The sequence below is a fragment of the Protofrankia sp. Cr2 genome (genome assembly GCF_963555885.1).
Lineage (GTDB): Bacteria > Actinomycetota > Actinomycetes > Frankiales > Frankiaceae > Protofrankia.
The window spans coordinates 29002-73661 of the sequence record NZ_CAUVXG010000014.1 but is presented as its reverse complement, the minus strand read 5'-3'; the positions used below and the strand labels follow the sequence as shown (position 1 = coordinate 73661).

38 protein-coding genes are annotated in these 44660 nt (G+C 67.8%); 15 read left to right on the top strand and 23 right to left on the bottom strand.

The features are described 5' to 3' along the window. Positions 1-1020 (top strand): geranylgeranyl reductase (locus U9978_RS09445; RefSeq protein WP_322760694.1); only part of this gene is annotated, 1020 nt, incomplete at its 5' end. A gap of 182 nt (positions 1021-1202) precedes the next feature. On the opposite strand, the gene U9978_RS09440 is transcribed toward U9978_RS09445, so the two are convergent. The 3 genes from U9978_RS09440 to larB all read right to left on the bottom strand — a co-directional run bounded on the left by U9978_RS09440 (position 1203) and on the right by larB (position 6016). Beyond that, positions 1203-3239, bottom strand: a complete 2037-nt coding sequence (locus U9978_RS09440) for a MinD/ParA family ATP-binding protein (RefSeq protein ID WP_322760693.1) — start codon at positions 3237-3239, stop codon at positions 1203-1205. 203 nt (positions 3240-3442) lie between these two features. Then, the gene (gene larC / locus U9978_RS09435) at positions 3443-4915 is read right to left on the bottom strand and encodes a nickel pincer cofactor biosynthesis protein LarC (RefSeq protein WP_322760692.1); all 1473 of its coding nucleotides are present in this window, start codon (positions 4913-4915) and stop codon (positions 3443-3445) included. 222 nt (positions 4916-5137) lie between these two features. Then, entirely contained in the window at positions 5138-6016 is an 879-nt protein-coding gene (gene larB, locus U9978_RS09430) for a nickel pincer cofactor biosynthesis protein LarB (protein ID WP_322760691.1), read from the bottom strand. Between the two features lie 520 nt (positions 6017-6536). On the opposite strand from larB, the gene U9978_RS09425 reads away from it, so the two are divergent. The 4 genes from U9978_RS09425 (at position 6537) to U9978_RS09410 (ending at position 14103) form a co-directional block, all read left to right on the top strand. Beyond that, positions 6537-9986: a VWA domain-containing protein gene (locus U9978_RS09425; protein ID WP_322760690.1), complete on the top strand. Its 3450-nt coding sequence runs from the start codon at positions 6537-6539 to the stop codon at positions 9984-9986. Between the two features lie 46 nt (positions 9987-10032). Then, a complete protein-coding gene (locus U9978_RS09420; protein ID WP_322760689.1) occupies positions 10033-10566 on the top strand; it encodes a hypothetical protein in 534 nt (177 codons plus the stop codon). Between the two features lie 1112 nt (positions 10567-11678). Further along, the gene (locus tag U9978_RS09415) at positions 11679-12836 is read left to right on the top strand and encodes a hypothetical protein (RefSeq protein WP_322760688.1); all 1158 of its coding nucleotides are present in this window, start codon (positions 11679-11681) and stop codon (positions 12834-12836) included. 160 nt (positions 12837-12996) lie between these two features. Beyond that, positions 12997-14103: a phosphotransferase gene (locus U9978_RS09410; RefSeq protein WP_322760687.1), complete on the top strand. Its 1107-nt coding sequence runs from the start codon at positions 12997-12999 to the stop codon at positions 14101-14103. 237 nt (positions 14104-14340) lie between these two features. Here U9978_RS09410 and U9978_RS09405 read toward each other — a convergent pair whose 3' ends face one another. Next, positions 14341-14991, bottom strand: coding sequence for a phosphatase PAP2 family protein (locus U9978_RS09405; RefSeq protein ID WP_322760686.1), 651 nt, complete (start codon positions 14989-14991; stop codon positions 14341-14343). Between the two features lie 876 nt (positions 14992-15867). Between U9978_RS09405 and U9978_RS09400 the strand changes: the two genes are divergently transcribed. Then, on the top strand, positions 15868-16203 hold the full coding sequence (locus U9978_RS09400) for a hypothetical protein (protein WP_322760685.1): 336 nt from the start codon (positions 15868-15870) through the stop codon (positions 16201-16203). 397 nt (positions 16204-16600) lie between these two features. On the opposite strand, the gene U9978_RS09395 is transcribed toward U9978_RS09400, so the two are convergent. Then, positions 16601-16768 carry a hypothetical protein gene (locus U9978_RS09395; RefSeq protein WP_322760684.1) on the bottom strand — a complete coding sequence of 56 codons (168 nt, stop codon included), beginning with the start codon at positions 16766-16768 and terminating at the stop codon, positions 16601-16603. A 585-nt stretch (positions 16769-17353) separates the two neighbouring features. On the opposite strand from U9978_RS09395, the gene U9978_RS09390 reads away from it, so the two are divergent. The 6 genes from U9978_RS09390 to U9978_RS09365 all read left to right on the top strand — a co-directional run bounded on the left by U9978_RS09390 (position 17354) and on the right by U9978_RS09365 (position 23054). Continuing rightward, positions 17354-18355 (top strand): GNAT family N-acetyltransferase, encoded by a 1002-nt coding sequence (locus U9978_RS09390; protein WP_322760683.1) that lies wholly within the window; start codon positions 17354-17356, stop codon positions 18353-18355. Positions 18356-18368: 13 nt separating this feature from the next. Beyond that, positions 18369-19325, top strand: a complete 957-nt coding sequence (folP, locus tag U9978_RS09385) for a dihydropteroate synthase (protein WP_322760682.1) — start codon at positions 18369-18371, stop codon at positions 19323-19325. Further along, positions 19322-19744 (top strand): dihydroneopterin aldolase, encoded by a 423-nt coding sequence (gene folB / locus U9978_RS09380; RefSeq protein ID WP_322760681.1) that lies wholly within the window; start codon positions 19322-19324, stop codon positions 19742-19744. The genes folP and folB overlap by 4 nt, the downstream gene beginning before the upstream one ends. After that, complete coding sequence (folK, locus tag U9978_RS09375) at positions 19741-20241, top strand: 2-amino-4-hydroxy-6-hydroxymethyldihydropteridine diphosphokinase (RefSeq protein ID WP_322760680.1); 501 nt, start codon at positions 19741-19743, stop codon at positions 20239-20241. Before folB ends, folK begins: the two co-directional genes overlap by 4 nt. After that, positions 20238-20675, top strand: a complete 438-nt coding sequence (locus tag U9978_RS09370; protein WP_322760679.1) for a DUF3180 domain-containing protein — start codon at positions 20238-20240, stop codon at positions 20673-20675. Before folK ends, U9978_RS09370 begins: the two co-directional genes overlap by 4 nt. A gap of 1581 nt (positions 20676-22256) precedes the next feature. Continuing rightward, on the top strand, positions 22257-23054 hold the full coding sequence (locus tag U9978_RS09365) for a hypothetical protein (RefSeq protein ID WP_322760678.1): 798 nt from the start codon (positions 22257-22259) through the stop codon (positions 23052-23054). A gap of 48 nt (positions 23055-23102) precedes the next feature. On the opposite strand, the gene U9978_RS09360 is transcribed toward U9978_RS09365, so the two are convergent. From U9978_RS09360 to pdxH, 8 genes are all read right to left on the bottom strand, one after another. Next, a complete protein-coding gene (locus U9978_RS09360) occupies positions 23103-24158 on the bottom strand; it encodes an alpha/beta hydrolase family esterase (RefSeq protein ID WP_322760677.1) in 1056 nt (351 codons plus the stop codon). 146 nt (positions 24159-24304) lie between these two features. Further along, positions 24305-24970, bottom strand: coding sequence for a hypothetical protein (locus U9978_RS09355; protein WP_322760719.1), 666 nt, complete (start codon positions 24968-24970; stop codon positions 24305-24307). A gap of 370 nt (positions 24971-25340) precedes the next feature. Further along, the gene (locus U9978_RS09350) at positions 25341-26288 is read right to left on the bottom strand and encodes a mechanosensitive ion channel family protein (protein WP_416210906.1); all 948 of its coding nucleotides are present in this window, start codon (positions 26286-26288) and stop codon (positions 25341-25343) included. A gap of 282 nt (positions 26289-26570) precedes the next feature. Beyond that, complete coding sequence (locus U9978_RS09345; protein ID WP_322760675.1) at positions 26571-27326, bottom strand: hypothetical protein; 756 nt, start codon at positions 27324-27326, stop codon at positions 26571-26573. A gap of 200 nt (positions 27327-27526) precedes the next feature. Continuing rightward, positions 27527-28390: a L,D-transpeptidase gene (locus tag U9978_RS09340; RefSeq protein ID WP_416210905.1), complete on the bottom strand. Its 864-nt coding sequence runs from the start codon at positions 28388-28390 to the stop codon at positions 27527-27529. Continuing rightward, on the bottom strand, positions 28387-29184 hold the full coding sequence (locus U9978_RS09335) for a hypothetical protein (protein ID WP_322760674.1): 798 nt from the start codon (positions 29182-29184) through the stop codon (positions 28387-28389). Before U9978_RS09335 ends, U9978_RS09340 begins: the two co-directional genes overlap by 4 nt. A 398-nt stretch (positions 29185-29582) precedes the next feature. After that, the gene (locus U9978_RS09330) at positions 29583-31046 is read right to left on the bottom strand and encodes an MFS transporter (protein ID WP_322760673.1); all 1464 of its coding nucleotides are present in this window, start codon (positions 31044-31046) and stop codon (positions 29583-29585) included. Continuing rightward, complete coding sequence (pdxH, locus tag U9978_RS09325; protein ID WP_322760672.1) at positions 31043-31768, bottom strand: pyridoxamine 5'-phosphate oxidase; 726 nt, start codon at positions 31766-31768, stop codon at positions 31043-31045. Before pdxH ends, U9978_RS09330 begins: the two co-directional genes overlap by 4 nt. Before the next feature lie 407 nt (positions 31769-32175). Between pdxH and U9978_RS09320 the strand changes: the two genes are divergently transcribed. After that, the gene (locus U9978_RS09320; RefSeq protein ID WP_322760671.1) at positions 32176-33270 is read left to right on the top strand and encodes a citrate synthase 2; all 1095 of its coding nucleotides are present in this window, start codon (positions 32176-32178) and stop codon (positions 33268-33270) included. Next, the gene (gene serC / locus U9978_RS09315) at positions 33263-34381 is read left to right on the top strand and encodes a phosphoserine transaminase (RefSeq protein WP_322760670.1); all 1119 of its coding nucleotides are present in this window, start codon (positions 33263-33265) and stop codon (positions 34379-34381) included. The genes U9978_RS09320 and serC overlap by 8 nt, the downstream gene beginning before the upstream one ends. A 161-nt stretch (positions 34382-34542) precedes the next feature. On the opposite strand, the gene U9978_RS09310 is transcribed toward serC, so the two are convergent. Together U9978_RS09310 and thpR are read right to left on the bottom strand one after the other, a co-directional pair. Then, complete coding sequence (locus U9978_RS09310; RefSeq protein ID WP_322760669.1) at positions 34543-35910, bottom strand: citrate synthase; 1368 nt, start codon at positions 35908-35910, stop codon at positions 34543-34545. Between the two features lie 543 nt (positions 35911-36453). After that, positions 36454-37095 (bottom strand): RNA 2',3'-cyclic phosphodiesterase, encoded by a 642-nt coding sequence (thpR, locus tag U9978_RS09305; protein WP_322760668.1) that lies wholly within the window; start codon positions 37093-37095, stop codon positions 36454-36456. A 211-nt stretch (positions 37096-37306) separates the two neighbouring features. On the opposite strand from thpR, the gene U9978_RS09300 reads away from it, so the two are divergent. Further along, positions 37307-38320: a Gfo/Idh/MocA family oxidoreductase gene (locus U9978_RS09300; RefSeq protein ID WP_322760667.1), complete on the top strand. Its 1014-nt coding sequence runs from the start codon at positions 37307-37309 to the stop codon at positions 38318-38320. A 45-nt stretch (positions 38321-38365) separates the two neighbouring features. On the opposite strand, the gene U9978_RS09295 is transcribed toward U9978_RS09300, so the two are convergent. The 8 genes from U9978_RS09295 to U9978_RS09260 form a co-directional block, all read right to left on the bottom strand. Beyond that, positions 38366-38791: a MarR family transcriptional regulator gene (locus U9978_RS09295; protein WP_322760666.1), complete on the bottom strand. Its 426-nt coding sequence runs from the start codon at positions 38789-38791 to the stop codon at positions 38366-38368. Between the two features lie 183 nt (positions 38792-38974). After that, positions 38975-39484 (bottom strand): nuclear transport factor 2 family protein, encoded by a 510-nt coding sequence (locus U9978_RS09290; RefSeq protein ID WP_322760665.1) that lies wholly within the window; start codon positions 39482-39484, stop codon positions 38975-38977. A 43-nt stretch (positions 39485-39527) separates the two neighbouring features. Beyond that, positions 39528-40328, bottom strand: a complete 801-nt coding sequence (locus tag U9978_RS09285; protein WP_322760664.1) for an SDR family NAD(P)-dependent oxidoreductase — start codon at positions 40326-40328, stop codon at positions 39528-39530. Positions 40329-40381: 53 nt separating this feature from the next. Next, positions 40382-41146, bottom strand: coding sequence for a glucose 1-dehydrogenase (locus U9978_RS09280; RefSeq protein ID WP_322760717.1), 765 nt, complete (start codon positions 41144-41146; stop codon positions 40382-40384). 14 nt (positions 41147-41160) lie between these two features. Continuing rightward, positions 41161-42339, bottom strand: a complete 1179-nt coding sequence (locus U9978_RS09275) for an LLM class flavin-dependent oxidoreductase (protein ID WP_322760663.1) — start codon at positions 42337-42339, stop codon at positions 41161-41163. Between the two features lie 80 nt (positions 42340-42419). Next, entirely contained in the window at positions 42420-42950 is a 531-nt protein-coding gene (locus U9978_RS09270) for a cupin domain-containing protein (RefSeq protein WP_322760662.1), read from the bottom strand. After that, positions 42947-43747 carry an ABC transporter ATP-binding protein gene (locus U9978_RS09265; RefSeq protein ID WP_322760661.1) on the bottom strand — a complete coding sequence of 267 codons (801 nt, stop codon included), beginning with the start codon at positions 43745-43747 and terminating at the stop codon, positions 42947-42949. Before U9978_RS09265 ends, U9978_RS09270 begins: the two co-directional genes overlap by 4 nt. Further along, the gene (locus tag U9978_RS09260; RefSeq protein WP_322760660.1) at positions 43720-44634 is read right to left on the bottom strand and encodes an ABC transporter permease; all 915 of its coding nucleotides are present in this window, start codon (positions 44632-44634) and stop codon (positions 43720-43722) included. The genes U9978_RS09265 and U9978_RS09260 overlap by 28 nt, the downstream gene beginning before the upstream one ends. Positions 44635-44660: the final 26 nt, after the last annotated feature.

Here is a 44660-nt window from a genome sequence, read left to right as displayed (position 1 = left end):
CCAGGTCGACCGATGCTGTCAATGGTGATGCGCTCGGAGTTCGACCGGGCGCTGGTGCACTCGGCCTGCGCCGCCGGTGCGGGCCTGCGGACCGGAGTCCACGTCACCGGTCTGCGCGAAGTAACCGGACCAGTAACCGGACCAGATGGACCGGACAGCAACGAGGTGCAGGCGGCCACGGCGGTCAGTCAGGCGACGACGGCGGCCACGACCGTCAGGGAGGTCAGGGGGGGCACGGAGATCAGGCAGACGCGGGATGGTTGCGTCGTGGTGACGGTGCGGGGCGGGCGGGAGATACGCGCCCGGGTCGTCGTCGGCGCAGATGGCGCGTCCGGGCGGACGGGCGCCCACGTCGGCGTCCGGTGTGATCAGGTGGACGTCGGCCTGGAGGGTGAGTTCCCGGTGAGCGCACCGACCGCACGGCGCTGGGGCGGCCGGATGCTGCTCGACTGGGGTCCGGTCCCCGGTTCATACGCCTGGCTGTTCCCGAAGGGCGAGGTGCTCACCGTCGGTGTGATCGGTTCGCGGGCAGACGGCGATGCGCTGCGTTCCTACTACGGCGATCTGGTGCGCCGGCTCGGTCTGGATTCGGTGACGCCGCTGCACGACTCCGGGCATCTGACGCGGGTGCGGGCCGCGGGTTCGCCACTGCGCCGGGGCAGGGTGCTGGTCGCCGGCGACGCGGCGGGTCTGCTCGACCCGTGGACGCGCGAGGGGATCTCGTTCGCGTTGCGTTCGGGGCGTCTCGCGGGGGAGGCCGCGGCCCGAGCGGCTGTCGGTGATCTGTCCGCGCTCGCAGAGTACCCCAGGCGCGTTGAAGCGGTGCTCGGCCCCGAAATGGACGCCGGTCGCGAGGTACAGGCGGTCTATGTACGCCATCCCGGGCTGCTGCACGCGTTGCTGACCTGCATGCCCGGTACCTTCGGACTGTTCGGGCGGATCGTGGACGGCCGCACCACAGTGGCCAGGCAGCTGCGGCGCCCCGGTGTCCGGGCCGTGACCGAAGCCCTGGCCCGCTGACTGGTGCCCGGACAGGCCCTAAGAGCGACCGGCAATAGGGGGCGCGGCGTCGCGGGGCCGGGGCACGCACCTCGCTGTGTTGTCGTCGGTCGCCACCCGACACCAGGGTGTCTCCCTCCTCCGCCTCGCGATCTACGTGCCCCAGCCCCGCTCCTTGATCCACGCCCCTATTGCCGGGCGCTCTAAACCCCGTGCGGCAACCCGCCGAAACGCTCGGGATCCCCACCTGTCAGGGGAGAACCGAACCGTTCAGCGACGGCGCCGGCGATTTCGAGAAACGCCTGCCTCGTCGCCTTTCTCAGCTCTTCTAGCATAATACGTCCGCCGATGGCGAGATGCGGATCGTAGGGCACCTGGACGACTCGCCGGGTACGGGCGGCGAAATGCTGTTCGAGCGTGTTCATATCCACCGACTCGCTATTCGCCGGGAATGTCGAGATGACCGTCACGGCCTCTCGCACCTGGGTGGCGTACCCGTGCGCGTCCAGCCAGTCCAGCGTGGCACTGGCCGACGAACCGCCATCCGCGCTGGAACTGCTGACAATCACCAGCGTGTCGGCGAGTTTGAGGACCGCGGGCATGGCGCTGTGCAGAATCCCGGTGCCGCAGTCGGTCAGCAGGATCGAGTAGTGGCGCTGCAGAATGTCGTCGACAGCAAGGTAGTCGGTATCGGCGAACGCCTGCGAGATCTCGGGGTCGTTCGCGGACGCGAGCACATCCAGGCGGCTGTCGGCCTGTGACAGGTACCTGCGAACGTCCACATAACGGTGTAGCGAGGCCGCATTGTCGAGTAGATCGCGCACGGTGTTCGTGGTTGTCCGCGGTACCTTGGCACCGAGCGTCCCGCGGTCGGGGTTCGCGTCGATCGCCACCACGCGGTCCCCACGCAGACTCGCCAGGGTCGATCCGAGGGCCACGGTCGTGGTGGTCTTGCCGACACCGCCCTTGAGCGACATGACCGCGACCCGGTGGCAGTCGTACAAGGGGGTGCGGATGTGCGCGACCAGGCGCCGATGGCGGGCCTCGTCGGCGGACGGTCCAGGGTTGATCGCTCCTCCGGACGCCCTGAAGATCAGTTTTCGCCAGCCTCCGGACGCTGTGTCCGGCGCAGCGGGCAGCAGCGCGCTGGTCATGAGTCTGCCGGGCGCACGGATGACGTCGGCTGCCCCGTCGTGGCCGGACGGCCGGATCTCCGGTGCTGGCGCCGGGTACTCGGTGCTGGGGTAGGGATTGTCCGGGTAGGCGCCACCTGGGTACGGCACCGGCGGTTGCACAGCGCCAGGATGCGGGGCGCCGATCTTTCCCTCATCCGCGATACCGCCGTTCCGGTAGAGCGGCGGGTCTGGGGCGGGCGCCGTTGTGATCGGTGCCGTGGACGATCCCGGCGCCTGTTCGGCCGCCAGCGGCAGCGGGTGCGCAGACGGTGCGTGCTCGGGTACCGGGATCGGTGCAAGCGAAGGTGGTGGCAGTTGCGGCGGTGCCAGCTGCAGTGGTGACGGTGACGGTTGCGGTGGCGGTGGCGGGTAGTCCGCCGAGACCGGTGGGCGTGGCGGCACCTCGAACGCGGTGTCCGCGACACCGGCGGAGACTCCGAGCGGATCGGTGGAGTTGAAATCCGACGGGTAGGACTCGTCTGGGTAAAGCGGTGTCGGCCGGTGCGTGGCGCCTGCGGATCCCGACCATGGGAAGCCCGGTGCGGATCCCGCCGGATGTACGGATCCCGCTGGCGCTCCGGTGGTGCGTCCGTTGCTGTTCTGGCCGCTGCTCGGGCGTTCCTCGTGGCGCAGTGGACTGGCGGACAGCCGAGGTTCGGACGGCGGCGGGGGCGGAATCGGCGCGACGCGGCTCGGGTAGTCGCCGGGACCTGGGTAGTCGCCGGGAAATGGGTCGCGGCCGAACAGCGGGTCGTAGGTCGACCTTTCGGTCCACGGCCGGGCGATCGGTGGCACGGCCGGCCGTTCACCCGCAGCGCCCGGCCAGGAGCTCGTGAGCGGGTCGAATACGCGCTCGCCACCAGGCGGTGGCACCGGTGGTGGGAACTGAGCGGGCCAGGCCTGGAACGAGGAATACGGGTCGTCGTTGTTCGGCTCGGTCGAGCTCGGCGGACGATGGGAATGTACCGGCGACGGTATCGACTGGCGCGTGCTGCGATCTTCCGCCGGATTGCGATCGGCGTCAGGCATGTCTGTTCGGGCGTCGATGTCGATGTCTCCGTTCATGCTCCCGCTCAGTCACGACCTCGCTGGAGACCAGTCATTATCAGGCCTCATGTCGGGTTTATCCGGCTTTCAGCCTAGCTGCCGCGGTCCGTCCGGGCGCTCAGAGTGCGGTAATTTGATCACTGCTTCAGGGTCCGGCGCCACCTGTCCGTCCAGGGCGCCCCACCGCGGCGATTCAGGATTGCATGCCGGGCTCGACCTTGTCATCGTCTGCATCCTGGGTCATCGTTCCCGCCCTGGCCGGGATGGGCAAAGTGCGTTCTGTCCGTATCCGACGCCCATGATGTTTCCGCGGCGAGTGACGCGGCGGCAGCCAGTACCCAGCGGGTCGGCCGGTCCAGCCGGATGGCGGCGCGTCGCACGTCGTCCCACTCGGGTTGCACGGTTACCACCTGACCGTCCGGGAGCATGCCGATCTTCACGGCGATGGTTTCGCCGCTGACGTTCACCGCGTGGAAAGTGCGGTCAAGGGCACGCTTGTGTACGGGCGTCTCGCGCAGGCCAAGGGTTGGGGTGTGGAAAAAAATCATCTGTCGAACCGAGTCCGCGCGCGCCGGCGCCACCAGCACGGACAGCGTGTGCGCAGGTCGACCCTTCTTCATCAGTATGGGCGTCAGCCAGGCATCGGACGCCCCCGCTGCCAGCAGGGCCGCCAGAATCTCCGGCCAGGCCCGCGGGTCCAGGTCGTCGACGTTGGTCTCGACCAGCAGTTCATCGGTTGCCGGGGGGATGCGAGCGGCGGCGTGCGCCGGTGCTGATTCTTCTCGTTCTGATGCGCTATGGGATGATATGTCGGTGGATGCCGCGGCCCCGACGATCAGCCGGACGACATTGGGCCGGCCCGGGATGTCGCGCTGGCCGGCGCCGACACCGACTGACTCCACCCGCATCGCCGGTAGCTGCCCATAGGCGCCTACGTGGGTCGCCACCAGCGCCGCTCCGGTCGGTGTGCACAGCTCCAGGTCCACTGGACCACCGTGAGCCGGCATTCCGCTGGCCCGCAGGAGTTCCAGGACGGCAGGGCCGGGGATCGGCAGGACACCGTGTCCGGTACGGGCTGAGCCACCGCCGAGCGCCATCGGGGACGCGACCAGCTGGTCCAGGCCGAGCGCGTCCAGCCCCGCGCAGACACCGACCACGTCGGCGAGCGCGTCCAGCGCCCCGACCTCGTGGAAGTGCACGTCGTCGGCGCGGATTCCGTGGACGGTCGCCTCAGCCTCGGCGAGCGTCGCAAAGGTGGCTAATGCCCGCTCGCGGACCGTCGCGGCGAGCGGCGCGCCGGCAAGTAGCAGGCGGATGTCCGCCCAGGTACGCCGGAGGTGGTCACCGGCGGCTGCTCCGGTCCCCTGCGGCCTGACCGGATATGTCGTGTCTCCACGGCTGATCACTTCATCGGTGATCACGTGGACGCGGGTGGCGGCGAGGCCGGCTCGGCTGGTCACGCTGACATCCAGGCGGACTGGAAGTCCCAGCGCCTTGACCGCGTCGGCGATCACGTCGGCGTGCTTACCCGTGCCTGCGAGCACCGCGCTCAAGGCGCCGAGCAGCATGTCCCCGCTCGCCCCGCTGGACAGGTCGAGCCACCCGACCCGTGCCGGGCGGGGCGGTGAAGAACCGGTCGGGCCGGTCGGTACCGCTGCTGCGCTGTTGGCTTGGCGCGTTCCGGCATCAGTCACTCGTCCACTGTCGTCCACCCGTCCACTGTCGTCCGGTGGGCGGGGTCGCCGGAACGCGCCCCAGACCCGGCCCACCCCAGACCCGGCCCGCAGCGGATCGCGGGCCGGCGGCCGCGAAGCGGTAGGTCAAAACGGTCGCTATAGCGACGAAAACCACCTAGCGCCTGGGTGCCCGCAGGTAGTCCAGTAGGTGGAAATCGTCGCTATCGCAGCCGAAACGACCTACTCCATCGGCGGACGACCGGCGGGTGTCGCGGGTGGCGGTGATGCGGCCATGAGCGCTGTGCGGCGGGCGATGCGGGCAGCGAAGATTCCCGCTCCGAAGCCGTTGTCGATATTGCAGACGACGATGCCGGGTGCGCAGGATGTGAGCATTCCGAGCAGCGCAGCAAGCCCGCCAAAGGACGCGCCGTAACCGATGCTGGTGGGGACCGCTACCACCGGCGTACCAACGAGCCCGCCGATCACGCTGGGCAGGGCACCTTCCATGCCGGCGACGACGACCAGACAGTCAGCTGCGGCGAGGATGTCGCGGACCGCGAGAACCCGGTGCAGCCCGGCGACCCCCACGTCCGTGATCGTCTCAACGCCCGCTCCGGATGCGCGGGCGGTCAGCGCGGCTTCTGCGGCGACCGGCGCGTCCGACGTTCCCGCGGAAACGACGACGACCCGCCCCCGGGCCGGTGGCAGTGGGCCGACGACGACCGTGGACAGCGGGGTGGAAGGCCCGGACTCCGGACCCGGACCAGGGCTGGGACCAGGTGCACCGGACGTGGCCAGCTCCTCGGGCCACTGGACGAGCAGCGCCGCGACGGTGGCGGTGTCCGCCCGGGTGATCAGTGTCGGATGGCCGGGGCCGGATGCCCGCCGCAGCTCGGCGACGATGCCGACCGTCTGCGCCGGCGTCTTGCCGGCGGCGTAGACGACTTCCGGGTCGCCGGTGCGCAGGCCGCGGTGGGTGTCGACACGGGCGTACCCGAGGTCGGTCCAGCCGGTGCCGTCGCCGAGCGGGCCGGCGGTGAGGCGGCTCAGGGCTTCGTCCGGCCTGACCGCGCCGGCGGCCACGGCGTCCAGCAGGTGCCGCACATCGGCCGTGTCCATGCACCCGACCCTATGGCCGGTCGTCGTCTCCGTGGGGCCTGCAGGCAAGCCCCCTCGGGGCCTTCGGGCGCGCGCAAAGGATCGCCGAGGACCCGCCGAGGACAACGCCAAAGCTGCTATGTGACAACGAGAGATAAATTTTTGTGAATGGCGAGTGGCGTCGCTGGTATTTCGTTTCGTGTCACGCTTCGATCGCGTTAAGATAACGCCACCTACTGGCAGCCGTCACGGATGGGGGCCGTGCGCGCTTGTTGCTATGCGCCCTTCCAGTCCGTGCTGGAACAGCCTTCCGCTGCCATGCCGCGGGTCCTGGTCGCCGACCTTATCCTGCGTGTTCTGCTGGTGAGCCCACGCAGATTCTGAACACATTGTCGAGAACGGATTCCGATCGTCGGTGTTCCGGCTTCTTTAGTGCCCGCGAACGGATCCCAAGGCGCTTGGGGGAAAGTTGCGTTACTCGGTCAGATTATCCTGGCGGTTGGTCGGTCTGATTCTCGCGGCCGTTCTGGCCGGAATTTCGGTGTCCCAGGAGGCGCTCGCCGCACCACCGCCGACAGCCGTGGACTGGAAGGCCGTGGTCGACCGGGTCGCGACGGCCACCTACCAGAAGAGCGCCCAGCAGTACCAGCAGGAAGCCGATCGCCGGGTTCGTCCCTTTGCCGATCCCAAGGGAATCGGTCGGCTGGACGCCCTGGCCGCCCAGGTGGCAGCCGGTTATCTCGACGGGGCACGGTTCGCCACCGAGAAGAACGGCCTGAAGGTCTACGACCGGGATGTGAAGGCCGTGGCCTGGCTGAAGTCACGGTTGGACGGCTGGAATCCGCAGCGCGGAGAATCCGGTCAGGCGCACGCCGACGCGCTCACCGGACTGCTCCTCGCCTCCCGTGAATCCGCGGAGATCGCTACGCGCGACGCGGCTGTCGCGCTCGGTGAGGTGCCGGACGCGCCGCTACCGACCGGCCCGGACGCGGAACCTACACCGTCTGAAAACGTGGCCGAGAACGCCGATGTTTTTGCTGAAGCGGCTCCGGTCGCGACGGACAAGGGACGGGATGCCGCGCTGCGGCAGCTGACCAGCGCGCGTCGTCATCTGGCGCGGGCGCAGGTCGCCCTGCATCGTGGCCTTCCCGTGACCGCGGCCATCCACGACGGGTTGGCCTGGCGTTACGCCTACCACGCTCTGGTCGACCTCGGGATCGTCTACACCGCGGACACCGATCACGACGGTGTGACCGACCTTCTGGAACTCACCTTCGGGACCAGCCCGTTCAGCGTGGACACCGACCACGACGGGCTGCGGGACGCATTCGAGATCAATAAGACCCTGACCTGGACGCTTCCGTCAAAGGCGGATACGGACGGTGATGGCGTCTCCGACGCGGCCGAGGATATCGACGGCGACGGGCTGAGCAACCTTGCTGAGCAGGCGGCCGGTACAGACCCGACCGAACCCGACACGGACTCGGACTCTGTCAGCGACGGCGCCGAACTGGCGGCCGGCACCGACCCGCGAAAGGCCGACACCGACGGGGACACCCTGCTTGACGGGGTCGAGCCCCGCCAGGGCCTATCGCCGCTCAAGGCCGACACCGACGGTGACGGCATCCGGGATGACCACGAGACCGTGCGGGCCGTCGCGTCCGGGCCGGACGGGGTCCAGGCGGTGGTCATCGGAACCGGTGACCTGCTCACCGAGCTCCGGGTGACGAAGGTGACCGGCTCCAAGCAGGCCGGTATCGGCGTACCCGGCCAGGTCGGGGCGGCGTATGACTTCTCGTTGCCGCCGCCGGCCTATCAGGGCTTCACCCAGGCTGAGTTGACCATCCCGTACGATCCGTCGACCGCTGCCAAGCCGAGCGCGTTGCGCCTGTTCTACCTCGACGAGCAGCGTGGCATCTGGCGACCGGCGACAGTCACGCAGACGGTCGACACCGAGCGGCACGTGGTACGGGCGACCGTCGACCACTTCTCCACCTACGCCGTCTTCGACATCGTCAACTGGCAGCAAACCTGGACCGCATCGCAGGATCCGTGCCGTACCCGCGGCGGAGGCAGCGGTACCGACGTCGTGCTGCTCGACCTGTCGTTGATCCTCGACAGCTCCGGGTCAATGGCCTGGAACGACCCGCAGGGGCTTCGGAAGTCGGCGGCGAAGAACTTCGTCGACGCGCTGCTCCCGGACGATCGGGCCGCAGTGGTCGACTTCGACTACACAGCCACTGTGTTGCAGGGCCTGACCAGCGACAAAGCGGTGGTCAAAGCCGCGATTGACCGGATCGACGACAGCGGCGGCACCGACATCGGCGCCGGGGTCCGGGCCGGTACCGACTTGCTGATCGCGAGTAACGACCCGCAGCGCGCCCGGATCGCCATCCTGCTCACCGACGGTGTGGGCTCGTACGACCCTGCGCTCACCCGGCGTGCCCAAACGAACAAGATTGCTATTTACACCATCGGTCTGGGCAGCGAGGTTGACGAGAACCTGCTGCGCGGGATCGCGACCGGCACCGGCGGTCAGTACTACGGCGTCGACACGGCCGCCGACCTCCCGCAGGTCTTCCGGCGGATCAGTGAGGACACCGGCGGGGATCCGGACATCGGCAAGGACACCGATGGTGACGGCCTCGACGACTGCACCGAAATCAAGGGGATGCGCGACGGGTACGGAGTCCTGCACGTCTCCGACCCGGCCAAGCCTGACACCGACGGCGACGGCTTGACCGACGGTGAGGAGGCCGGTCAGCCGGTCGACTACAGAGCGCTGACTACGCAGTTCGGTGCCGACTTCCAACCTCTGGGGGAAGCGGGGACGAAGACCTGGACGATGCCGTCTGCCCCGGATATCGCCGACACCGATGGCGATGGGCTCGACGATGCAGACGAACTGGACGTCGAGTCCAACGCCTGGCTGTCCGACTCCGACGGGGACGGCTTGAGCGACGGCACGGAACTGGAAGTCGGGAGCTCGCCGACCAGCGCCAACACCGATGGTGACGCCTTCGATGACGCCTATGAAGTAGCCCACGCGGACGACGGGCTGGACCCGGGGCGGCCCGACGAGAAGGTCAGCACGTGGACGTATGCGAAGGATTTCGCGATCGGCGCGATCCTGGGCGACTTCATGCAGAAGGACTCGCTGGCGTGGCTGGCCGGATACCTTGCGGCCAGCGCCAGCAGCGCGATCCCCGTGATCGGATGGATCACCGGAACGCTGGCCGATCTGCGGGACACGATCGCGAATGCAATCCACGGCGACTGGGTCGGCGCCGGGCTTTCCGGAATCAGCCTGGTCCCGGATGTGGGGGATGCCGTCGCGGTGCCGGGAAAGGCGGCGAAGTTCGTCGCCAAGTACGCCCACCGTCTCGACGATGTGGTCCGGCTCATGGCCAAGGCCGACAAGCTACCGAACAAGATCAAGACGGTAGCGCTGCGGGCGTTGCTGCTCGGTCGGTATGACACCCTGCTGGCTGCCGGCTTCTCGGAGGAAGCCATCCGACTCGTGGCCAAGGGCGACCGGACATATCTCAAGGCGATTGCGGACGCGGTCGGGTCGGGCCTGCACAAGCGGGCAAGCGCCCTCCCCGAGTGGGCGGGGCGGCTGACCGTGGCGCCGCTGGGCAGCGGCGCGGAAGGCGAGGACCTCCTGGCTCAGGTCTACCGTGTACCGCGTAACAAGAAGGTGGAGAAGATGGAGCCACCGCTCATCGGCAACGGTCGCCGCACGTTCGACGTGGTGGAGCAGGGGCCCGAAGGGCGGATCGCGCACGAGGCAAAGGTGGGCAACGACCCGCGTAGCGATGGGCTGAGACAGTGCAGGAAGGACGGGGCGCTCGTGCGTCAGGGCAAGATCGCTGCCGCACACTGGCACTTCTTCACCTACAGCCGTTATTCCTCCATCGGCGCCGACCCGGAGGTACTCGCCTGCCTGGTGCAGGAGGGAATCAGGTTCACGTTCCACCCGCCCGCGTAGTACGCACATGGCGGAACAGACCGGTCGCTCTAAGGAGAGGACGAGCGTGGCCGCTCCTGCTGCCTGGCAGGACCGTTGGCTCGCGGCGTTGCCGGAGCGCATCGACTGGCTCCGGACCACCGCGGCGAGCCGCGGTGGTCCGAGCAGCGTCGAGCTGGATCTGTCCGGGGCGAGTCTGGGAGGGCTGTGGGCATGGGCGCGCCGGCTGTTCGGCCGGCGGGATGCCGATGTGCCGGTGGATCCGACCCGGCTGCCCGCCTGGTTCGGTGACCAGGCATGGGCGCCGCGATGGTGGGACGACGACACCATCTGGCTGATCGACGCGGTCGCCGGGTACTTTGCCGAGTCCCTGCGGGCCGCGGCGCCGGGCGGGCACTGGGCGAGGGGGCATGACGAGATCGACCCGACGCACTACCTGCACGAGGGGCAGCCGGTGCTGGTCGGCGTCGGCGGCGACGAGCTCAACCCGCTCGCGTTGGTGGAGAACGTCGTCGGCCGGGTCTGGACGGGTAAGGCCGACGACGACGACCTCTGCCGACTGTGGGACCTCTACACAACTCAGCATCGTCACGGAGGGTAGGGGTGAGCGATGTCCCGGGCGAGCTTTCAGCGGCCAGGGCACACATTTCACCTGTGCCGGCCGGTCGAGGACGTGAGCCGGACAGACGTTGTTAAGAGCGACCGGCAATAGGGACGCGGCATCCCAGACCGCGACCGGGGGGCTGTCGCGTGCATTGCGTGACGACACGGGGAGCTTATTTGTCTGGTTAGCCATCATTCAGGTGGTAGATGACTGGCTGGAATCGGGGTCCTTCAATGCGGTCCGTCACGACGCCGTAGGATCGTCAAGGTGAGACGTGTGGATCCGGTCCGGGTCACCCCCGCTGTGGTGATTGCGCCGGCTCAGGCGGTCGGGTCCGCTCCCGGTCGGAGGTCGTGGGTATGACCTCACCGATCCGGCTGGCCTATCTCGGGCCTCCTGGCGCGTTCGCCGAGGCTGCGCTGATCACTCTCCCGATCGTGCTTAAATACGATCTTGAACAGTTATCGAACGTTGCGGTCCAGCACGCCGGACGATGCTTTCCGCAGCGCAGCGGTCTGGTTTTCCGGCCTGCGTGGGAACCTCGCCCGCGCCTGAAAGATTCGGCCCAACGGTTGCGTTGCGAGCGCGATACCGCCGGGGGTAAACGCAGGCCGTCGTGAGTCAACACACAAACTCTCCGTACGTGTCGTGGTCTGAGCGTGCTCTCTCCCCTTGGCGCATCCCGCGACGCGCTTCGCGTGCGTTACCTTGAGTCACATTCTTGATGCTGAACGAGATCATAAACGAGATCATATCGGTACGGAAAGTGCCACATTGTGGCCTTGCCGACAGGACACAGGGAGTGCGTAGTCATGTCCCACGCTGACGAACTGTCCCCGTCAGCTTGCTCGGCCAGTCTCTGGCCGGCGGCTGCGGAGGTAAGGCAGCCAGTCCCGCCCGATGTGCCGGCCGCGTCGATTCCGGCTGCCCGTACCCCCCTAGACGATCATCCGGACTCCTATGTCCTGCCCGCCCCGACGTCGTCGCAGGGCGAAGCTCGCCCTTCCGTAGCCGTTCATCCGCTTCCCGAGCTATCGGTCCTCGAGCCGCCGGTTCCCGACCGCCCAGACCTTGATCCGCTAGCTGTCGGACCGACCGGCGCCGGTCGGGTGACGCCAGTCGGTCAGCCGCAGTACGACCGTCGTGACATCCCCCTGATGTCGATCGCCGGGACATCGCCACCGCCCGATCGGCGGCAGTTTCACCTCTATGCCGGGGCAACCGTCGTCGGTGTGCTCCTCACCGATGGGCAGTCTGCGGACGTGGTGGATGTGCGTGGTGCAACGGCGTCTCAGGTTGCGCTTGCACACGCCGAGGAACGGCTGGCCGCTTTGCTGCGCGCGCACGAGTACACGGCGCCTGCACATGTGGCGGTACAGGCAGTCCGCCTACGGTACGGTTTGGACCGTTTGGCCCGCGGTTCTCTACATGCTTTGGATGCCCGCCGGTTGCGGATCATCGCTGGTCGGCTTACCGTTTTGCACGCCGATGCGGCGTTCAAGCTGGGTGAGCCCGACGCGGCACGTGCCCTGGCCGCCCAGGGATACGCAGACGGGCAGTGGGCCGGTGACGGCCCGTTGCAGGGATCGGCCCGTGAGATCGCGGCGGTGGCCGAGTTCTACGGCGGGCGTCCGGCGGAGGCCCTGCAGCTCGCGCGGGACGGGCTGCGCCACGTCAGTGGCGGTCCGGTACGGGCGCGCCTGATCTGTCAGGAGGCCCGCGCACTCGCGGCCCTCGGCGACGTCCGTGGCGCCGCACGGGCACTGGATGTCGCCTACGATCTTGCTGATATGATTCCCGTGGAACAATGGGGATCTCCCGGTCCGGGCTTTGACACCTTCCATCCGGTGGAGGTCTCCTACAACGCGACCACGGCGTTGTGCCTGCTTGGTAGACCCCGGGCCGCAGAGGAACACGCACAGATCGCCATGCCCCGGCTTGACGCGATGAACACCCCCGGTTTCCGATCTGTGATCAGACTGGATCTTGCATTGGCTCTGGTCCGCCAAGGACGGCTCGAGCTTGACCGGGTCTGCGCGTTGGCCACCGAGGCGATCACTATCTCCTGGGGACGCACGGTGGCGTCGGCATCGAATCGGGCCGATGAGTTGCTGGCAATAACCCGAACGCACGGTGACGTCCGCGACGTACGCGAGCTTGCGGCGTTCATACGCGAGTGGCAGCGGGAGGGCGAAAGAGGCATCGCCAGGGATGTCAGGGATGTCAGGGATGTCAGGGATGTCAGGGATGTGGACGTCGGACCGTAGATCTCGGTAAGCAGGTGAGTCCGTCGCTGAACGTGCTTGACGAACCAACAGCAATGACCGTGTGTCATGAGGGCACGGAAGGGTGCGGAGCAAGGTGGGTACGTTCGGAGGAACTGGCCTGACGACGCTCCGTGTTGAATGAAGATCGGAGTGGAATCGGATGGCAGTCACGGGATGCGATGGTCGCTTCACCGTGGCGAACGCCTGGTCGATTCTCCGCGAGATATGCGTGGCGGTCGGGTTGGATGACCGGGATGCCGAGGTCATCAAGATTGCCGCCAATGCGGTGTTCCGCTTGCCGCGGGCCAGGCTGGTCATCCGGATCTCCGGGTCGCAGGCGATGGCGCACCGTGCGCACAAGGTTGTCCAGGTCGCTCGCTGGATGGCTCGACACGAGGTGCCGGCGGTGCGCCTTGCGCCGGGTCTGCCGGCACCGCTGCTCCTCGGCAGCGTCGTGGCCACATTGTGGATCGACGCCCAGGCCGAGCCGCGACCGGCGGAGCCGCCCGGTCGCCATGTCCAGGAGAACCAGCCCCTGCCGGGCGCCCGCGGGCCAACCGCACACGCCGCCACAACACGCGGCTCGGCTGCACGCGGTGCCACAGCACGTGGCTCGACTGCACTCGGCTCGACCGCGCACGTATCGACGTCACGCGCCTCCACCGCGGGTGAACGGGTGGTGCATAGCGGCCCGCCGACCGTGTCCGACCTCGCGGCGGCCCTGCAGCGGATCCATGCGCTACCGCTACCCGATGCTGCGTTACCCCATTGGGACCCGCTGGACGACGTTCGTAGGCGCCTTGCCGACGCGGAGGGTCTCGCCGATCCTGACTTCGCTTTTCTCCGGCGGATGGCCGACCGGCTCGAAGTCGCCCTTGAGAGGGTGACGTACGACCTCCCTGCGGGGATCCTCCATGGCGATGCCCATCTCGGCAACCTGATCAGATGCCACGACGGACGAGTGATCGTGTGCGACTTCGATTCCACCTGCTATGGACCCACCGAATGGGACCTGATCCCGGTAGCTGTCGGGCGGCTGAGGTTCGGCTACCCGCCGGAGCAGCACGCGGTGCTTGCGTCCGAGTACGGCTTCGATGTGACGCGTTGGTCGGGATTCGAGGTCCTGCGGGCACTGCGGGAACTGAAGTTGGTCACCAGCGTTGTGCCGATCCTCGCGAGCAATCCGCGGGTGGCGGCGCAGTTCGCCATCCGCCTGGCGAGCCTGCGCTATGCGGACGAAAGCGTCCGCTGGTTGCCGTATTCCTGACTCTTATCAGTTTTCTGATAGTTCTTCGAACCAGGATTTTCGCTGTTTCCCGAGATTGAACAGGGCTCGTCGTCCTGTTCGGGATGTGAATCTGTACAAATTTTAATCGGTGGATCCGGAGGCTGCTGTTGCCATCGTATCGGAACACCGTTGGTAATCGTGTCCGGGCGGTGTGGCGATTGTGTCTGATATCGGGCTCGTTGAGCTGATCGGCCCTGTCCGGGGGGATCGGCGCCCCTATTGCCGGTCGCTCTTAGGTCGGACCGAAGAAGATCCTTTGAAGATGCGTCGGGTGAATACGGCGATCATGGTCGCTGTCCAGGCGACCGCGAGTAGGCAGCCGCCGATGACATCCGACAGATAGTGCACACCGAGCGTGAGGCGTGCACCCCCGACCGCCGCAATGATCAGCGCAGTCGGTGCTGCCACGCCGACCGTCGGCCGACGCCCGTGGACGGCGGCCAGCGCGGTCAGCCCCACCAGCACCGCGACCGTCACCCCGACCACGTGCCCGGACGGGAAGCTCGTTCCATGGGCCGTGGCGACTGGCTCCGCGACGGACGGGCGTGGCCGAGCGACGAGGGCTTTGACCGCGGTGCTGACGATTCCACCGATCCCGACGGTGATCGCGATGAACAGGGTCAGCCAGCGAAGGCCGGCCGGATCGAGCCGGCCGAGACCACGGGCGTTCGCACCCCGCACGGGGCTCGCCCGCGCCCACAATGTCACCACAACTGCCAGGGTTGCCAATCTGAGGATGAACGGGGCGATCAGGATGCTCAGGACATCGGCGGCGTCGATCAGCCAACCCCGGGTGACCACGACGGCGTTGAGGTCCCCGGCCGTGGCGGTGTCCACGTGTGCAAGGGGCGCCCAGCGGATCTTCACCACGATCGTCAGTACGACGAACAGCCCAGCGCACGTCCCCGCGATCCACCAGGCGCGCGTCGCAGGGAGCGGTCGCGGACGGCCCGGCGGCCCCGATGCCGACAGCCTTGCCGACAGCCCTGCCGACAATCCTGCCGACAGCCGCGGTCGAGGCCGAGGCCGAGGCCGCGGACCGTTGCCTTTCCCCGTCGAGGACTGTCGGGCTCCCATCACGTTCCAGTCTCCCCCGCCGGGCGCGGGAAGCCGACCCAGACGGCCCGGCTGTCCTCCCGGGTGGGCCGGGCCGGAGCCGGTCGCTCTAGATTTTCCACGAGCCGGGAAATCATTTATCCCGAGCGCGCCGAGAGCATGAGCACCTTGATTCCCTCAGGTTTTCTCCTCGGCGGCGTGTTTCTTTTTCGTCGTCGGTTCGAAAGGCGACCGTCCGGGCGGGAGAAAGAGCGGCCGCGGCTCGCCTGAGAATTCGTCGACTACTGTTGTCGCGGTCGCCGTCGGGTCGAGATGCCGGTCTCCGGGTCGGTCAGAATAGTGCAGCCGTGACCGGGTGTACCGGCCATCACCAGATCCGGAATCCATCAGCGGCACCGTCTCGCGGGTGTCGAACGTGGCCATCCGACGTCACTCGGTGGCCCGGTGGAGGGTTACCGCCCGATATATCGGTGCCTTCCCGGCCGACGGTGGCGAGTTCTGTGGACCGCATGATACGTGCTCGTTCCCTCAGTATTGTTTCTCTTTTGCGGCATGACCTCATTTTGCAGTAAGGAGACTTTTCGAAATTACACGGACGAAGTCGGCCGGTGGGGTTGACCGGGTGAGCGCCCAGTGGAGTAGGGTCACTTCTTGTTCGGTCAGTCCCGGCGAGAGGAAGAAAACGTGATGGCACAGCAGCAGCAGCAGCAGCAAATCGAACAGCAGCTGCGGCAGAACTGGCAGCAGATCCGGTACCGCCTTCTCGATGAATTCGGACAGGTCGGCACCGCGGACCTCGACGCGGCTCGTGACGTCAACGATCTCGTTCAGCGGATCGCGGACAAGACCCACCACAGCGAGCGCTACGTCGAGACTCGGCTGCAGGAGCTCGTCGGCGCCGGCGCGGGTGTCGGTGGCCAGTTCGGCGGCCAGCAGCAGGGTGGCGGCCAGGGCTTCGGCCAGCAGGGCCAGCAGGGCCAGCAGGGGCAGCAGAGCCAGCAGGGACAGCCGTTCGGTCGCTAGTCCCGCCGTCGTGACGGTGGAACACCGCTACCTGTCCTGACGCCCGTGGCGGCGCGCGAAGCGATGATCGCACGACCGTCGGCCAGGTGGCATGACGGTGCGCGGTCTTCATTTGCGCAAAATCCGGACCAGTCAGGTGGTCTCACCACCAAGTATCAGGAGACCACCTGACTGGTTCAGGTACCGGCATGAGATCAAGGTAGGCCAAAGGCCGTGCGATGATGTCCTTTCGCACGGCCGGCGGCCTTTTGGATCGCCGATACCAGGCCAAAGGCCGTGCGATGATGTCCTTTCGCACGGCCGGCGGCCTTTTGGATCGCCGATACCAGGCCAAAGGCCGTGCGATGATGTCCTTTCGCACGGCCGGCGGCCTTTTGGATCGCCGCTGATCCAAAAATCATGCTGTCAGGCTCACCAGGAGCGTCCGGTATTCCAGCAGGGCGTCGATCAGACCCGTGACAATCGGGTTGCGGGGCATTTGACCCAACTCAGCAAGAATTGAATCCGTCTGTTCCAGCGTAGGCTGGGCGTCGACAGCGGCGACGAGTGTGACTAGTCTGCTCATGGGCGGCCTTTCGACGACTCACAGTCGTGAAGCGACGTCCATGTGACCAGCACATCGTGTGGCTGGGTCGCCTCACCGGATACACCTGCCAAAACGGCACCGCGTGGCGGGTTCACCATCACTTTTCGCTCCATGCCCTTCAGGGAGGAGCCCGGCTCCTTTGTCGGGCAGTGCTACAACTGACGTTACCGTAAAAAACGGTAGAGCTGCGGTGTTCCCGCCGGGTTGAATGGTCGTTACGGCGAGGTAACAAAGTTTGCGCCCTGTAGTCGGATCGCCCCCGGCCCGGTGGATGCCTGCGGGCTGATTGCGCTATTTGTGCATGATGCGCCGACCGGCGCAAACTCATTGCTTCCCGTGACCCTCTCCGAGGGCATCAATCCACCGCCGCTGCGTATCAGTGGTGGCGCATTCGGTCGGGGAACCGATGCATCGGGCCGGCGTCCTCGTACCGGCCGGAGAGCGTTGGAGTCCGCAAGTCGACTCAGCCTGCTGCGGTGCCACCGCATCGCGTGTGGCCGCGGTGGGTGCGGCTGCGAGGGGCACGCGAGAAGGCTTCGTTCCCAGGCCGGTAGCCTCAGATGCGTGGTCAGTGCAGGTCCGTCTCCGGGCGGCAGTCGGCGGACGGCGGCCGGCGGGGTTGCCGCACCCGCCGGAAGTAGCCCCGGACGTGATGCGCTGGCGGCGCCGGGTGTCGGCGAACGGGTCGATGTAGCCCTCAGTCGTGAGTTGGAGGGCCTTGCGCATCGTGCGTGGCCCCCGTTGCGTGCGCGCCACGTCGATGGTTGGATGCTGCGGGAGTCGGCCGGCTCGTCGCGGCGCGGGAACTCGGTCTGGGCACGTGGCGACGTTTCTGATCTTTCTTTCGCGCTCGACGAGGTCCGCCGGTTCTACGCCGCGGCAGGACTTCGCCCGACGATCCAGATCACCCCGGTCTCGTTGCCGGCCGGCATCCACCAGGCGCTGGACGCGGCCGGGTTCGACGACACCGGTCCGACCGATGTCTGCACCGCTGATCTGGCGGACCTCGCCGGACGGCTGGCTGTCGCTGCGTCCGTCGATGCCGCCGCGAGTGCTACCGCTGGTGTCGGCGCTGACAGACCGCCGGGGGTGCCCGGGCCGGGAAACACAGGATCTGTCCGCGCCGGCGGTGCCGATACGATCATGTTCGATGGCATCGCCGACACCTGGCTGGACGTTGCCGGGCGGGTGCTGTCGACCTTCGCCGATCAGCGCACCGGTACCCTCAAGGTGTTGGCGAATCTCACGGTGGCGGCGAAATACGCCTTGTGCGTGGCCGACGGTGTGCCGGTCGCGGTCGGCCGCGGGGTCGTGGACGGAGACTGGCTCGGCGTCTACAGCATGGCAACCGTACCGGCCGCGCGCGGCCGGGGAGCGGCGCGCGCCGTCCTTGCCGGGCTTGTCACCTGGGCTGCCGACGCGGGTGCGTCGCGCGCCTACCTGCAGGTGGAACAGACCAGCGTCGCGGCCCGCCGACTGTATGGCGCGCTAGGGTTCCGACCCGTCTATCGGTACTCCTACCGACGGCATCATCCCGCCGACGGTCCGGATGTGACCGGACCCTGATCATCGAGGAGTCATGACGCCCAAGCAGGCCAGTCACAGTCTCTTGGAGCCGGTGGGGCGCACCCGCGTGATGGGCGTGATCAACGCGACCCCGGATTCGTTCTCCGACGGGGGTACCTACGCGACCGTCACTGAGGCGGTCCGAGTCGGACTGGCGATGGCCGCCGACGGCGCCGACATCATCGACGTCGGCGGTGAGTCGACCCGACCGGGCGCGGCCCGGGTCGATCCGGACGAGGAACTGCGCAGGGTGCTGCCGGTGGTGACCGAGCTGGCCGCGGCAGGGGTCGCCGTCAGCGTGGACACGACCCGCCGGACGGTTGCCGAGGCCGCGCTGGCAGCCGGCGCTGTGATCATAAATGACGTGTCGGGCGCGGCCGACCGCGACCTGTTGACGCTGGCCGCCGAACGGGGCGTTCCGTACGTGTTGATGCACGCCAGGGGTGCGAGCGCGGGCATGTCCACGCGGGCGGTCTACGGTGACGTCGTGTCCGAGGTCGTGGCCGAGCTGCGTGAGCGCCTCGACGTCGTACTCGCGGCCGGTGTCGCGCCGGACAGAGTGATCATCGATCCGGGGATCGGCTTCGCGAAGAAGGCCAGGCACAACTGGGCACTGCTCGCGCACATGGAAGCCTTCGCCGCGCTGGACCATCCCCTGTTGGTCGGTACGTCGCGTAAGTCGTTTCTCGGCAGCCTGCTCGCGGACTCCGACGGTCGCTCCCGGCCGGCAGCTGACCGCGACGACGCGACCCAGGCGACGACGGCGCTGCTGGCGGTCACCGGGGTGTGGGCGGTACGGGTGCATGCGGTGCGGGCGGCGGCGGACGCCGTCCGGGTCGTGCAGGTATGGCAGGGTGCTCGCGCCCCCGGGCAGCCGCGCGATGCGCGCACCCGGGCGGCCCGGATGCGGTCCGCAGCCGGAGGCTGTGACCCGGGCGGACCCCGACGTCCACCGGCGGGTGCGGCATGACCGGCGGGCCACCGGGAGCGGGATGGCCCGGGACCGACAGTCCGCTGGCCGCCGCACCGGACCGGATCGCCCTCACCGGCCTGCGGGTCCACGGCCACCATGGCGTTCTGCCGGCCGAACGCGCGTTGGGTCAGGAGTTCATCGTGGACGCCGTGCTGTGGGTGGACACCCGGCCGGCGGCTATGACCGATGACCTCACCGCCACCGTCGACTACGGGACGCTGGCCCGGACCCTGGCCGGGATCGTGGCTGGCGAACCGGTGGATCTGATCGAGACGCTCGCGCACCGGCTGGCTGGCGCATGCTTGGCCGACGATCGCGTTGCCCGGGCGCAGGTGACCGTGCACAAGCCCGCGGCGCCGATCCCACTGCCGTTCACCGACGTCGCGGTCACCGTGACCCGGGACCGTCCCGCGTGACCGGGCCGATACCGCAACCGGGGCTGCCGACCGCAGTTCTCGCGCTGGGCTCGAACCTGGGTGACCGCCTTGCGCTGCTTCGTGCCGCCGTCTGGAGGCTGCGCGCCGTGGCGGTGTCGGAGGTGTACGAGACCACGCCGGTCGGAGGACCCGACCAGGACAATTATCTCAACGCGGTCGTGTTGGTCCCCGCGGCACCGGCGCGGGCACTGCTGGCGGCGGCGCGGGCGGCCGAGGCGGCTGCAGCGCGGGTGCGGACAGTACGCTGGGGGCCGCGTTCCCTGGATGTCGATGTGATCGCCTGTGGCGAGTTGGTCAGTGATGATCCGGAGATCCTCATCCCACATCCGCGTGCCCATATCCGTGCGTTCGTCTGCGTCCCATGGCTGGACGTCGATCCGGACGCGGTGCTGCCCGGTCACGGTCGGGTAGTCGATCTGGTGGCCGGGCTTGATGCCTGCGGGGTTCACCGAACGCCGTGGAGCCTGCGCCAGTGAAGCCGACCCGGGCGCGTGACCTGGTGGCGGCGGCTGTGGTGGTCGGTGCGCTCACCTACACCTTCATGATCTTCAATTATCAGAACCTGCCGCGGTTCCCGCACACGGCACCGCTGTCGCTGGTGATCGTCGGATTGGTGGAGGTGCAGACTGCGTCGATCACCCGGCGTCGGTTGCAGGGGCGGCCGGGGACGAGGCCGATCCTGCCGCTGACGGTCGCCCGGCTCGCGGCCATTGCGAAGGCCAGCAGCCTCGCCGGGGCGGCGCTGGCGGGGGCGTGGGCGTCGGTATTCGGTTACGTGCTACCACGCTCGGACGAGTTCCGCACCGCCGGCCCGGATGCGATCACCGCCGGTCTGGGGATCGGAGCCGCTGCGGTGCTCGTCGTCGGCGGGCTGTTGCTTGAGCGTGTATGCCGAGTCCCCAGACCGTAGGCCGTGCCCGGCGGATCTTCAATCGCGGACCGGCGCCCGGGCGACCGACATCCACCGGGCACTCCCTGGAACGCTCGCGGCCGGCACCTCTTACTCTGGTGGTTGTCAACTGGACGTGGTGGTTGTCAACTGGACGCACGCAACGCGAGCGCAACGCCGTGATACACCGATGGGGACGTTTGGTTGGTGCGGACCGCGATGGGAGGTCAGTCGGTGGCGGACGGCGTGCGACGGTCTGATGTGGCGAATCCGCGTCGACCAGGGGCCGTGGACGGCACGCCGGAATCGTCGGCATACCCCGATGGAAGCGCGACCCCGGCACGTGCGGTTCCCGACCATCGGAACGGCTATCCCCCGGGTCCGCACCGTAACCAGGACCCGTACCAGGACCAGGACCAGGACCAGGACCAGGACCAGGACCAGGTCCGGTACCAGGGTCCGTACCAGGACGCTGGTCGATATCAGGACCCTGGTTCTCATCGGGACGCTGGTTCCCGTCCGCGGCCGGACAGGCCCCCGGCTCAGGATCCCCATCCACCGGCTGGTGGATATCCGGCGCCGGACCCGCGCGCACCTGGTCCTCATGCGGGTAACGGCGCTGCGCCACGGGCTGGGTACGCGCGCAACGATCGGGCGGCTGGCCACGGCAACGACACGGGCTACCGCGCTGAGGCGGCGCCCCGTGGCTACGGGCCGGCCACGCCTGGGTACCCACCGGCCACGCCTGGGTACCCACCGGCCACGCCTGGGTACCCGCCGGCCGGTCGATCGTCGCCCGACTTCTACGGCGAGGACACCCGATACGCACCGCAGGCCGCGCCGTCAGGGCCACCACCAGTCGATCCCGGTTCCCGTGGCGGCACGCCGGCCTACCGTTCCGGGCCGCCACGGTCACGGCCAGGCGGTCCGGGTCCGGGTCCGGGTCCGGGTCCGACTTCCGGTCCGCACCAGACCGCGGTATCCCACCCTCAGCAGGGGGACCGCCATCCCCAGAGCCGGCCCTATCCACCGGAGACCGGGGGCTACCAGTCCGGTCGCCCGGGTGCGGGACAGCCGCCGGCGGACTTCGGGCCGGGGTACCCGCAAGCCCGTGGCGGGAACATTCCGCGCAACGGGGCCGCGCCGATCGCGTCGCCCGATGTGGATACCACGAGAGCGGGCGGCCTTCCCCCCGCCCAGGAGTCTTATCCGGGCCGTGCCGGAGGACAGCCGTCCACTGGGTCCACGGGACCGATGCCACGCCATCCCGCGGATTCGACGCCACCCAGGGGATCGGTGCGGGAATCGGGGATGCGGGAATCGGGGTTGGACGACGGAGCCGGCGGGACAGGCGGTGTGCGGCGTCCCCGCGAGGCCACCGACCGGCCGAAGGGCGTCGCCCCGCCGCGTACCACCCGACCGCGCGCCGACATATCGGGCACCGACGTCCGACGTCCGGGCGCGGACCGAGCGGACCGAGCGGACCGAGCGGACCGAGCGGACCGAGCGGACCGAGCGGACCGAGCGGACCGGCCCGTCAGGACGGAGCGATCCGCGAGCCCGGTCACATCCGACCAGGCTGGCCGCGGTCGGTCCGAACGCGTGCGTGGCAAACGTCGTGATGATCATGGAGACTCGCCATCCTCGATCGAGGACACCGGTTCGCACCGGGCACAGCCCCGCAACGCCACCGCAGGCACACCACTGCTGCGGCGCATGCTGTATGCAGTGGTGATTCTCGCGGTGGCCTTTGCCGTCGGGGGCGGCGCCGGGTTCATCTGGCAGAAGATCAACCCCGGTAAGACCGCCACCGAGGCCCGGCCGGCCGCCGCCCCGAGCGGCACGGCCGCGGCGGTGCCGTCGGGGTCAGCAAGCCCCGCCGCTGGCCCGGGGGCCACAACGGCCCCCGCGACCGTACCGGCCGACTGGGTCACCGTCACGGACACGAAGCAACGGGCGAAGTTCTCCCATCCGCCGGGGTGGAACCAACGCCGAGACAACACCGGCGTCTTCTTCATCGAGGCCCCGGCGGGGACGACGACAGGATCCGGAACGACGACAGGGTCCGGAACGGCAACGGGCGGCCCCCGGATGGTCGGAGTCGCGCGCGTCGTCGGCACGGATCAGCGGGTAGCGCTCAAGGCCGTCCAGGACTCCGAGTTCGCCAGTCAGCCTGGGTTCACCCAGGACAGGTCCGGGCAGGCCACGGACACGACCGCCCCATCGGGCCAGGAGTTGGTCGGCTCCTACCTCCGCGAGGGGCAACGAGTCACCTACGTGATGCGGGCAGTGCCGGCCGGAGACGTGGTCTATGTCCTGATCGCCCGGTCGTCATCGGCACAGGCGGACACCGCGACGACCCTGGTGGAGACCTTGCGGGCGTCGTTCAGCCCGGCCTGACCGACGCCGGTCCACCTCGTCCTGACCGAGGCGTTTCACAACAGGCTCTCAGAGGTTGGGTCCGGCTCGATGCGACCGCATCGGCGCGAGCAGCCGCCAGAGTACCGCTGCGGTGTTGAACCGGGCCGGACCGCTGCTGGGCGGCCAGCCATGGGCGACACCGGGAAGCAGGAACTCCACGACACGCTTGTCGGACGAGCAGCTCGTTTCCTTTTTTGTCGCCGAGTAACGGCTGCCGGCCGGGGATGCGGAGGCGGCCGTGGGTGTGGGTGTGGGTGTGGCCGTGGCCGCGGGCGTCGCCGTGGGCGTCGCCGTGGGCGTCGCCTGCCTGGTTGCGGTGGCGCCGGCCGTCGGTCGGTCATTGGGGTCCCGAGTCGATACCCCCACACCGGTAGTGCCCGACTGGCCACCGGCCGCATCGTCGGTCGGCAACCCGTCGACGTCGGTCCTGACGCTGTCCCGCGGTTGCGGGGGCGACGGGCAGTCGGCCCTGGCCCGGAACGGACCCAGGCTGTCCTCGACCGATGTCAGCGGTGTTCCCAGCGCATCGGACCAGGCAGTGCCATCGTAGGGAACGCGTTCATCGAGCTGTCCGTGCACGGCAACCACACCGACCGGTGCTGCCGGTGTGCAGTCAGTGGTCTGCAGACTGGCCGCCACCACGGCGATGCCGGCGATCTCGGCCGCGTGCTCACATGCGTAGCGGTAGGCGAGCATCCCACCGTTGGAGAAGCCGACCAGAATCACCCGGTGCCGGTCGATGGGATAGTGCTGTTCAAGATCGGAGATGAGGGCCCGTAACCATCCGACGTCGTCGATATGATCGGCCGCGGCCTGTCCGCAGCAGGTGCCGGCGTCCCACGATGTGTCCAGACCATCGGGATAGGCCACGGCGACGCCGGCACTGGCGGCGAGGGCATCGATGCCCCACTCCGCCTGGGGCTCGTGGCCATCGTTCGCAAGGCTGTGCAGCGCGACGACGAGCGGAAAAGGCCGCGGGGATGTGGCCGGTGGCAGGGTGAGGCGCAGCTGCGGCGTTCGCCCTGACCGTTCGTAGGCGTCCGGTCCGATCGTCGAGGTGGCGGCGCCGGCCACGGGCCTCATCGGCGGCATGGGAGACCGGCTTAGGTTGGCGCACCCTGCCGTGTTCCAGGTCAGGACGAGGACGAACCCGGTGATGAGGCTGAGGATGGTACGGCGACGCGAGGACGGCACCACACGGATTTTGTCCCGTCCGCCAGACGTCCCTCTCATCGGTGTCGGCGTTGATCTCCTCGCGGACCACGAAGGCCACGAGTGACGCCTGTCTCGCCGTCCCGGCCGGTGTGTGGTGCGGGAGCCGCGGTGGATCCGGGCAGAGTCGGAAAGACTCCCGGCTCCGTTGCTGCGCCCTGGCTACCCAGGCCGCAGCCGGACGGTGCCGGCATTGTGGTCTGCGTTGTGGTCTGCGTTGGGGTTGCGGCCGGCGCTGCGATCGGCCCGCTGACCGGTCGCTTCGATTCGGATAGCAGGCCGGGCTCGTGCCAGTGTTCGTCTGTCCTGACCACACCGAGACGGGGGCGGTTGGTCGGGCCGGTCCTGTCCATCAGCTCGGTGACATCAGCAATATCGATCACATCGGCCATGTCGGCTATATCAGCTACATCGACATCAGCTACATCGACCAGGTCGGCCGCATCCGACGTGGTTGCCTCAGTAGGAAGGTCTGACCGCAGGCTGGTCGCGGCGGCGCGCCGATACCGCACAAACGCCTCCTGAGCGCGGTTCTCCAGGTCGTGGACCAGTTCGAGCTGCTCGCGGACACGGCGCTCACCGGCTGGTCCGGCGGCGAGGAGGTCCGACAGGCAGTGGTCGACCGCGCGACGGGCCTGCAGCCAGACGAGGAGCAACCGGGAGCGCTCCAGGTCTGATGGCATGTCCACCGAAATGTCTCCCCCGTTTCCGGCGCTGCGCGCAGGTGCCCTGCGGCCGCGGACGGCCTGGGAACCCAGGCCGTCCGGCAGGCCGCATCCAGCGCGCCGCAAAGCGGAGCGACGGGACCGGCGCCGCCGTTGGTCGCGACACTCCGTCGTACCCAGAGTGCCTCACCTGCATCCCTCGCGTGCGTCAGTTCGCGCAAGGAGCATGGGTGCGTCGTGGGGATCTCGGATGGTTTGGGTGGTCCTTGGGTGCGATGGCGCAGTGTTCGTGATTGCCGAGTGTGAGCATCGTTCCAGGTGTGACCGCCGTGTCATGTCGTTACGAGGTCATGCCGTCACGAGGTCATGCCGTCACGAGGTCATGCCGTCACGACGGTTGCCTCGGCTCGGGGTCGAGACCTGATCCGTCGGTTGCCGTGGACGTATCCCGTTCGTGCACGGGGATCGGATCCGCAGGGTCCGCCGTCTGGCCGCCGTTGCCGTGACCCGCCGTCACCAGGTCACCGACCGGGGCGCCGACGAGGTCGCTCACCGGGACGACCACCGGCTCCTCGGCGGCAGCACGAGCCCGGTTGTCCCGCCAGGTGGCCCTGGCGGTCGTCAGTTCCGGGCCACCACGGCGCAGAAGCTCCTCCCAGCGGCGTTGCATCGGACGGATCAGGCCACCACCCACTCCGACGACCGTTACCCCGGTGACGGTCGTGAGCAGGGCATAGAGCAACGGGGTTGTCACTGCGGTGGCAAGTCCGAGTTCGTCCAGGGCGGCCTTGCCAAATCCGATCATTATGAGCACGGTTGTGGTGGTCGCCGCGGTGTTCGCGTAGGGAAGACCCGTCAGCGCCTCGCCGACGAAGGTGCGGGCAGCCGATGCAAGGGTGACGCCGAGTACGAGTACCGAACAGGCGAGAATCGCGTGCGCAAGCAGGATGACGAGGTCGTGGACGAGGTCGCTGACGGGGTTGCTGCCGAACAGGCCGAGGGCTAGCTGGAAGAGCGCAAGGAGTGCGACGGCGAATACTAGCCGTAGCAGGCCGATGCGCAGCTCGTGAGCGGGCCGGCGGAGCGCGCGGGTGAGCCCACCCCGATCGAGCAGGTTGTCGGCGCCAGCGCGATCAAGGAGACGGTTGATGATCCTGATGGCGGCGCGGACGGCTAGGCCGCCAGCGCACATGATGAATGCGAACGCTCCGATTTTCGGCACGATATGGACAAAATATAACCATACATCTGATAAGCCTTCATTCCACCCGGCGGCCTGCGGTGCCAATAGTCCCCACTCCCATCGCGACGGTCGCGCCCCAGGTCGGTTGCGCATCGGTCGGTCCTGCTGTGGTCGCTCGTGTGCTGGTCGCTCGTGCGCTGGCAGTTTGTGCGTGTGGGGCGTCGCCACCTAACGATCACCGCCTACCGATCGTCATCGATTGCCCACCGCATGCATGGAAACAGCACACATCATCGGCAACGATCACACCATGTTGCCACACGGGGGCGGAAAGTAGCGTTCGTGTAGTCCGTCCGTGGATGCACGCGGCGTGGGTGTCACATGATCGTTTGAAGACCGCCGGCTGACGCGGACCTATAGGAAGTCACGAACCGACTACTGGCTGGCAACCTTCCGGACGATCTGCCGTGCGACCCGGTTCACCACGGCCTGGTCGGGGTCGTCGAACACACGGCCGACGACGAACGAGCTCTGGACCTGGCCGTGGAACACGAACATCAGATCGAAGGTCATCGGTATCGGCGGCCCATCCAGAGTCATGGTCGCTTTCACCCTGGTCAGTGCGCTGACGCCGGGCGGCGCCTTGCGGACTGATGCCGACCCGACCGTGAACGTGCTGCTGGTGGGCAGGCCTGCGGCCTGGCCGTACTCGCGTTGGAGCAGCTGGCCGACGCAGGACGGGAAGGACGGCTCGGCGGCGACTCGAACGGCATTCGCAATCACCTCGACTGGATAGACCGCCGCGACCGAGCCCATGAAGACCTGGCTGTCACTCGTGGTGAAGTATGGTCCCTTGGCCGAGTCCAGCGGCTCCACCTTCGACCCAGCTGTGGATTCACCCATGCACGAGGCGAAACTGGTCATCGCGGCGACCGACAGCGCGCCACGGTTGTCCAGCGACGTACTGGCGCCGAAGCCGGTCGTCTCCGGCCCCTCGGTCAGCACGTAGTCGTCGGCGTGCAGCGACGTACGGGCGGCTGCCTGCTGCGTCGGGGGCACCGGCTCGGTTCCCACCGCCGCCGGACCGGGGCCTTTTCCGCCTCCGCAGGAGCTGGTTACGAGCCCCAGCAGGACGCAGACCAAACCGAGGCCGAGTGCTTGGACCCGATCACGCCGCGTCGCCAGCAACATCCCTATCACTTGTGTACCCCCTGGATGCCGCGGTGGGTTCGGTTCGGCCGTTGTCATGGTCTCCGACAGCGTAAAGAACCATGATCACGTCACCGGTTACGTCACGTGCCTCCGAACGATGTGAATCCGGTGTCGCTAGAACAGCACTGGATTCACATCGTTCACGGCAGCGGTGCCAGAAGTAGGGGGTCAGCAGGGGGTCAGGCCGCGATTTCCACCGGGGTACCCAGCGGGAGTATTTTCGCGAGCCTGGTGATGACATCGTTGCGAACCCGGATGCAGCCGTGGCTGACATCCTGCCCGACCAGGTTGGGCTGGTTTGTTCCGTGGATGCCGATCACCGGGTCCTCCCCGTCGAAGGAGTCGAGGGTGGTGGAGAACCCGCTGAGCCCGAAGGCGTACGGACCGTAGGCGCCGGCCGGGTTGCGTGGCTGGAGCAACTCGGTCACGTAGAAGTGGCCACCGGGCGTCGGGGTGTCGGTTGTGCCCACGGCGATGGGCTCGTCCACGACGATCGTGGTCTTGTCGTAGACCCGCAGGCGGTGATCCTTGCGGGCTACCACGATGTGGTAGCCCGTCAGGCTGGCCTTCACCTGGGACGCCTTCACCCAACCGGTGCTGCCGTTGGGCTCCACCGGCAGCAGGACGTGCCACCAGTTCGGGAGTTTGGCCACCACCAGGAACACCCGCGGAGCGCCTGCCGGGTTCGGGCTGTGTAGTTGGGAGGACGCGGTTTTCGCCGTGGGGCTCTTGTAGATGTCCACCACGGCGCCGGCCGCAGTCACGATCGTGTTCATCCCGTCGGCGTTGACGGCGGTCACGGCCGCGAGCTGGCTACGCACCGGATCCGGAATGGCGGTCGCGGATGCCTGGGGCTGGGCTTTTGAACCCCCACCACCGCAGCCCGTGAAAGCAACCATGCCACCGACGACGAGCAGCGCGATCTTCATGCGCCGGCGGGTCGGTCGGCGGTCAGCCGGGAGACGGTCGGTGGAAATCGATATGGCGGACGCCGCCGGCCCGGATACGGGGCGACGGCGTCCGATCAGAGCTGAGGAGATCATCCCGTGAAGTGAACCTTGTCGGTGACGATAGCCGTTGCCGGGGCCGCGACCGGCGCGATCGTCGTCGACACCGGCACGGTCCCGCCACTACCCGCGCCGCTTGTCTTGGTCGCGGTGGGGGATGCCGTGGTGGTGGTCGGGCAGTCCGCGATGGCGAAGGCCGGGATCGCGAGCACGACCTCTTCGTTCTTCAGGTCGAATGCGCCCGCGATCACGACGTCAGCCGACGTGTCCAGGGAGACGGTCTTGCCGGCCCCGATCTCACCGAAGTTGTAGTTGACGTCGGTGTCGATCCACGCAAAGCCGTAAGCCTTGGAGGAGGTGTTCTTGAGCGTCCAGACGGGCCCCTTCGGGCCGCAGGTGAAGCTGAGCGCCAGCGGCTGGGGAACCAGGTCGTCCAGCGACACATCGTCCGGCAGCCAGGGCGCGAGATCGATAAGTTGCTTGTCCAGGCCGGACAGCGGTATTCCCGGCAGCGACGGCAGGCCCGACGGAAGGGATCCGCCCCCGGGCCGCTTGGTCACCGGCGGCTGGGACGGCAGCACGTCTTTGCCCTGCGGCGGTACCGGGGGCGTCGCGTTTTCGGCTGGCCCGGCCGGCGCCGTCGCGACCGGCGTACCACTGGCAACCGCAGCCGGCGCAGCTGATGCCAGCGCGGCAGTAGTTGCGGTGGCTGTGGGCAAGGTGTTCGCTGCGTCGGCGTCGTTTGTCGCCCAGGCCGCAGGCGCGGCCAGCCCGACGGTTATCGAGCCGATTACGCAGGCCAGAGCCAGTCGCGTCCTGCCCAAACGCATTGTGTGTGTCCCCTCAGACGTCAGATGGGCTGGATACAGGGCCTGTGGCCACCGTCACAGCCGCGTTTCCGGGGAACCATACCAACGCCCATTTCGGAGTTCGCGGGCGGGGTGGCATGCAATGAACCAGGACCCGTCGACGTGTGAGTACGTTTTGGTCTCGTAGCTTGTCAGCCTGGCTCGGTCGGTTAAATCATATGATCGTTGGTAGCTGAAAAAGTCACCGGTCAGGGCTTAGAGCGACCGGCAATAGGGACGCGGCGTCGCGGGGCTGGGGCACGCACCTCGCATCGTTGTCGTCGGTCGACACCCAACACCTCCGGTGCCTCCCTCCGCCGTCTCGCGATCTACGCACCCCAGCCCCATTTCTTGATCCAAGACCCTATTGCCGGGCGCTCTTATTCGTCCACCGCCGGCTTTTCGGTGATCGTCACTCGGCGTTGGTCACTCAGCGTTGGTAAGTGCGGACGCTCACTCGGGTCCGCCATCACCTCGCGGCTCTCGGCTGCGGCGACGGCGGCCCGCGAGTCATATCGGACGAACGACGGCACAGCCGCCGCGAGCAACGCGGCGCCGGCAACGCATGCCAACCCGCCGCTGACCACCGAGAACATCGGCGAGACCAGAACTGCCGCCGTTCCCGCCTCAAGATCCCCCAGGCGCGGGCCGCCCGCGACGACCACGATGAACACGCCCTGAAGGCGTCCGCGCATCGCGTCCGGTGTGGCGACGTTGAGCATCGAGTTCCGGAATACCGCACTGACCATGTCGGCGGCGCCGGCGGTGGCGAGTAGCAGCGCACCGGCGGCGAGGTTGTGGACGAGCCCGAATCCGGCGATCGCCGCACCCCAAATGATCACTGCGACGACCACAGCCAGCCCGTGGCGCCGGATGCGGCCGAACCAGCCGCCGACCACCGCCCCGGCCAGCGCGCCCGCGGCGACCGCGGCGTAGAGCAGCCCGGCGGTCTGCGTCCCGCCGTCGAACTGTGTTCTGGCGAGCTCGGGGAACAGCGCCCGCGGCATTCCGAACACCATCGCGACAATATCTATGGCGAATGTCATGAGCACTACCGGTTGGCCGCGTAGGAAGCGTAGTCCGTCGACGACGCTCGCGACGTCGGCCCGGGTGCCGCCGCCCGTCGGCGGCATCGACGGCAGCCGCGCAAGCGCGTAGAGCGCGGCACCGAAGGTCACGACGTCCATCCCGTAGGCAAGGGTGTAGCCCGACGCCGCGACCGCCACCCCGGCTAGCAGCGGACCGGCGGTCAGGGCGGTGTTCCAGCCGATCTGCTGCAGCGCCGTGGCTGCCGGAAGCTCCCGCAGTGGCACGAGGTTCGGCATCATCGACCGCCGGGCCGGTTGGTCGACGGATATCAGCGCGGACTGGGCGGCCACGAGGGCGAACAGCGGCCAGACCGTATGCAGGTCGACGAGCGCGAGAACGAACAGCCCGACCGACACCGCGGCCAGCCCGCAGGAAGTGACCAGCGCAAGCCGCCGTCGGTCGACGGCGTCCGAGATCGCTCCGCCGAACATCCCGAAGACGACCAGCGGGACCAGCGCGACCAGGCCGGTCAGTCCGACCACGAATGAGGACCTGGTGATGTCGTAGACCTGTAGCGGTACCGCGGTGGTAGTGATCATTGAGCCGACCGCGGAGACGGTCTCGCCTGCCCACATCCGCCGGTAGGCCGGGTAGGCCCGCAGCGGTCCGATGTCGGTCAGCACGGTGCCGGCGATCCGCCGGCCGAGCCCCGGTGCCCGGCCTCGGGACGTCACGTGTTCGGACACCCCCGCCGGGTGCCCGGCGGTCGGCCCGGCGGGCCCGCCGGTGCCGACCACGGTGTCGGGCTTCTTCACGGTGCCAGGCGTTCGATCACCCAGTGCTCATCGCGAGCAGAGCGACACGCCTCGCCCGCGTCGGTCCGGCGGAAGCGGAGCCGGTCGTGGAGCCGGTCGTGGCGGCCCGCCCAGAACTCGACGCTGTCCGGGACGAGCCGTAGCCCGCCCCAGAACGGGGGTACCGGGATCGGCTCGGGTTCGGGCCAGCGGGCGGCGAGCTCCGCCCGACGTCGTTCAAGCACATCCCGGGAATTGATCGTTTCGGACTGGTGGCTCACCCACGCCGCGAGCCGGGACCCGCGCGGGCGGGTGCGGAAATAGGCCGCCGTCTCCTCGGTCGACACCCGTTCGAGCGTGCCGGCGACGACGATCTGGCGTCCCAGCGCATGCCAGGGAAAGACCAGCGAGCCGTAGGGGTTCGTCGCCGCGTCGCGGCCCTTGCGGGATGTGTAGTTGGTGAACAGCGTGAAACCGCGTTCGTCGAACGCTTTGAGCAGGACGATGCGGGCACTGGGCCGGCCGCGTGCGTCCGCCGTGGCGAACACCATCGCGTTCGGTTCGGCCAGCGCCGATCCCGGTGCGGCGCCCGCGGCGGACGCCTCGGTGAACCAGCGCGCGAACTGACTCAGCCAGGTAGGGGCGAGATCGGACTCGGACAACCCGCCGGTGGCGTAATCGCGCCGCTGGGTCGCCGGGTCCGGGACGGTCTGTGGCTGAGCGCGGTTCGGGTGCTGCGACACCTGACCGATCCTGGCACCTGATCGATCCTGGCACTCGGCCAAGCCGGGAACCCGGGAACCCGGGAACCTGGGAAGCGGCATCCGACCGCGGAACCGCAGCAGACAGTTGTGAGCTGTGACACACCGAGCGGATGGCGCCAGGTGGCGTGGCGCCGGGAACGTCCGTCCGGTGGGTAGGGTTCACCGGTGCCGGCGGCTACCGGCCCGGTGCCGGTCCGGTGCCGGGTCTGCGGTTGGCCTGGGGTTGTCCTGCGCGAATGTGGCACTACCCCCGACAACAGGGCAGGATGCAGACAGGCAATTGGGTATGACGATGTATCAGTTACGGCTGGCGTTCGGTGCTCGGGAGTGGCCCGGCGTACCGCCAACGGCACCGGCCGGGGACAGGAAGCGGAGCCCGGACTTCGATGGCCGACAGGACAAGCGACTTCAAGCCCGGCCTGGAAGGCGTGATCGCCTTCGAGACCGAGATCGCGGAGCCGGACAGGGAAGGTAACGCGCTGCGGTATCGCGGCGTCGACATCGAGGACCTCGTCGGCAAGGTCGACTACGGCCACGTGTGGGGGTTGCTCGTCGACTCCTCGTTCGAGCCCGGCCTGCCGCCGGCGGAGCCCTTCCCGTTGCCGGTGCACTCGGGCGACATCCGAGTGGATGTGCAGAGCGCGCTTGCCACGCTCACCCCCTACTGGGGTTTCGGCCAGCTCATCGATATCTCCGATGCCGAAGCCCGGGACAACCTGGCGCGGGCGTCGGTGGTGGCGTTGTCCTTCGTCGCGCAGGCGGCACGCGGTCTCGGTCTGCCCGCCGTCTCGCAGAAGGAAGTCGACAAGGCCCGCACGATTACTGAGCGTTTCATGATCCGCTGGCGGGGAGAGCCGGATCCCAAGCATGTCCAGGCAGTGGATGCCTACTGGGTATCAGCAGCCGAGCACGGCATGAACGCGTCCACGTTCACCGCCCGGGTGGTGGCCTCCACCGGCGCGGACGCGGCGGCCGCACTGTCCTCGGCGGTCGGGGCGCTGTCCGGTCCGCTGCATGGCGGGGCGCCGTCCCGGGTGCTCGCGATGCTGGACGATGTCGAGCGCACCGGCGACCCGGTCGGTTACGTACGTCGCGCGCTTGACCGCAAGGAGCGGCTGATGGGTTTCGGTCACCGGGTATACCGCGCGGAGGATCCACGCGCCCGGGTGCTACGGCGGACGGCCCGCGACCTTGGTTCACACCGTTACGAGGTGGCCGAGGCGCTGGAAGCCGCGGCCATCGAGGAGCTCACGAACCGGTACCCGGACCGCCCGCTGCGGACGAACGTCGAGTTCTGGTCCGCCGTCGTGCTGGACTACGCGCAGGTACCGCCGCACATGTTCACGTCCATGTTCACCTGTGCCCGTACCGCCGGTTGGAGCGCCCACATCCTGGAGCAGAAGCGCACCGGACGCCTCATCCGCCCGTCCGCGCGCTACATCGGTCCGGCGCCGCGACCGCTGGGTGACGTCCATGCCTGACGGCATCGTCATCCCCGGGCATCTGCGTCCCGTTGACGGGCGTTTCGGTTGTGGCCCGTCCAAGGTCCGCCCCGAGGCGGTCGCACAGCTCGCCGCGACCGGAACGTCCCTACTCGGGACCTCGCACCGGCAGCAGCCCGTGCGCAACCTGGTCGGACGCGTCCGCGCGGGTCTCGCCGACCTGTTCTCGCTGCCCGACGGCTACGAGGTGGTGCTCGGCGTCGGCGGCTCCACTGCCTTCTGGGATGCGGCCGCGTTCAACCTGGTGCGGGAACGCTCGCAGCATCTGGTGTTCGGGGAGTTCGGCGGAAAGTTCGCCGACACCGCTAAGGGCGCGCCGTTCCTGGCCGAGCCGTCGATCATCACCTCGGTGCCCGGCAGCCATCCCGACTGGGCACCCGAGCCGGGCATCGACGTGTACGCCACCCCGCACAACGAGACGTCCACGGGCGCGGCGAAGCCGGTCCGCCGGCCGGTCGGGGCGGACGCGGGTGCGCTGCACCTGGTCGACGCGACCTCCGGCGCGGGCGGGCTACCCGTCGACATCCGCGAGGTCGACGCCTACTACTTCGCACCACAGAAGAGCTTCGCCTCTGACGGCGGCTTGTGGGTGGCGCTGCTCTCACCGGCCGCGATCGAGCGGTTGGCCGAGATCGCCGCGTCCGATCGGTGGATCCCGCCGTTCCTGGACCTCACGACCGCCCGGGACAACAGCTCCAAGGACCAGACCTACAACACCCCGGCGGTGGCCACCCTGTTCCTGTTCGCCGACCAGGTCGAGTGGATGCTCGCCCGCGGCGGCCTGGACTGGTGTGTGCGGCGGACGGCGGAGTCGTCGTCCATTCTCTACACCTGGGCGGACAAGGTGCCCTACGCGACACCGTTCGTCACCGATCCGGCACAGCGTTCACAGGTCGTGGTCACCATCGACTTCGACGGCGTGGATGCGGCGGTCGTCGCGAGCACGCTGCGCGCGAACGGCATCGTGGACGTCGAGCCGTATCGCAAGCTCGGCCGCAATCAGCTGCGGGTCGCTTGCTTCCCGGCAGTTGAGCCGGCCGATATCCAGGCGCTGACCGGCGCCGTCGACTACGTGGTCGAACGGCTGTAACCGGTTCGATCCGTAACGGGCTCTTAATCGCACGAACCTCGAAAAATCACCGCCGTGGCTCATGTCTGGTAGATCTTCAAGTAGCGGATCTACCAGACATCCGGCGGGTTGAGCGGGCTGGACGGGCTGGTCACCTTCGGGCAGGGCAGGGCAGGGCAGGGCTATCGGCGCGGACGCGTCGGAGCGGCCTGGGCCGCGAGGGCTGCGATCGCGTCGGATTCGCCGCCGATGTCGGGGGAGCGATTTTCGATCAACGTGTACGGACGCTCGTCGTAGCCGACGTAGAGCTGGCGTGGCCGGGCGATCTTCTGCTCGGGGTCGAGTAGACCTTCCTCCCACTGGGCGAGCCAGCCGGGCATCCGTCCGATCGCGAACAGCACCGGGAACATCTCGACCGGGAAGCCCATGGCCTGGTAGATGATGCCGGTGTAGAAGTCGACGTTGGGGTACAGCTTGCGCTTGATGAAGTACTCGTCCTCGAGCGCGATCCGTTCCAGTTCCATGGCCAGGTCGAGTAGCGGGTTCGTTCCGGTGACCTTGAACACCTCGTCGGCCACCTGCCGGATCATCCGGGCGCGTGGATCGTAGTTCTTGTATATCCGGTGCCCGAAGCCCATCAGCTTCTTCTTGCCGTCCTTCACCTTCGCGATGAAGGCGGGAATGTTCTCCACCGAACCGATGTCGGTGAGCATCCGCAGTACCTGCTCGTTGGCGCCACCGTGCAACGGGCCGTACAGTGCGGAGATCGCGGCCGCGGTCGCGGAGAAGGGGTCGGCCTGGGAGCTGCCGACCGCGCGCATCGCGTTCGCCGAACAGTTCTGCTCGTGGTCGGCGTGCAGGATGAACAGAACGTCGAGCGCGTGTTCGAGGTTCGCGTCCGGCTCGTATTTGAGCTCGGTGGCCTTCCACATCATGTTCAGGAAGTTGCCCGCGTACGACAGGTCGTTGTCCGGGTAGACGTAGGGCAGCCCGATCGAGTGCCGGTAGGAGAACGCGGCCAAGGTCGTGATTTTCGCGATCAGGCGCACGATCTGCAGGCGTCGCAGGCCCGGATCCGTTATTTCCTTCGCGTCCGGGTAGAACGTCGACAGGGCGCCGACGGTCGACAACAGCATGCCCATCGGGTGCGCGTCGTGGTGGAAGCCGTCGATGAACTTCTTGATCGACTCGTGGACGAGGGTGTGGTGGGTGATTTCGTCCTCCCACACCGCCAGCTCCGTGCCTGTCGGCAGCTCACCGGCGAGCAGCAGGTAGGCGACCTCGAGGAAGCTGCTCCGCTCCGCCAGCTCCGTGATCGGAAATCCACGGTAGCGCAGGATGCCGGCATCTCCGTCGATGAAGGTGATGGCACTGCGACAGCTCGCCGTGTTGGTGAAAGCGGGATCGTAGGTCATCAGACCGAAGTCGCCTTCGTCAACCTTTATCGACCGCAGGGCGGTGGCACGGATCGCGCCATCGGCGATCGGGATCTCATAGGTCTGACCGGTGCGGTTATCGGTGACGGTCAGGGTACTGACCTGCTCGGACACGCCGGGCTCCTCTCGCTGTAGCGATCACATCGGTGTGCGTGCGCCTTGGCTGTGGCGTCCGGGTCCGGACTGCTTGGGCCGGTTCGGCGGTAGGCAACGGTTGCCCCCAAGTCTCGCGGTTCGCGCCATCACACGCCCGCGATCGGTACCGTCCGCCCGGCGTGTCCTGCGACACCCGTTACATACCGTTCGGTGTCAATGCTCCGCGTCCATGACATGGCACGTTTAGTGAGGGATTTTAGTGGTTCGGGTGACGGGAGACATGCGGGCATACCGCCTGCGAATGAAGGGAGGGTTTTCCGTGAACAACGCCTGCCGTCGCCGTCGCCGTACCGGCTGCCCGGGTGGCAAGTCCGGGGTTGTACGGCCGGGGTTGTACGGCTGGCGTTGTACGGCTGGCGTTGTACGGCTGGCGTTGTACGCGTGGCCTTGTGCGGTCGGGACGGCGACGGCGGGCGCACCTGGGCACATCAACGACCGATAATTGTTGAATACATGTGAATATCGAGGAAAAATTGTTCTACTGGCCGGTGTGCACGATTTTCAGATACCGCGGAGGTCACCGTCGTCAACATCAGGAAGGGGACCCGGGCGACCGGACAGCGGCCAGCTGGCCGCTGTCTCATAGCGCCGGCCGGGATCCGGACCGTTCTGCAGCAGGATCAACATCTCGGCCGTCCAGGGTCGACAGGAGACGTTGGCAAGTGCCGCCACCATCGGTCGCAGATCCGGCCCTGGCGCATCCGGGGGCTCAGCGGATCGTGATGCGCCATGCCTGCGTCCCGGATGCGATCGTGCGACGGTCGCGAGGGTCAGATGACCACGCCAGGCCCGCGTGTCGTCGAGGCCGACGGCGCCGGCCAGCTTGGCTTCCCGCGCCACAGCCGCGGCCAGCGGTGCCAGTGGTGCCCCGTCGACATCGGCGAACAGGACCCGTGATCCGAAACGCCCGCCACCGGCAATCGTCACCGATGGCGGCGGGTGGCTGCGGGCAACGCAGGCGAGCCGTCCGGTGAGATCAGGAAGCACGGCGGCCGGGACCTCGCCGAGGAAGGCGAGCGTGATGTGCCAGCTTTCGGGCGGAGCCCAACGCACCTCCGCCGCCAGCTGTCGATGTTCGGTCCGCAGCCGTCTGACGGCAGCGAGGAGCGGATCGACGACACCAGCCGGTGGAATCAGAGCCACGAACAGTCGAGCCACACCTAGTGTCTATCCGATGGATCTTCGATCGTATCGATCAATATCCACCAGGTCAGCCCTTGTCATGCTTACCACGAAGAGTAAAATGATAAAAATCATTTTACTAAAACTCTTTTACTTCTCCGCGTGGAGAGTTTGAGACGGAGTAGTTACGAATTACGCTCCAGGCCGCCGCGGTGGCGGGCACTATCGGGGGGTGACAACGGTTCCCGAGCTGGTGGCCTCACGCGACCCGGCAGGCGCGCGCGAATGGCGTGAGCGCCGCCGCGACGCCCGGCGGCACCAGCCCGATCTTCCCGGTGCGATGGTTCTGGTGACCGATGGCAGCGACCGCACGACCGCGTCGGTCCTGCGCGACGCGGGTGTGGATGTCGTGGGCCTCCTTGCGCCCGAGCCGCTGGAATCGCTGGCCTGGGCCGCGGAGGCCGAGGCACCCAGGGCCTACGCCGATCTGGTCGCGATGCTGTCGGACGAGATCGAGTGTGTGTGCATCGAGATGATGCCGCCCGGGTCCGACGTGATCGCCCGACGAGCTGTTGAAGCGGGGCTGCACGTCCTGCTGTCGCGGCCGATGACCGCTGACCCCGAGGCGTTGCGGGCCGTTGCCGATCTCGCCGAGGAATCTGATCTCGCACACGTCGTCGCCATGAACGGGCGTGCCTGGCCGGCCGCCTGGCACGTGCAGGCGTCAGCATCCTCCCTCGGCCGCATCACCCAGGTGACCGTGTTCGCTGCCCCGGCCGGGTTGTCCGGTCGAGCCGAGATCATGGACCTGGTCGTGCGGTGGTGTGGAGACGTGATCGCCGTATGTGCCCACCCGCCCGCCATGCCCGCCGCGAGCCTCACCGATGACGCGCCTGTCACGCTGGCGCTGCTGTCGTCCAGCGGCGCCACGGTGCTGGTCAACGAACGACCAGACGGCCGGCTGGACGCCGCCACGATCACGATCTGCGGCACAGCAGGGCGGATGGTCGTGCAGGGCCGTCGTGTTCTACGCCAGGACGCGGACGGCACCCGGGATCTGCTGATGCGCGATGTGCCGGGCGCGCGTCCCGGTCTGGTCGAGGCGACCTATGACGTCGTGCGGGTCACGGAGCTCAACGACTCCGGTCTGGTGCGTGGCGCGACCTTCCACGATCTTCTGACGATCGCCCGGCTGCTCGCTGCCGCCGACGCCTCCCATGCCGGCGGCGGCTGGGTGGAGCTGTAGGCCGGCCCGGCCCCAGCCGTGCAGGGGTCCCATGCTGCGCGGCCATCACGAACCGGCCAGGGTGTCAAGGATGGGTGCGGCCCGCTCGAGGGCGGCCAGTTCGTCCGGGCTCAGCGACGCGAGCCGCTCGGCAAGCCACTCGTCGTGGCGCCGATGGTCGGCTTCAAGCAGGTTGAGGCCGGCCGCGGTGATCCCGGCGATGACCTGGCGGCCGTCGGTCGGATGCGCGCTTCGAGCGACCAGGCCGGCATCGGCGAGATGGGCGACCACCCGGGTCATCGACGGCGGCTGCACCCGTTCGTGCGCTGCAAGCTCACCAAGGGTCATCGAGCCATGTCGCTTCAGCGTCGCAAGAGCGGCGATCTGCGTGGGGGTCAGTGTGTTCGAGCGCTCCTGACGCAACCGACGCGACAGACGCATCACGGACAGGCGGAGGACCGACGCGAGTTGAGCTTCGGTGGCACTGTCCATCAGGTCAAGGTACCTTGTTAGCTCCGCTAAGTGGTAGGTGCTGGAAGTCGGGCTTCCGGCCCGGATCGGCGAAGCCGATCCGGGCGGTCCGGCGGGGGCTGACGGAGCCGGGGTACCCGTGCGGCGCGAAGCGGCGTGCGGGGAGCAGCGTGCGGGGAGCGATGAAGCGAGGTGCCGGCAGGTTCAATCAGCGCCGCTCGGGCGCGAACAGGCCGGTGGACTCCCGGTTATCACACCCCGATCCGGTACGTTGAACAGATGCAGGTGACGAGAGGTGAATAGCCACCCGGCTTCTTCCTTGCGAAACCGGTCGACGTACGTTCCGCTACGGCGTATCTCGCAGTTGCCGTCGGGATGAACGAAGCAGACCAACAGGAATGAGAACACGTGTGCCGCGGAGTGCGTCAACTCTCGAATTGAGATGTTCGTCGACATGTGCCGTGGCGACGAACCCGATGTATCGGCGGTGATATTCCATCGCTCCGCCATGGCCCCGACGATCGCGTCCCGGCCGGTCACCGGGACGGGGAACAATCCCGGATCGGGTGTGATGTCGTACGTCGCGTCCGCGGTGAACAGCGAGGTGAACGACTCGAAGTCACCGGAGTCGTAATAGAGGCCGTAATCCGCGATGACGGTCTTGATGGAATCCCGGTCGACCAGTTGTCTCAGGGCTGCATCGTGGTCGCTCATGACAGCGGCCCAAGAATGCTGACGGCGGTCTCGGACAGTGCCTTCACGCGCGTTCTCCGGAATCGACGGCGAAATTCGTGGACGCGCCGCGCATGCCGACAAGGGTCATCCCGCCGTCGACGGCGATGACCTCCCCGGTCAGGTAGCTTGCCGCGCGCGAGGCTACGAAAGTGACGACTGATGCCATTTCCTCGGGCTGTCCGATCCGCCGCATCGGCAGGCTGGCCAGTATCTTTTCCAGGTCGGCTCCGCCGAAACGGTCGACCCGTGGTCCGGCCGTCATGCCGGGACTGATTCCGACGACCCGCACCCCCCACGGTGCCAGTTCGCCGGCGAGGGTCCGGGTGAGCTGTTTCAGCGCCGCGTTCGTGGCACTGCCCACGGGGTTGTTCAGGACCACGACATCGGATGCGACACCGATCAGGTTGACGATGACGCCATCCCGTCGTGCGACCATCCGTTGCGCAACTTCTGTGGACAGTTTCGACACCCCGGCGAGTTTCAGCGCGACGGTGTCACTCCACGATGACCGCTCGGTCTCCCAGACCGGTCCGTACGGGGATTCTCCCGCGACGGTGGAAACGAGTACCTCGACCCCGCCGGCGAGGATCTCCTCTGCAGCCTGGACCCCCTTCTCGATGGAACGGTCATCGGTGAGATCCAACTCGACCACGCCCCGTAGGGCCGAGGCGTTCGGCCCCAGTGCGCGTTCGACCCGGTCCCGCGACCGCCCGCCCGCGATAACCGCGGCTCCTTCGGCCAGTAGCGATACGACGATCGCCCGGCCGATTGATCCAGAGGCGCCCACCACGAGCGCCCCGCGATCCTGTAATCCGATGTCCATCACATGTCCCGTCATCGCGCGGCTTCGCCGAAGGAAGCCGGACAATCGTGCGGTCAGCCTTCGCCGGGTCGTACCGGAACGGTCCAGCCGCCGTCGACGACCAGGTCGGCTCCGGTGATGAAACCTGCCCCGTCGCCGGCAAGGAAGAGAACGGCCTGCGCGATGTCCTCGACGGACCCCAACCTTTTGACGAGCAGATTGGGCAGCCATCGTGCCTCGACCTCGCTTGTGGTGGCGTCCCCGCCATGCACCATCGCAGTGTCGATCACACCGGGCAGGATGGCGTTCACCCGGATGTTCTGATCCGCGAGATCGACCGCGGCTGCTTTCGTCAGGCCTCGAAGGCCCCATTTGCTGGAAGTGTAGGCATGCGTTCGGCCACCGGCACGTATTCCGTTGATCGACGAGATGTTCACGATCGCGCCGCCGCCGGACCGCCCCATGAGCCCGCAGACCGACTTGATACCGAGGAAGGCCCCGGTGAGATTTGTTCCAACGACACGTTGAAATTCCTCGAGTGAGGTGTCGGCTATCCGGTTGAACGAGACGATGCCCGCGTTGTTCACCAGGACGTCGAGCCGGCCGAATCGCCGTTCGCACTCGGCCATCACGCCGATCCATGCAGACTCGTCGGTGACATCCAGATGGTGATAGCTGGCCTGGCCGCCGATCTCGGCGGCCAGGCGCTGTCCCTCGTCGTCGAGGATGTCGCCGATCATCACCGCAGCGCCGGCCGCCGCGAACGCACGTGCTTCAGCCGCTCCCTGGCCACGGGCTCCACCGGTGACGATGGCTACTTTGCCCTCGAATTGGCTGATAGTCGTGTTTCCTTTCAGCTCGCGTTCGCCGTGGCGCCGTTTGCCACGAGTGCCGCGGGTACCGGCTCGATCGCGGTGCGGTTCGCGGCTTCACCGCGCTCACGCCGGGCGACCTCCTCGTGGACGAGCGGGATGAGGTGGCGGCCGTAGTCAATGGAGTCGTTGTACGGGTCGTAGCCACGGATCAACAGGGTCGTCACGCCGATGTCGACGTAGTCGAGCAGCGCCTGCGCGACGGTGTCGGGCGTTCCGACCAGAGCGGTCGAGTTGCCAGCGGCGCCGGTGACAGCGGCGAGCGGCGTCCACAGTGCCCGGTCGTGCAGTTCGCCGGCGGCAGCCGCGGCGAGCAACCGCTGTGACCCGACGTTCTGCGGCGCCACATCGGGGCTGTAGCGCGCGCGGAACTGACGGAAGATGCTGTTGGGCGCGTCGATGCCGGCACGCGTGGTCGTCAGGATGTGGTGGGCCCGTTCCCAGGCCAGCTCCTCGGTCGGGCCGAGGATCGGCCGGAACGACACGCTTATCCCGGGCTGGGGGCGACCAGCGTTCGCCGCGGCCTGGTTGACCGCGGCGATCTGCTCGGCGGTCTCGGCCAACGGTTCGCCCCACAGCGCGAACACGTTCGCCTGCCTGCCACCGACCCGGTAGGCCGCAGGTGACGACCCGCCGAAGTAGATCGGGATGTGCGGCTGCTGGACTGGCCGCACGGTGGCCAGGTGGTCGTCCAACTTGTAGTACCGGCCGTCATGGCTGAACGGTTCGGTCGACGTCCAGGCCCTTCTGACGATGTCGAGGTACTCGTCGGTACGGTCGTAGCGTTCGTCCTTGGTCAGGTAGTCGCCGTCACGCCGTTGCTCAGCATCGTTGCCACCGGTGATGATGTGGACGGCGACCCTGCCCGTGGAAAAGTGGTCGAGGGTGGCGAAGTAGCGTGCCGCCACCGTTGGGAAGACCACGCCCGGCCGGTGCGCGATCAGATAACCCAGCCGTTCGGTGTTGGCGGCCGCGTAGGCAGCGACCTGGATGTTGTCAGGTGAACTGGAACCGTAGCCGATGAGCACCTTGTCGAAGCCAGCGTCCTCGTGCGCTCGCGCGGACCGGCGGACGTAGTCGCGGTCGACGACCGGTCCTGACGTCTGGTGTGTCTCTGACCCTTCCCTGGTGGAGATGAGTCCGATGAACTCGATGGGCATCGTGGAACTCCTTGCGAGCCTGGGATGGGTATGCGGGCGGATGCGGGCTGGATACGAGCTGGATCCGAGCGGCGAGGGGTCTACGAACAACCGTCGACGTCCGAGCCGTTGGTCAGGACCGGTCCGGCCCACGCCAGGCCCGCGAGGTTGACCACGATCGCTTCCTGGGTGCTTCGAGCGATCACGACGACGGCCTCGATGTCGGGGTCGGGGTTTTCCTCGCGATGGGGGATCCACGGCGGCACGAAGATGAAGTCGCCGGGTGAGGTCCGCACGCGAACTTCCCGTCCCGCACCCGGACCCTGCTCCCCATCGACGTTCTGGTCCAGGAAGACGAACTGTGGGTGGCCGCTCACCACGTAGATCGCCGTTTCGGAGTCGCCGTGGTGGTGGTCGCCGGACGCGGTCGCCGGGGCCACGTGGACCTGCCCCATCCACAGTGTGGACGAGCCGACGGTCTTGCCGCTGATCGCCGAGAACCGGAGCATTCCGCCGGTCTGTGCAGTGTCCGGGCTCAGGTTCGCCTGAGTGATCTGGTGGAGCCGGCGGTGGAAGGGATCCACATCGCTGAATCCGGGTGGGCTGAATCCGGGTGCGCGTTCGGCGGTCATGACTCGTTCGTGCCCCGATGCGGGTCATGTGTGACCCCGAGCCAGGCGAGCAGCTCGGCCCGTAGTTCGACGAAGGCCGGGTCGGTGACGCTTCGGGGTCTGGGCAGGGCCACGTCAACGCTGTGCGCGATCACCCCGTTTTTCATGATCATTGCACGGTCGGCCAGCAGGAGCGCTTCCTCGACATCGTGCGTGACCAGCAGAATCGCCGGGTTGTGGCGCTGCCAGAGCAGTTCCACAAGGCTCTGAACCTTGATCCGGGTGAGGGCGTCAAGGGCGCCGAACGGCTCGTCCAGCAGCATCAGTTCGGGGTCGCGCACCAAAGCCCGGGCCAGCGACGCCCGCTGTGCCTCGCCGCCGGACAGCGTCTTGGGCCAGGCGTCGGCGCGGTGGGCCAGGCCCACTTCTTCCAGCGCAGCGACCGCGCGGGCCTTGTCCGGTCGGCCGGGCAGGCCGAGGATGACGTTGCGCCAGACACGTTTCCAGGGCAGCAGGCGCGGTGCCTGGAACGCCACGGCCCGCCGGGACGCCACCCGGACATCTCCGCTGATCTCGGTGTCGAGGTCGGCGAGGATGCGTAGCAGCGTGCTCTTCCCGCAGCCACTCGCGCCGAGCAGCGCGACGAACTGTCCGGCCGGCACATCCAGGTCGAGGCTTTCGATGACGGTGTTGGCACCGAAGGCGCGTCGCAGGTTGCGGACTCCCACCGCGAGCGGGGTGCCCTCCGGTGCTGTCGTGCGCGGAGCGGGAGCGGGAGCAAGCAGCGTGCTCATGCTCCGCTGAAGGCTGGTCGCCACGACAGCAGCACCCTTTCGAGAAGTCGGACGAAGGCGTCGACAGTGAGCCCGAGGAAGGCGTAGACCACGAGGCAGACCACCATGATGTCGGTCCGCTGGAACTCCTGGGCGTCGTTCATGAGCTGGCCGAGGCCTTGGTTGGCGTTGACCTGCTCGGCGAAGACGAGTGCCAGCCACGCGATGGCCAGGGAGAAGCGCATGCCGACCAGGACGTTGGGCAGCGCACCCGGCAGGATGACGTGTCGGATCAGGCCCCACTTGCCCAGTCCGACCGTGCGCGCGGCCTCGACCAGGTTGGAGTCGACGTTGCGGATGCCGGCGTAGGTGTTGAGGTAGAGCGGGAAGGTGACACCGAAGGCGATCAGAGCGATCTTCGGCGTCTCGCCGATGCCGAACCAGATGATGAACAGCGGGATAAGACCGATGAACGGCACTGTCCGGATCATCTGAACCGACGCGTCGATGAGATCCTCACCGAGCCGGAACAATCCGGCTATCAGCGCCAGAGAGATCCCGACGGACCCGCCGAGCAGCAGGCCGCTGCCGACCCGTTGCAGTGATACTCCGATAGCTTCTGGAAGATCGCCGTTGCTGACGAGATCGCCGAAAGTGGTAGCCACTGTCCATGGGGAAGCGAGCAGTTCGGTGGATGTACTGCCGCTCCAACTCGCGATCTGCCACAACAGCAGCAGAAGCAGCGGGCCTACCGGCCGCCGGAGCCACCGGGGCACACCGCGCCGTCTGGCAGTGGACGGGGTGACCGTGACCAACGTCGGGATGGGTACGGACGATGCGCCGGTGGCTGGCGGGTGCGGATCGTCGACCGCAGTCTGGCCGGGCGCGCGTGCCGCCGCGTCCTTTTCGACAGGAAGCGTCTGGGTTGTCACAGGTTCTCCGCGGTGATTGGTGCTGG

Coding starts and splice junctions, on each gene's coding strand:
- larB (WP_322760691.1), bottom strand. CDS start 6,016: ATGGACACGGCCGATGTGCGGCACCTGCTGGACGCCGTGGCCGCCGGC.
- U9978_RS09345 (WP_322760675.1), bottom strand. CDS start 27,326: ATGTTGCTGGCGACGCGGCGTGATCGGGTCCAAGCACTCGGCCTCGGT.
- serC (WP_322760670.1), top strand. CDS start 33,263: ATGCCTGACGGCATCGTCATCCCCGGGCATCTGCGTCCCGTTGACGGG.
- U9978_RS09290 (WP_322760665.1), bottom strand. CDS start 39,484: ATGAGCGACCACGATGCAGCCCTGAGACAACTGGTCGACCGGGATTCC.
- folB (WP_322760681.1), top strand. CDS start 19,322: ATGACCGGCGGGCCACCGGGAGCGGGATGGCCCGGGACCGACAGTCCG.
- U9978_RS09395 (WP_322760684.1), bottom strand. CDS start 16,768: ATGAGCAGACTAGTCACACTCGTCGCCGCTGTCGACGCCCAGCCTACG.
- U9978_RS09285 (WP_322760664.1), bottom strand. CDS start 40,328: ATGGACATCGGATTACAGGATCGCGGGGCGCTCGTGGTGGGCGCCTCT.
- U9978_RS09400 (WP_322760685.1), top strand. CDS start 15,868: ATGGCACAGCAGCAGCAGCAGCAGCAAATCGAACAGCAGCTGCGGCAG.
- U9978_RS09340 (WP_416210905.1), bottom strand. CDS start 28,390: ATGATCTCCTCAGCTCTGATCGGACGCCGTCGCCCCGTATCCGGGCCG.
- U9978_RS09335 (WP_322760674.1), bottom strand. CDS start 29,184: ATGCGTTTGGGCAGGACGCGACTGGCTCTGGCCTGCGTAATCGGCTCG.
- U9978_RS09295 (WP_322760666.1), bottom strand. CDS start 38,791: ATGGACAGTGCCACCGAAGCTCAACTCGCGTCGGTCCTCCGCCTGTCC.
- folP (WP_322760682.1), top strand. CDS start 18,369: ATGACGCCCAAGCAGGCCAGTCACAGTCTCTTGGAGCCGGTGGGGCGC.
- U9978_RS09360 (WP_322760677.1), bottom strand. CDS start 24,158: ATGAGGCCCGTGGCCGGCGCCGCCACCTCGACGATCGGACCGGACGCC.
- U9978_RS09350 (WP_416210906.1), bottom strand. CDS start 26,288: ATGCGCAACCGACCTGGGGCGCGACCGTCGCGATGGGAGTGGGGACTA.
- U9978_RS09270 (WP_322760662.1), bottom strand. CDS start 42,950: ATGACCGCCGAACGCGCACCCGGATTCAGCCCACCCGGATTCAGCGAT.
- U9978_RS09355 (WP_322760719.1), bottom strand. CDS start 24,970: ATGCCATCAGACCTGGAGCGCTCCCGGTTGCTCCTCGTCTGGCTGCAG.
- U9978_RS09410 (WP_322760687.1), top strand. CDS start 12,997: ATGGCAGTCACGGGATGCGATGGTCGCTTCACCGTGGCGAACGCCTGG.
- U9978_RS09275 (WP_322760663.1), bottom strand. CDS start 42,339: ATGCCCATCGAGTTCATCGGACTCATCTCCACCAGGGAAGGGTCAGAG.
- U9978_RS09440 (WP_322760693.1), bottom strand. CDS start 3,239: ATGAACGGAGACATCGACATCGACGCCCGAACAGACATGCCTGACGCC.
- U9978_RS09320 (WP_322760671.1), top strand. CDS start 32,176: ATGGCCGACAGGACAAGCGACTTCAAGCCCGGCCTGGAAGGCGTGATC.